The organism is Thermovenabulum sp. (assembly GCF_049723235.1).
Taxonomy (GTDB): Bacteria; Bacillota; Thermosediminibacteria; order Thermosediminibacterales; family Thermosediminibacteraceae; genus Thermovenabulum.
In genome coordinates, this window is the sequence record NZ_JBNARB010000015.1 from 1 (window position 1) to 57,671 (window position 57,671).

61 protein-coding genes are annotated in these 57,671 nt (G+C 35.6%); 53 read left to right on the plus strand and 8 right to left on the minus strand.

The features are described 5' to 3' along the window. Positions 1–142 precede the first annotated feature (142 nt). The 16 genes from dapF to ACPLOV_RS08195 all read left to right on the plus strand — a co-directional run bounded on the left by dapF (position 143) and on the right by ACPLOV_RS08195 (position 15,204). Complete coding sequence (dapF, locus tag ACPLOV_RS08120) at positions 143–985, plus strand: diaminopimelate epimerase (protein WP_424909283.1); 843 nt, start codon at positions 143–145, stop codon at positions 983–985. Between the two features lie 42 nt (positions 986–1,027). Next, complete coding sequence (locus ACPLOV_RS08125) at positions 1,028–2,188, plus strand: LL-diaminopimelate aminotransferase (protein WP_424909282.1); 1,161 nt, start codon at positions 1,028–1,030, stop codon at positions 2,186–2,188. 20 nt (positions 2,189–2,208) lie between these two features. Then, on the plus strand, positions 2,209–3,078 hold the full coding sequence (locus ACPLOV_RS08130) for a YicC/YloC family endoribonuclease (protein ID WP_424909281.1): 870 nt from the start codon (positions 2,209–2,211) through the stop codon (positions 3,076–3,078). 28 nt (positions 3,079–3,106) lie between these two features. Beyond that, positions 3,107–3,382, plus strand: coding sequence for an extracellular matrix/biofilm regulator RemA (remA, locus tag ACPLOV_RS08135; protein WP_424909284.1), 276 nt, complete (start codon positions 3,107–3,109; stop codon positions 3,380–3,382). 13 nt (positions 3,383–3,395) lie between these two features. After that, positions 3,396–3,998 carry a guanylate kinase gene (gene gmk, locus ACPLOV_RS08140; protein WP_424909280.1) on the plus strand — a complete coding sequence of 201 codons (603 nt, stop codon included), beginning with the start codon at positions 3,396–3,398 and terminating at the stop codon, positions 3,996–3,998. A gap of 16 nt (positions 3,999–4,014) precedes the next feature. After that, positions 4,015–4,215 (plus strand): DNA-directed RNA polymerase subunit omega, encoded by a 201-nt coding sequence (gene rpoZ, locus ACPLOV_RS08145; RefSeq protein ID WP_068748128.1) that lies wholly within the window; start codon positions 4,015–4,017, stop codon positions 4,213–4,215. Between the two features lie 15 nt (positions 4,216–4,230). Beyond that, a complete protein-coding gene (gene coaBC / locus ACPLOV_RS08150; RefSeq protein ID WP_424909279.1) occupies positions 4,231–5,436 on the plus strand; it encodes a bifunctional phosphopantothenoylcysteine decarboxylase/phosphopantothenate--cysteine ligase CoaBC in 1,206 nt (401 codons plus the stop codon). Positions 5,437–5,532: 96 nt separating this feature from the next. Beyond that, on the plus strand, positions 5,533–7,755 hold the full coding sequence (gene priA, locus ACPLOV_RS08155; RefSeq protein ID WP_424909278.1) for a replication restart helicase PriA: 2,223 nt from the start codon (positions 5,533–5,535) through the stop codon (positions 7,753–7,755). A gap of 48 nt (positions 7,756–7,803) precedes the next feature. Continuing rightward, a complete protein-coding gene (def, locus tag ACPLOV_RS08160; RefSeq protein ID WP_424909277.1) occupies positions 7,804–8,271 on the plus strand; it encodes a peptide deformylase in 468 nt (155 codons plus the stop codon). A gap of 2 nt (positions 8,272–8,273) precedes the next feature. Then, positions 8,274–9,206: a methionyl-tRNA formyltransferase gene (gene fmt, locus ACPLOV_RS08165; RefSeq protein WP_424910993.1), complete on the plus strand. Its 933-nt coding sequence runs from the start codon at positions 8,274–8,276 to the stop codon at positions 9,204–9,206. Further along, the gene (gene rsmB / locus ACPLOV_RS08170) at positions 9,196–10,551 is read left to right on the plus strand and encodes a 16S rRNA (cytosine(967)-C(5))-methyltransferase RsmB (RefSeq protein WP_424909275.1); all 1,356 of its coding nucleotides are present in this window, start codon (positions 9,196–9,198) and stop codon (positions 10,549–10,551) included. The genes fmt and rsmB overlap by 11 nt, the downstream gene beginning before the upstream one ends. A gap of 13 nt (positions 10,552–10,564) precedes the next feature. Further along, positions 10,565–11,605 carry a 23S rRNA (adenine(2503)-C(2))-methyltransferase RlmN gene (gene rlmN / locus ACPLOV_RS08175; RefSeq protein WP_424909274.1) on the plus strand — a complete coding sequence of 347 codons (1,041 nt, stop codon included), beginning with the start codon at positions 10,565–10,567 and terminating at the stop codon, positions 11,603–11,605. Continuing rightward, entirely contained in the window at positions 11,602–12,339 is a 738-nt protein-coding gene (locus tag ACPLOV_RS08180) for a Stp1/IreP family PP2C-type Ser/Thr phosphatase (protein ID WP_424909273.1), read from the plus strand. Before rlmN ends, ACPLOV_RS08180 begins: the two co-directional genes overlap by 4 nt. Before the next feature lie 17 nt (positions 12,340–12,356). Beyond that, positions 12,357–14,219 (plus strand): Stk1 family PASTA domain-containing Ser/Thr kinase, encoded by a 1,863-nt coding sequence (gene pknB / locus ACPLOV_RS08185; RefSeq protein ID WP_424910994.1) that lies wholly within the window; start codon positions 12,357–12,359, stop codon positions 14,217–14,219. 24 nt (positions 14,220–14,243) lie between these two features. Beyond that, the gene (gene rpe / locus ACPLOV_RS08190) at positions 14,244–14,891 is read left to right on the plus strand and encodes a ribulose-phosphate 3-epimerase (protein ID WP_424910995.1); all 648 of its coding nucleotides are present in this window, start codon (positions 14,244–14,246) and stop codon (positions 14,889–14,891) included. Between the two features lie 145 nt (positions 14,892–15,036). Further along, entirely contained in the window at positions 15,037–15,204 is a 168-nt protein-coding gene (locus ACPLOV_RS08195) for a hypothetical protein (RefSeq protein WP_424908245.1), read from the plus strand. A 147-nt stretch (positions 15,205–15,351) separates the two neighbouring features. Here ACPLOV_RS08195 and rpmB read toward each other — a convergent pair whose 3' ends face one another. Beyond that, positions 15,352–15,540, minus strand: coding sequence for a 50S ribosomal protein L28 (gene rpmB / locus ACPLOV_RS08200; protein WP_424908244.1), 189 nt, complete (start codon positions 15,538–15,540; stop codon positions 15,352–15,354). Positions 15,541–15,713: 173 nt separating this feature from the next. On the opposite strand from rpmB, the gene ACPLOV_RS08205 reads away from it, so the two are divergent. The 7 genes from ACPLOV_RS08205 (at position 15,714) to ACPLOV_RS08235 (ending at position 21,842) form a co-directional block, all read left to right on the plus strand. After that, positions 15,714–16,067 (plus strand): Asp23/Gls24 family envelope stress response protein, encoded by a 354-nt coding sequence (locus ACPLOV_RS08205; protein WP_424910996.1) that lies wholly within the window; start codon positions 15,714–15,716, stop codon positions 16,065–16,067. A 15-nt stretch (positions 16,068–16,082) separates the two neighbouring features. After that, positions 16,083–17,717 carry a DAK2 domain-containing protein gene (locus tag ACPLOV_RS08210; RefSeq protein ID WP_424910997.1) on the plus strand — a complete coding sequence of 545 codons (1,635 nt, stop codon included), beginning with the start codon at positions 16,083–16,085 and terminating at the stop codon, positions 17,715–17,717. A gap of 7 nt (positions 17,718–17,724) precedes the next feature. Further along, a complete protein-coding gene (gene recG / locus ACPLOV_RS08215) occupies positions 17,725–19,761 on the plus strand; it encodes an ATP-dependent DNA helicase RecG (protein WP_424910998.1) in 2,037 nt (678 codons plus the stop codon). Positions 19,762–19,880: 119 nt separating this feature from the next. Beyond that, the gene (locus ACPLOV_RS08220) at positions 19,881–20,105 is read left to right on the plus strand and encodes an alpha/beta-type small acid-soluble spore protein (protein ID WP_068748140.1); all 225 of its coding nucleotides are present in this window, start codon (positions 19,881–19,883) and stop codon (positions 20,103–20,105) included. A gap of 249 nt (positions 20,106–20,354) precedes the next feature. Beyond that, positions 20,355–20,897: a 16S rRNA (guanine(966)-N(2))-methyltransferase RsmD gene (gene rsmD, locus ACPLOV_RS08225; protein ID WP_424908239.1), complete on the plus strand. Its 543-nt coding sequence runs from the start codon at positions 20,355–20,357 to the stop codon at positions 20,895–20,897. A gap of 1 nt (position 20,898) precedes the next feature. Beyond that, the gene (coaD, locus tag ACPLOV_RS08230) at positions 20,899–21,381 is read left to right on the plus strand and encodes a pantetheine-phosphate adenylyltransferase (protein WP_424908238.1); all 483 of its coding nucleotides are present in this window, start codon (positions 20,899–20,901) and stop codon (positions 21,379–21,381) included. Positions 21,382–21,395: 14 nt separating this feature from the next. Further along, positions 21,396–21,842 carry an ATPase gene (locus tag ACPLOV_RS08235; protein WP_424908237.1) on the plus strand — a complete coding sequence of 149 codons (447 nt, stop codon included), beginning with the start codon at positions 21,396–21,398 and terminating at the stop codon, positions 21,840–21,842. Here ACPLOV_RS08235 and ylbJ read toward each other — a convergent pair whose 3' ends face one another. Continuing rightward, complete coding sequence (gene ylbJ, locus ACPLOV_RS08240; RefSeq protein ID WP_424910999.1) at positions 21,843–23,102, minus strand: sporulation integral membrane protein YlbJ; 1,260 nt, start codon at positions 23,100–23,102, stop codon at positions 21,843–21,845. A 104-nt stretch (positions 23,103–23,206) separates the two neighbouring features. Between ylbJ and ACPLOV_RS08245 the strand changes: the two genes are divergently transcribed. Continuing rightward, positions 23,207–23,986 carry a patatin-like phospholipase family protein gene (locus ACPLOV_RS08245; RefSeq protein ID WP_424911000.1) on the plus strand — a complete coding sequence of 260 codons (780 nt, stop codon included), beginning with the start codon at positions 23,207–23,209 and terminating at the stop codon, positions 23,984–23,986. Further along, positions 23,979–24,980, plus strand: a complete 1,002-nt coding sequence (locus tag ACPLOV_RS08250) for a YlbL family protein (protein WP_424908234.1) — start codon at positions 23,979–23,981, stop codon at positions 24,978–24,980. Before ACPLOV_RS08245 ends, ACPLOV_RS08250 begins: the two co-directional genes overlap by 8 nt. 12 nt (positions 24,981–24,992) lie before the next feature. Here the strand turns inward: ACPLOV_RS08250 and ACPLOV_RS08255 are convergent, their stop codons facing one another. Then, complete coding sequence (locus tag ACPLOV_RS08255; RefSeq protein ID WP_424911001.1) at positions 24,993–26,240, minus strand: nucleotidyltransferase; 1,248 nt, start codon at positions 26,238–26,240, stop codon at positions 24,993–24,995. A 185-nt stretch (positions 26,241–26,425) separates the two neighbouring features. On the opposite strand from ACPLOV_RS08255, the gene pta reads away from it, so the two are divergent. The 27 genes from pta (at position 26,426) to ACPLOV_RS08390 (ending at position 50,069) form a co-directional block, all read left to right on the plus strand. After that, positions 26,426–27,424, plus strand: coding sequence for a phosphate acetyltransferase (gene pta, locus ACPLOV_RS08260; RefSeq protein WP_424908232.1), 999 nt, complete (start codon positions 26,426–26,428; stop codon positions 27,422–27,424). A 55-nt stretch (positions 27,425–27,479) separates the two neighbouring features. Continuing rightward, the gene (locus ACPLOV_RS08265) at positions 27,480–28,673 is read left to right on the plus strand and encodes an acetate/propionate family kinase (protein WP_424908231.1); all 1,194 of its coding nucleotides are present in this window, start codon (positions 27,480–27,482) and stop codon (positions 28,671–28,673) included. A 65-nt stretch (positions 28,674–28,738) separates the two neighbouring features. Beyond that, positions 28,739–29,266 (plus strand): YceD family protein, encoded by a 528-nt coding sequence (locus tag ACPLOV_RS08270; protein WP_424911002.1) that lies wholly within the window; start codon positions 28,739–28,741, stop codon positions 29,264–29,266. Positions 29,267–29,286: 20 nt separating this feature from the next. Next, positions 29,287–29,469 carry a 50S ribosomal protein L32 gene (gene rpmF / locus ACPLOV_RS08275; RefSeq protein ID WP_424908229.1) on the plus strand — a complete coding sequence of 61 codons (183 nt, stop codon included), beginning with the start codon at positions 29,287–29,289 and terminating at the stop codon, positions 29,467–29,469. A gap of 131 nt (positions 29,470–29,600) precedes the next feature. After that, positions 29,601–30,176: a transcription factor FapR gene (fapR, locus tag ACPLOV_RS08280; RefSeq protein WP_424908228.1), complete on the plus strand. Its 576-nt coding sequence runs from the start codon at positions 29,601–29,603 to the stop codon at positions 30,174–30,176. Next, positions 30,173–31,171, plus strand: coding sequence for a phosphate acyltransferase PlsX (plsX, locus tag ACPLOV_RS08285; RefSeq protein ID WP_424908227.1), 999 nt, complete (start codon positions 30,173–30,175; stop codon positions 31,169–31,171). The genes fapR and plsX overlap by 4 nt, the downstream gene beginning before the upstream one ends. Further along, complete coding sequence (locus tag ACPLOV_RS08290) at positions 31,168–32,154, plus strand: beta-ketoacyl-ACP synthase III (protein WP_424908226.1); 987 nt, start codon at positions 31,168–31,170, stop codon at positions 32,152–32,154. The genes plsX and ACPLOV_RS08290 overlap by 4 nt, the downstream gene beginning before the upstream one ends. A gap of 15 nt (positions 32,155–32,169) precedes the next feature. Further along, positions 32,170–33,006, plus strand: coding sequence for a DegV family protein (locus ACPLOV_RS08295; protein WP_424908225.1), 837 nt, complete (start codon positions 32,170–32,172; stop codon positions 33,004–33,006). Between the two features lie 20 nt (positions 33,007–33,026). Continuing rightward, positions 33,027–33,986 carry an enoyl-[acyl-carrier-protein] reductase FabK gene (gene fabK, locus ACPLOV_RS08300; RefSeq protein ID WP_424908224.1) on the plus strand — a complete coding sequence of 320 codons (960 nt, stop codon included), beginning with the start codon at positions 33,027–33,029 and terminating at the stop codon, positions 33,984–33,986. Next, a complete protein-coding gene (gene fabD / locus ACPLOV_RS08305; protein WP_424908223.1) occupies positions 33,974–34,930 on the plus strand; it encodes an ACP S-malonyltransferase in 957 nt (318 codons plus the stop codon). The genes fabK and fabD overlap by 13 nt, the downstream gene beginning before the upstream one ends. Then, a complete protein-coding gene (gene fabG / locus ACPLOV_RS08310) occupies positions 34,914–35,660 on the plus strand; it encodes a 3-oxoacyl-[acyl-carrier-protein] reductase (RefSeq protein ID WP_424911003.1) in 747 nt (248 codons plus the stop codon). Before fabD ends, fabG begins: the two co-directional genes overlap by 17 nt. A gap of 85 nt (positions 35,661–35,745) precedes the next feature. Next, a complete protein-coding gene (gene acpP, locus ACPLOV_RS08315) occupies positions 35,746–35,979 on the plus strand; it encodes an acyl carrier protein (RefSeq protein ID WP_068748159.1) in 234 nt (77 codons plus the stop codon). A gap of 103 nt (positions 35,980–36,082) precedes the next feature. Further along, on the plus strand, positions 36,083–37,336 hold the full coding sequence (fabF, locus tag ACPLOV_RS08320) for a beta-ketoacyl-ACP synthase II (protein ID WP_424908221.1): 1,254 nt from the start codon (positions 36,083–36,085) through the stop codon (positions 37,334–37,336). Between the two features lie 26 nt (positions 37,337–37,362). Beyond that, entirely contained in the window at positions 37,363–38,082 is a 720-nt protein-coding gene (rnc, locus tag ACPLOV_RS08325; protein WP_424908220.1) for a ribonuclease III, read from the plus strand. Between the two features lie 82 nt (positions 38,083–38,164). After that, a complete protein-coding gene (locus ACPLOV_RS08330) occupies positions 38,165–38,425 on the plus strand; it encodes a stage V sporulation protein S (protein WP_068748162.1) in 261 nt (86 codons plus the stop codon). Between the two features lie 131 nt (positions 38,426–38,556). Next, a complete protein-coding gene (gene smc / locus ACPLOV_RS08335; RefSeq protein ID WP_424908219.1) occupies positions 38,557–42,108 on the plus strand; it encodes a chromosome segregation protein SMC in 3,552 nt (1,183 codons plus the stop codon). Between the two features lie 11 nt (positions 42,109–42,119). Next, complete coding sequence (gene ftsY, locus ACPLOV_RS08340) at positions 42,120–43,019, plus strand: signal recognition particle-docking protein FtsY (protein WP_424908218.1); 900 nt, start codon at positions 42,120–42,122, stop codon at positions 43,017–43,019. Positions 43,020–43,131: 112 nt separating this feature from the next. Continuing rightward, on the plus strand, positions 43,132–43,491 hold the full coding sequence (ylxM, locus tag ACPLOV_RS08345) for a YlxM family DNA-binding protein (protein ID WP_424908217.1): 360 nt from the start codon (positions 43,132–43,134) through the stop codon (positions 43,489–43,491). A gap of 1 nt (position 43,492) precedes the next feature. Continuing rightward, positions 43,493–44,830 carry a signal recognition particle protein gene (ffh, locus tag ACPLOV_RS08350; protein ID WP_424911004.1) on the plus strand — a complete coding sequence of 446 codons (1,338 nt, stop codon included), beginning with the start codon at positions 43,493–43,495 and terminating at the stop codon, positions 44,828–44,830. Positions 44,831–44,851: 21 nt separating this feature from the next. Beyond that, positions 44,852–45,151: a 30S ribosomal protein S16 gene (gene rpsP, locus ACPLOV_RS08355; protein ID WP_068748166.1), complete on the plus strand. Its 300-nt coding sequence runs from the start codon at positions 44,852–44,854 to the stop codon at positions 45,149–45,151. 4 nt (positions 45,152–45,155) lie between these two features. Further along, complete coding sequence (locus tag ACPLOV_RS08360) at positions 45,156–45,383, plus strand: KH domain-containing protein (RefSeq protein WP_068748167.1); 228 nt, start codon at positions 45,156–45,158, stop codon at positions 45,381–45,383. Positions 45,384–45,436: 53 nt separating this feature from the next. Further along, complete coding sequence (gene rimM, locus ACPLOV_RS08365) at positions 45,437–45,946, plus strand: ribosome maturation factor RimM (RefSeq protein WP_424911005.1); 510 nt, start codon at positions 45,437–45,439, stop codon at positions 45,944–45,946. Beyond that, the gene (trmD, locus tag ACPLOV_RS08370; RefSeq protein ID WP_424908214.1) at positions 45,946–46,686 is read left to right on the plus strand and encodes a tRNA (guanosine(37)-N1)-methyltransferase TrmD; all 741 of its coding nucleotides are present in this window, start codon (positions 45,946–45,948) and stop codon (positions 46,684–46,686) included. The genes rimM and trmD overlap by 1 nt, the downstream gene beginning before the upstream one ends. Before the next feature lie 69 nt (positions 46,687–46,755). Further along, the gene (gene rplS / locus ACPLOV_RS08375; RefSeq protein ID WP_424908213.1) at positions 46,756–47,100 is read left to right on the plus strand and encodes a 50S ribosomal protein L19; all 345 of its coding nucleotides are present in this window, start codon (positions 46,756–46,758) and stop codon (positions 47,098–47,100) included. 37 nt (positions 47,101–47,137) lie between these two features. Further along, positions 47,138–48,013: a ribosome biogenesis GTPase YlqF gene (gene ylqF, locus ACPLOV_RS08380; RefSeq protein WP_424908212.1), complete on the plus strand. Its 876-nt coding sequence runs from the start codon at positions 47,138–47,140 to the stop codon at positions 48,011–48,013. A gap of 11 nt (positions 48,014–48,024) precedes the next feature. Further along, positions 48,025–48,654: a ribonuclease HII gene (locus tag ACPLOV_RS08385; RefSeq protein WP_424908211.1), complete on the plus strand. Its 630-nt coding sequence runs from the start codon at positions 48,025–48,027 to the stop codon at positions 48,652–48,654. A gap of 221 nt (positions 48,655–48,875) precedes the next feature. After that, entirely contained in the window at positions 48,876–50,069 is a 1,194-nt protein-coding gene (locus ACPLOV_RS08390; protein ID WP_424911006.1) for a CaiB/BaiF CoA transferase family protein, read from the plus strand. Positions 50,070–50,230: 161 nt separating this feature from the next. Here the strand turns inward: ACPLOV_RS08390 and ACPLOV_RS08395 are convergent, their stop codons facing one another. The 5 genes from ACPLOV_RS08395 to ACPLOV_RS08415 all read right to left on the minus strand — a co-directional run bounded on the left by ACPLOV_RS08395 (position 50,231) and on the right by ACPLOV_RS08415 (position 56,119). Continuing rightward, positions 50,231–50,710 carry a (2Fe-2S)-binding protein gene (locus tag ACPLOV_RS08395; RefSeq protein ID WP_424911007.1) on the minus strand — a complete coding sequence of 160 codons (480 nt, stop codon included), beginning with the start codon at positions 50,708–50,710 and terminating at the stop codon, positions 50,231–50,233. Next, positions 50,703–51,566, minus strand: coding sequence for an FAD binding domain-containing protein (locus ACPLOV_RS08400; protein ID WP_424911008.1), 864 nt, complete (start codon positions 51,564–51,566; stop codon positions 50,703–50,705). The genes ACPLOV_RS08395 and ACPLOV_RS08400 overlap by 8 nt, the downstream gene beginning before the upstream one ends. Continuing rightward, positions 51,567–53,885 carry a xanthine dehydrogenase family protein molybdopterin-binding subunit gene (locus ACPLOV_RS08405; protein WP_424911009.1) on the minus strand — a complete coding sequence of 773 codons (2,319 nt, stop codon included), beginning with the start codon at positions 53,883–53,885 and terminating at the stop codon, positions 51,567–51,569. It abuts the gene before it with no gap. A gap of 15 nt (positions 53,886–53,900) precedes the next feature. Next, positions 53,901–55,136, minus strand: a complete 1,236-nt coding sequence (locus ACPLOV_RS08410; RefSeq protein ID WP_424908205.1) for an amidohydrolase family protein — start codon at positions 55,134–55,136, stop codon at positions 53,901–53,903. A gap of 209 nt (positions 55,137–55,345) precedes the next feature. Further along, positions 55,346–56,119, minus strand: coding sequence for an IclR family transcriptional regulator (locus tag ACPLOV_RS08415; RefSeq protein ID WP_424908204.1), 774 nt, complete (start codon positions 56,117–56,119; stop codon positions 55,346–55,348). Between the two features lie 220 nt (positions 56,120–56,339). Here ACPLOV_RS08415 and codB point away from each other — a divergent pair, with 220 nt between their 5' ends. After that, positions 56,340–57,623: a cytosine permease gene (gene codB, locus ACPLOV_RS08420; protein WP_424908203.1), complete on the plus strand. Its 1,284-nt coding sequence runs from the start codon at positions 56,340–56,342 to the stop codon at positions 57,621–57,623. The last annotated feature ends 48 nt before the right edge of the window (positions 57,624–57,671 follow it).

Sequence of the window (57,671 nt, forward strand, 5' to 3'; positions counted from 1 at the left end):
GTGGTGAGATGGTGAGTTTTTAAAAAAAAACCTAAAAATACTTGACGCGATCGCATAAATGACAAATATTGTATTGAAAAAAATTAAATGATATAATTTATACTAATGATTTTTAGCGTAAAAAAGAGGGCGAGGGTGAAAAATGAAGTTTACAAAAATGCACGGTCTTGGAAATGATTTTATTGTAATTGATGGTTTTAAAGAAGATATATCCATCATTGAAGAAAAAGCAAAAATTCTTTGTGATAGACATTTTGGTATTGGTGCAGATGGTATTTTAATTTTGTTGCCTTCCGATATTGCTGATTTAAAAATGAGGATAATTAATAGCGACGGCAGCGAAGCTACTATGTGCGGAAATGGGATCAGGTGCTTTGCCGTTTATGCCTATACGAGAAAAATAGTTAATAAAAAGAAAATGGAAATTGAAACCTTAGCAGGAATTATAAAACCCGAAATTATTGTCAATAAGGATATAGTAGAAGCGGTTAAAGTTGACATGGGATATTACAGTTTATTAAGGGAAGATATTCCTATGCTGGGAAATACTAAGGAAGAAGCGGTTGATTTTGATTTAATTGTCGATAATAGTAGTTTTAAAGCCACCGCTGTTTCCATGGGGAATCCACACTGCGTAATTTTTACCGAGGATGTGGAAAGTATTCAATTAGAGAGTTTGGGTCCCAAAATTGAAAATCACCCATACTTTCCAAAGAGAACGAATGTAGAATTTGTTGAAGTGATTTCTGACAGTCAATTGAAAATGAAAGTATGGGAAAGGGGAGCGGGAATTACACTGGCATGTGGTACGGGTGCCTGTGCAAGTGCGGTTGCTGCCCATAAAAAAGGATTTGTTAAAGATAAAGTTACTGTAAAATTGCCGGGAGGTGACTTATTTATAGAAATAATGGAAGATAAAAAAGTATTCATGACTGGGCCTGCAAAAGAAGTCTTTAGCGGAGAACTGGAACTATCATATTTATAATCATATAATTAAAAAACTTACAAAAATTTGGAGGGGTTAGAGTTGGAACGTGCAGAACGAATAAAGAAGATACCACCTTACCTTTTTGCGCAAATTGACAAAAAAATATCTGAACTTAAGAGCAAGGGTATAGATGTAATAAGTTTAGGAATTGGAGATCCCGATCTTCCGACACCACCCAATATAATAGAAGCGATGAAGAAAGCGGTGGAAGTCAAAGAATATCATAGGTATCCGGATTATGAAGGCTCTCTCGAATTTAGGGAAGCAGTTTCTACTTATTACAAAAATCGCTTTAATGTTGGTCTGGATCCCAAAAGTGAGGTAATGGCTTTAATTGGATCAAAGGAAGGAATTGCTCATATATTTTTAGCTTTTGTAAACCCTGGAGATTATGTTTTAATACCGGATCCTGCATATCCCGTATACAAAACTGCTGCAATTTTTGCCGGAGGAATTCCCTATACAATGCCACTACTGGAAGAGAATAATTTCCTCCCGGACTTTTCTAAAATAGATGAAGAAATATTAAAAAAAGCCAAATTAATGTTTTTATGTTATCCCAATAACCCGACAGGGGCTGTGGCAAATGAAGAGTTTTTTATGGAGGCTATAGAACTTGCTAAAAAGTATGATATAATTTTATGTCATGATAGCGCTTATGCTGAAATTACATATGACGGATATAAAGCCCCGAGTATTCTTTCTTTCCCGGGAGCAAAGGATATAGCGGTTGAGTTTGGGTCTTTGTCGAAGCCTTATCGAATGACCGGGTGGAGGATTGGCTATGCTGTGGGCAACAGTGAAATAATTCAGGGTCTGGGTATAATTAAAACAAATGTGGATTCCGGTCAATTTACAGCTATACAAAAAGCGGGCATTGAAGCATTACTCGGGCCTCAGGATAGCATAAAAGAGATGAACGATATTTTTAAGAAAAGAAGAGACCTGGTTGTCAATACTTTAAGAGAGATTGGTATAGATGTAAAATCACCCAAGGCTACCTTTTATATTTGGGTGAAAGTTCCAGAAGGGTATACTTCCGCAAGTTTTGCAGAAAAATTAATAGAGCAGGCTGCTGTGGTTGTAACACCTGGAAGCGCGTATGGAGAATACGGTGAAGGTTATGTGAGAATATCTCTTACAACCCCCGACCATAGATTGATGGAGGCAATGGAAAGAATTAAAAAAATTTCTTTTTAAAAAATAAAGGGCGTGATTAAATGGCAAAAAGTATGACGGGGTATGGGAGAGGAAAATCTCTGAACGAGCCGGGTTGGGAAGTTGAAATAAGAACGGTAAACCATAGATTTTTAGACATCTATGTCAGGCTTCCGAAACCCTGGTTATATTTAGAAGAAAAGATACGAGGATTTATAAAAGAGCGTATTTCGCGGGGAAGGGTAGATGTATATATCGGTTACAGTTCTTTTAATCTCGAGAGGGAGATTAAAACCGATGATAAGGCTATTGAAGCTTTATACAAAAAGCTTTTAGAATTAAAAGAAAAGATAGGCTTTGAGGGTCCAATTTCATTAGAGCTCCTCTCCCTTCTTCCGGATATTTTTAGAGTGGAAAAAAATGTGGAAGATGAAGAGTTGTGGCTTTCTTTAAAACCGGTATTGGAAGAAGCTGTATTGAATTTAAACTACATGAGAGAAGAAGAGGGTAAAAATTTATTGGCGGACATTTCAAAAAGGTTAAATTCGATTAACCAGAAATTAGAAATAATTAGATCCCGAAGGGAAATTAACTTGAAAGAATATAAGAGCAGATTGGAAAAAAGGATATCGGAAATTCTTGAAAAAGAAATCCTTGATAATGAGAGATTGGAGATGGAAGTTGCTTATTTTGCAGAGAGATCCGATATAAATGAAGAATTGGTGAGAATTGAAAGCCATATTATTCAATTCACTAATTTATTTGATTCCGATGAGCCCGTTGGGAAAAAGATGGATTTTATTGCTCAGGAAATGTTCAGAGAGATAAATACCATTGCTGCCAAAAGTGCGGATTATGTAATTTCAAAACAGGTTATTGACATTAAAAGCGAGCTTGAAAAAATAAGGGAACAGGTTCAGAATTTAGAATAATATTACCAGGAGGGAATATTTTGTGGACATAAAATTAGTTAATATTGGTTTTGGTAATATAGTTTCTGCCAATAGAATTATTGCAATAGTAAGTCCAGAATCTGCACCTATAAAAAGAATTATTCAAGAAGCAAGGGATAGAGGAATGCTTATTGATGCTACTTATGGCAGGAGGACTCGTGCTGTAATTATTACCGATAGTGATCATGTTATATTATCTGCCGTGCAGCCAGAAACGGTAGCAAATAGATTAAGCGAAAAGGAAATTGAAGAAGAGGAAATTGAAGAGGAAGAAGTAAAATAGGAGAGTAGAAATTATGAATAATAAGGGAATGCTTATAGTTCTATCGGGACCGTCGGGGGCGGGTAAAGGAACAGTATGCAGCAAATTGCTGGAAAGAAACACCAATATCGCCCTTTCTATTTCTTATACCACTCGCTCTCCAAGACCCGGAGAAAAAAATGGGGTTAATTACTTTTTTACAGATAAAGAGAATTTTGAAAGGATGATTAAAGAAGGATGCTTTTTAGAATGGGCAAATGTATATAACAATTACTACGGCACCCCAAAAAAGTTCGTAGAAGAAAAGATAAATAACGGACAGGATGTAATTTTAGAAATTGATATACAGGGAGCAAAACAAATAAAACAAAACTGGAAGGATGCCGTTTTTATTTTTATACTTCCTCCTAACCTGGAAGAATTAAAAAGAAGGATTGAAAAGAGGGGAAGTGAAACAGAAGAATCATTAAGACTTAGATTGATGTGTGCCTTAGACGAATTAAAAGCCCTTTCGTCTTACGATTATGTAATCGTTAATGATGATATAGATAAAGCAGTAGAGAAATTACAAGCCATAATTCTGGCTGAAAAATGCAGGGTTTACAGGAATCAGGATTTAATAAATAAAATGCATTAAGGGGTGAGGGTAATATATGATGTATCCTTCAATTGACTCTTTAACTGCAAAATTCGATAGTAAATATACCATTGTGGTTGCTGCTGCAAAAAGAGCAAGACAACTGGTGGAAGGAGCTCCCAAATTAGTAGATGTAAAGACTACCAAACCCGTTTCCATAGCACTTTTTGAATTGGATGCGGGTAAAATTAAAGTAGAACGAATTAAAACAAAATAAAAGGACGGATTTGAGATGCTAAAAGGTAAATTCATTTTATTAGGGGTAACCGGCAGCATCGCTGCTTATAAGGCTTGTGAATTAACAAGACTTTTTAAAAAAAGGGGAGCTTATGTGCAGGTCGTAATGACGGAATCGGCCTGTAAATTCGTAGCTCCCCTTACTTTTCAGATACTTTCCGAGAATCCCGTAATAAAAGATATGTTTAAAGAGCCTTCCAATTGGGAAGTTGAACATGTATCCCTCGCGGATAAAACAGATATTTTTGTTATTGCTCCCGCTACAGCTAATATTATTGCTAAATTAGCTTCCGGAATTGCGGATGATATGCTGACAACCACATTTTTAGCTACAAAGGCTACAAAAATTATAGTTCCGGCTATGAACGTAAATATGTATGAAAATTCCATCACCCAGAGAAACATAAATATTTTAAAAATGAACGGATGCTATGTTATGGAACCGGATGAGGGCTTTTTGGCCTGTGGCAAGATAGGTAAAGGAAGATTTCCGGACCCGGAAGATATTATTGACTATGTGGAAAAAGTTGCAGTAAAACAGGAAGATTTAAAAGGGATCAAAATTTTAATAACCGCAGGACCGACGAGAGAGTATTTTGATCCGATAAGGTTTATCTCAAATAGGTCGTCGGGGAAAATGGGTTATAAAATAGCGGAAGCTGCCTTAGAAAGAGGAGCCGAGGTTGCGTTGATTTCCGGGCCGGTAAGTATTTCACCTCCCGAAAAATTACATTTATTTCATAAAGTGGAAACGGCAGAAGAAATGAAAAATAAGGTTAATGAGCTTTTCCGGTGGGCTGATGTAATTATAAAAGCAGCAGCTGTTTCCGATTATCGCCCAAAGCATAAAAGTGAACATAAGATAAAAAAATCTGATGAGGAAATTATTATTGAACTTGTTAAAAATCCCGATATTTTGAAGGAGCTCGGAGAAAAAAAAGGAGAAAAAATATTGGTGGGTTTTGCTGCCGAGACGGATCTTCCTGAAGGAAATGCAAGAGAAAAATTAATTAAAAAGAACCTTGACATGATAGTTTTAAATGATGTGACAAAACAGGGTGCCGGTTTTGAGGTGGATACAAATATTGTAAAAATTTTATACAAGAGTGGAAGAATAGAAGAATTTCCGTTATTGAGTAAAAAAGAAGTAGCTCATCTGATTTTAGATAGAATAAAGGCGATATTAAAAGAGCGTGCTTAAATCCGCCTGCTGGGAAAAAGCACGCTTTAAAAGGCGGACAAAAATAGCCCAGCCTCAAATGTGCCTTTTTGGCACTTTGAGTAAACAGGTACAGGGTTGAAAAAAATAGCTAAAATTGCGGTAGATGTTAAACACCCCAGGGTCAAGGGGGAATATTCTTATATAATTCCGGAGGAATTAATAGAAAAAATTAGAATTGGTAGCAGGGTATTAGTGCCTTTTAATAACAAAAAAACCCGGGGATTTGTTGTAGATTTTGAAGAGGAAGAGTTGATAGATGAAAAACTGAGAAATAAATTAAAAAGCATAATTGAAGTAGAAGAGGTAGCAATACCGGAAGCTTTGATAGATCTGGCTAAAAGTCTTTCTGAATACTATGGAGCTTATTTAATTGATTTTTTAAAATTGATGTGTCCCGTAAAAAGTGGACTAAAGAAAACTGTAATATATAAGATTAACAGACAATTTACCGATAGCTTGAATTCCGATATTCAAAAAAAAATATATTTATTTTTACTGAATAGGGAAAGAGCTTCCATAGAGGAGATATCAAGAGCAACGGGAATAGAAAAAGAAAAAGTGAGAAATGGGCTCAATGCTCTTTATAAGAAAAATGCCGTTTTTAAAGAATACGATGCGGCCAATAGGGCAAAAATGAAATATTCCTTGGGAAATGATAATGACTATAATTGCAATTCTCATGAAATAAATCTTTCAGTAGAGCAAAAAGATGCTATTAAAACTATTTTAAAAAATTTTGATGAACAAAAAAAACCTGTTCTGTTATTCGGCGTAACGGGCAGCGGAAAGACGGAAGTTTATATAAGAGTGATTGAGGAGGTAATATCAAGAGGCAAAGGCGCTATTTTCCTGGTTCCGGAAATTTCCCTGACACCTCAGGTAGTGGATATCTTTCAGAGGAGATTTCCGGGGAAAATAGCGATTTTACACAGCGCACTTACTGATGGAGAAAGATTTGACGAATGGGTAAGAATTATAAGAGGGGAAGTAAATATTGTTATTGGAGCTCGTTCAGCCATTTTTGCTCCTGTAAAAAATTTAGGAATTATAGTGCTGGACGAAGAACATGAAACTTCTTATAAGCAATCGGAGTACCCTTTTTACGATGCAAGGATTGTGGCCAGATTGAGAGCAAAAAAAGAGGATGTATTATTAATTTTCGGAAGTGCTACTCCTTCGTTGGAAAGCATATATGAGGTGCAAAGAGGTAATTTCTTGTTGATAAAAATGAGGAAAAGAATTAATAATAGACCTTTGCCTGCCTTTGAAATTATTGATATGAGGGAAGAATTGAAAAAAGGTAATAAAAGCATTTTCAGCCGCCGTTTGATTGAAGAATTAGAAAATACAATAGCAAGAAAAGAACAGGCTATTTTGTTTTTAAATCGAAGAGGTTATTCAACTTTTGTTTTATGCAGGGATTGCGGATATGTGGCAAAATGCCCTCATTGTGATATATCCTTGGTTTATCACTTAGAAGATAAATCTTTAAAATGTCATTACTGTGACTTTAAAGTAAAAGCTTTAGAAACATGTCCTAAATGTAAAGGTAATAAAATAGGTTATTACGGAACGGGAACCGAAAAAATTGAGGAGGAAATAAAAAGATTTATACCGGAAATTAAAACTGTGAGAATTGATGCCGATGTAGTTTCTAAAAAAGGAATGATGTTAAGAGAGAAATTACTGGAATTCAAAACGGGAAGGGCCAACGTTTTAATAGGGACCCAAACTATCGCAAAAGGGCTTGATTTTCCAAAGGTTTCTTTAATAGGGATAGTTTTGGCAGATATAACATTAAATATTCCTGATTTTCGTTCAGGGGAAAGGACATTTCAACTTATAACCCAGGTTGCGGGAAGAGCGGGCAGAGGACTTACCGGTGGGAAAGTTCTGATTCAAACCTATTATCCTGAATCCTATGTTATTAGGGCGGCGGTAAACTATGATTTAAATAATTTTTTTAAACAGGAACTAAAAAATAGAAAAGAATTTAATTATCCTCCTTTCTGCCATCTTTTAAACATAACCCTTTCGGGAAAGGATAAGGAGTATGTTGAAGATTTATCCTGGAAAATATGTGAGGTGTTAAAAAGGTGTATTGAGGAGGATGTAGAAATTTTAGGACCCATACCTGCTCTTAGGTTTAAAATTAAAGATAATTTTCGGTACAATATACTTATGAAAAGTAAGAAATATACACCTTTAATTCAAGCTCAAAAACAGCTTAAGGAAATTTCGGCTAAAGAAGAGAAGGTTAAATTTTCCTGGGATTTAGATCCTTATGAGCTTTTATAGTGATTTTATAGTGAAAATAAATTCAAAATAGTTTTAAGGAGGCAAGCCATGGCTTACAGAGAAATAAGAAAATTAGGAGATGACATATTAAGAAAAAAAGCAAGAGAGGTAACTATTTTTGATAATAGGCTTAAGATGCTTATAGAAGATATGGCGGAGACTATGAAAAAAGCAAGCGGTATTGGTCTTGCTGCACCTCAGGTCGGAATATTAAAAAGGGTAATAATAGTGGATATAGGAGAAGGTTTGAACGTTTTTATTAATCCGGAAATTATTGAAATGGATGGTGAGATAATAGATGTGGAAGGTTGTTTAAGTATACCGGGAGTTTATGGTGAAGTGGCAAGGCCTCAAAGGCTAAAGGTGAAGGCAAAGGATGAAAAGGGTTTGGATTTTGAACTTGAGGCGGAGGGTCTATTTGCAAGGGCTATTTGCCATGAGATCGATCATTTAAATGGTGTTTTATTCATAGACAAAGCAAATAATATTATCGAAGAAAAAAAAGGTGATGAATAGCTATGAAAATAATTTTCATGGGGACCCCCCAATTTGCCGTTCCTTCACTAAATGTTTTACTGGAAAATAAATATGAGGTAATAGCGGTAGTAACTCAACCGGATAAACCAAAAGGGCGAAAACAAATTTTAACTCCACCTGAGGTAAAAGTACAAGCACTGAAATTTAATATTCCCGTTCTACAGCCCGAAAAGGTAAAACAACCGGATATTGTAAAAAAGTTAGAAGAGTTAAAACCCGATTTAATTGTAGTAGTAGCTTTTGGGCAAATCCTTCCTCAGAGCATATTGAAGATACCTGCTATTGGCTGTATTAATGTACATGCCTCCCTTCTCCCTAAATATAGAGGAGCTGCCCCCATACAATGGGCAATAATTAATGGAGAAAGGGAAACCGGTGTAACCATAATGTGGATGGATGAAGGAATGGATACTGGTGATATTTTTTTACAGGAGAAGATAGTTATTGAAGATAACTGGACCAGCGAGGATTTATCGATCAGGCTTTCCAAACTTGGAGCGGATCTTTTATTAAAGAGTATAAAAGAAATTGAAAGGGGTAATCTTTTAAGGACTCCCCAGGAGGATAAAAAAGCGACATATGCTCCTATTTTAAAAAAGGAACATGGACTTATATACTGGAATAAAAGTGCTAAGGAAATATATAATTTGATACGAGGCACATATCCCTGGCCCGGAGCTTATACATTTTTTAAAGGACAGGAAATAAAAGTATGGAAAGCACAACATAGAGAGGATCAAAACGAAAAACCCGGGAAAATAATTAAAATTCTAAAAAATGAGGGGATTTTGGTGGGTACAGGCGATGGCACCCTATTAATTACTGAACTTCAGGAGTCTGGAGGAAAGAGAATGAAAGCATGGGATTATGTAATAGGGCATCCTATGTCAGAAGGTGATGAATTTGGAAATTGAAAGGCGAAAGGTTAATCCGCGGGAGGTTGCACTAAAAGTTATTGAAAAAGTGGAAAAAGGTTCTTATTCTAATTTAGAATTGAATGCCCAATTTAAAAAAGATTTGAGTGAACAGGATAAGAATCTTGCTACCGAGCTCGTTTACGGAGTGATTAAAAATCGCATTCGTATAGATTATATTATTTCAAAGGTATCCAATATTTCGGTGGGAAAACTTGATAATATTATTTTAAACATTCTTCGCATCGGAGTTTATCAAATATTATTTCTCGACAAAATTCCTTCTTATGCTGTTGTCAATGAATCGGTGAAACTTGCAAAAAAATATAGAAAATTTTCGGCGGGTTTTGTAAATGCAGTGTTAAGAAATGTTTTAAGAAAGATAAATGAAATCGAGTATCCCGATGAAAAAAAAGAACCGGAAAGGTTTTTAAGTATATATTATTCTTTTCCTAAATGGATAGTTGCAAGATGGATGGGGCTTTACGGTTATGAATTCACAAAAGAACTAATTCAGGCTTTAAATGAAAAGCCAAAACTATGTATTAGAGTAAATACTTTAAAGGTAGGTGTGGATGAACTAAAAACTATTCTTGAGAAAGAAGGATACGAAGTAAATAAAGGATACTATATTGATGAAGCATTATATCTTGTGAAAGCTCGTAATTTTACCGATTCAGAAAGTTTCATAAAGGGTTATTTTCAACCTCAGGATGAAGGTTCTCTTTTAGTAGTTAGAGCACTGGGAGTTAATAAAAAAGACAGGGTTTTAGATGCTGCTGCAGCACCGGGAGGTAAAACCACTTATATTGCTCAACTAATGGAAAACGAGGGACAGGTAATTGCATGGGACATACATCCTCATAGATTAGAATTGATTGAAAAACTTTGCGAAAAATTGGGTGTTTCTATTGTAAAAACAGAACAAAAGGATGCAGCTATTATCGATGAAAAATATACAGCATATTTCGATAAGGTCTTGGTAGATGCTCCCTGCAGTGGGCTTGGAGTAATAAAGCGGAAGCCCGATATTAAGTGGTCAAAAAAGGCGGAGGATATACTTTTGCTGAGAAATGAACAGCTGAAACTTTTGAAAACCTGTTCCACCTATGTAAAACCAGGAGGGGTAATTGTTTACAGCACCTGTACCTTAGAACCCAGTGAAAATGAAGATGTGGTATATTCATTTTTGAGGGAAAATGGAGATTTTCAGCTTGACGATTTAAGACCCCTATTGCCCGAAAAATTGCATCCTTATATTAAAGATAAGGGGATTTTACAAACTTTTCCACATATTCATGGCATAGATGGTTTTTTCATAGCAAGGATAAAAAGGGTGAAATAATGGAGGATTTATAATGGAGAAAAAAAACCTTAAAGCAATGGACCTTAACGAACTTACTGAATACATAAGGACCCTGGGAGAAAAGGATTTTCGAGCAAGGCAAATCTATAGGTGGATTTACAAGGGAGTGTCAGACTTTGAATCAATGAGCGACCTTCCTAAAAACCTGATTGTTCAATTAAAGAAATGTGCATATATAAGCGAGATAAAAATTTTAAAAAAGGTTGATTCAAAAAAGGATAAGACCTCTAAATTTCTTTTTCTTTTAGTGGATGGAAATATTATTGAAAGCGTGAAAATGGAATATTCTTATGGCGTCAGCGTATGTGTGTCAAGCCAAGTGGGATGTGCTATGGGGTGCGCTTTTTGTGCATCAACCCTGGGAGGAATTGTAAGAAATTTAGAAGCCTGGGAGATGGTGGATCAAATTCTACAGATTGAAAAACAAATTAATAAAAAAGTGAGCCATGTGGTGGTAATGGGAAGCGGAGAACCTCTTTTGAATTATACAGAATTGATTAAGTTTTTAAGATTATTAAATAACCCCCTTGGCCTCAATATTAGTTTAAGAAAAGTTACTGTTTCAACGTGCGGAATTGTCCCTTATATTTACAAACTTGCCGAGGAAAACATGCCAATTACCCTCTCCATTTCACTTCATGCACCTTTTGATGATTTAAGAAACAAGTTAATGCCCATCAATAGAAAATATAATATCACCCAATTGCTCGAAGCCTGCAATTTTTATATAATGAAAACTAAAAGGAGAATTAGTTTTGAGTATATTTTAATTTCTGGAGTTAACGATGGAAAAGAGTGTGCAAAAAAACTTGCAGACCTTTTAAGGGGAATGTTATGTCATGTCAATCTGATTCCTTTGAACCCAGTAAAAGAAAAATTATTTAAAGGTAGCGATCCGAGAGCAATAAGAAGGTTCGAAAAGATTCTGGAGGAAAATCGTATTCCTGTAACTGTAAGAGCTAAAATGGGTAGCGACATTGAAGCGGCCTGCGGTCAGCTCCGGTGGAGTTTTTTAAAAGAGGTGGAAGGATGATATTTTGGGGAATAACTGACAAAGGTAAATTGAGGCCCAATAACGAGGATGCTTTTTTTATGCCGGATAATAATGAAGAACCCTTGGTTTTTATAGTTGCCGATGGAATGGGCGGTCATAATGGCGGAGAGATAGCGAGCAGAATAGCTGTAGATGAGATTTCTTCCTTTTTGTATAACAACAAAGAAAAACTTTATAAAGAGGATGAAATTAAAGAACTGATTAAAGAGGCTTTTTATTTTGCAAATAAAAAAATACTGGAAAAATCCTATAATGATTCAGAATGTGTGGGTATGGGAACTACATCAACCGTAGCAGTTATAGTGCAAAAGAAATTATTTGTAGGGCATATAGGAGATTGCAGGCTTTACATAATTAGAAATCAAAGTATTAATCAAATCACAAAAGATCATTCCCTGGTTTGGGAATTAATGGAGCAAGGGAAAATAAACTTTGAAGAAATGAAATTACATCCCATGAAGCATATAATTACAAAAGCCCTCGGGATAGAGGAATTCTCAGATCCTGATATTTTAAAAGTTTATTTGGAAAAAGGTGATGTAATATTAATTTGCAGCGATGGATTGACTTCGATGCTTTCAGATTCAGAAATTAAGGATGTAGTGGAAAAACACAAAGATCCTGAGGAAATATGCAAAGAATTAGTTAATTTTGCAAACGAAAAAGGCGGATATGATAATATTACTGTTGTTACCATTATCATCGATTATTAAATGGAGATGATAGGTTTATGCTGGGAAGGAAATTGGGTAATAGGTATTTAATACTGGAGGAAATTGGCGGGGGTGGCATGGCGATAGTATATAAAGCCAGATGCACCCTTTTGAATAGATTGGTCGCAGTAAAGGTATTGAGGCCTGAGTATTCTAATGATGATGATTTTGTTATTAGATTTCGGAGAGAGGCACAAGCTGCGGCGAGTTTATCTCACCCTAACATTGTGAGCATATACGATGTGGGGAAGGAAGATGGGATACACTATATTGTAATGGAATACGTAGAGGGTAAAACTTTAAAACAAATAATTAAGGAAGAAGGACCGTTACCCGCTCCGCTGGTACTGGAAATTGCAAGACAAATATGTGATGCTATTGAATGTGCTCATAAGAATAAAATTATTCACAGGGATATCAAACCACATAACGTTATAATAACTCCGGAAGGAAGGGTTAAAGTTACCGATTTTGGTATTGCCCGTGCAATAAATTGCTCTACCATTACAAACAGCGGTGGTATTGTTGGTTCGGTTCACTATTTTTCACCGGAGCAGGCAAAGGGGGATTATACCGACGAAAGGTCGGATATATATTCCTTTGGAGTATTATTATACGAGGCTTTTACCGGAAAACTGCCCTTTACGGGAGACAGTCCTGTGTCGGTAGCGTTAAAACATCTGCAAGAAAAGCCGGTATCCATATCTAAAATGCTTTCCGGATTCCCTTATTTTATTGAAGATATTATAAGCAGATGTCTTGAAAAATTACCGGAAAATAGATATCAGACCATTTCGGAGTTAAAAAGGGATATTATAAAAGCACAAAAGAAATTGGAAGAATCGGGCTTTGTTCTTCCTGAATCGGAAAAAACTATGATTTTTAAAGGTATGGATGAGGGAGAAAAAATAAAAGCTACAGCGAGAAAAATAAATAAAAAAAGGAATTATTTTCGTGGTTTCTTAATTTTTTCTTCATTAATTATATTATTTATTGTGTTTTCTTACTTAGGAATGTATATTGCAAAACAATATTTTGATGTTCCGGAAGTAACCGTTCCAAATGTCATAGGACTATCGGAAGAAGAGGCAGCAAAGAAATTAGCAGAGAAAAATTTAAAGTATGAGGTAACTGAAAGGATATTTTCCAATGAGCCTGTTGGCGAAGTGGTGGATCAGGATCCAAAAGGAGGAGAAATAGTAAAAATTAATCATCCGCCTGTAAGCCTTATTGTAAGTAAGGGGCCTCGAACTTTTGAGGTGCCCCGGTTAATAGGGCTTTCCGAAACAGAAGCAATTAATCTTATAACTTCTTCTAATTTTAAAGTAGGTCAAATTCAACGAGCTAATTCCACTGAATACCCTCAAGGAGTAGTAATGGACCAAAATCCAAGAGAAGGGTTACTGTTGCCTGAAAATACAGAAATAAATATTACTATAAGCCTCGGGCCGGAAGTGAAGAAGGCAATAATACCCTATCTCATCGGGAAGAGCTTGACTGAAGCTCAGAATGAAATATTAACGGCTAATTTAAGCATTGGGCAAATAAGTTACAAACCTTCTTCTGATTATGAAAAAAACATCGTGATAGATCAGAGTCCTAAAGCGGGTTTGGAAGTAGATAATGGCACTGTAGTAAACCTGACGGTAAGCTCTGGTAAAGCAGAAACAAAAAAATTTAATCTATCCATACCGCTTCCCCAAAGAGAGGGGGAATTTGTAGTAAAAGTGGTAGTAACCGACGACAAAGGAAAAAGGACTATATATGAAAACAAACACTCCTCAAAAGACAGTCCAGTAATCGTTCCTGTAGAGGGAACCGGAACGATTGATGTAGAAGTATGGGTAGATGGCGAATTATGGTATAAAAGCAGTTTTTAAAAAGATTTACAGGGAGGTATATAGTTGGCTAAAATTGCTCCTTCGATATTATCGGCAGACTTTTCTAATCTTGAGCAAGAAATTAAAAAAGTAGAAGATTTTGGAGCAGATTTTATTCATATTGATGTCATGGATGGTAATTTTGTACCAAATATAACGCTGGGACCCTGTGTAATAGAAAGTATAAGAAAGGTGACAAATCTTCCTTTTGATGTTCACCTGATGATCGAATATCCCGAAAGGTATTTAAAGGATTTCGCTGAAGCGGGAGCCGATATAATTAGCTTTCATCAGGAGGCTACTCGTCATGTTCATAGAACTATACAGGATATAAAAAAATTTGGGAAAAAAGCGGGGATTGCTATTAACCCCGCTACACCGGTAAGTTTAATTGAAGATATTCTGGAAGAAGTGGATTTAATTCTGGTAATGTCAGTAAATCCAGGATTTGGCGGGCAAAGCTTTATAAAAAGCACATTGAAAAAAATTTCCACGCTAAAACAAATTATTTTAAAAAATGATTATAAAACGTTAATCGAAGTAGATGGTGGCATCAATGAAGATAATGCTGAAGAAATTGTAAAAGCAGGAGCGGATATTTTGGTTGCGGGCTCTGCAATATACAAAAGTTGCGATCCAAAGGGGGTAATAAATAAATTGAAATTAATATAAAATTAGTTAATTAATAGGATGTTTTAAAAAAAAATTATCCCGGAAATTTATTTTCCGGGATTTTTTGTGTCAGCGCTTCACGAAGGTGAATATAATATATGTACTGATACATAAATAAGATGGAAAAAAACCCGGGGGTGATCGGGTGTTATGGAACTTTAGGTTTAAATATTTCAGGTATAGGAGAATTATAGGTGGTTTAACAATTGGTATTGGAGCTTTACTTTTACTCTTTTCTCTTCCTTCCTGGATTTGGATGTGCTTGATTGGAATAGTATTGATCGGTTTCGGAATGATTATACTGAAAAATTAAAATATGCGGGGGATTAAAATGAGAATATACGTCATTAAAATTCCCAAGAAAATAAGCAATATTGTAAAAAAAGTTATGAAGATTTTTACGAAAAATAAAAATTAGCTTTTATCAAAAATAAAAGCGTGCTTAAATTTTAGCACGCTATTATTCTGCTCTCTTTACCTTTCCAGACCTCAGGCAACGGGTACAAACATTTATTCTTTTGGGAGATCCGTTTATAATAGCATGTACCCTTTGAATATTTGGGCGCCACTTTCTTTTTGTTCTAATATGAGAATGGCTAATTTGCATACCTGATTGTGGTGTTTTCCCACAAATTTCACATTTTGCCATATTATTAACACCTCCTTAATAATGAATAAGCTATAAGTATTTTAATGACAACAAAGTTATTTTATCATAATGAAAAATTGACTTCAATAATAACTGAGATGTTATCTTAAAAAAAAAATAAAAATATATTATAATTGAAATATGCAAAGGCTATGTTAGGAGGAGGGCCCATTTTGAAAAATTTAATTAAAACTCCCCTTGGAACTATAAATATTACCCGGGAGGTAATTGCGGTAGTTGCCGGCAATGCAGCTGTAGAATGTTATGGACTGGTGGGTATGGTATCCCAAAAAATGAGCGATGGTATTATAGAATTACTTGGAAGGGATAACCTGGGTAAGGGAGTAGAGGTACATATTGATGAAAATAATCTGATTGTGGATCTTTACATCGCCGTCCAGTATGGAATTAAAATTAGTGAAGTTGCTCATAATGTTATCGAAAAAGTGCATTATAATTTAAATAAATACTTGGGAATAGTTCCTGACAAAGTAAATGTCATAGTAAAAACCGTACGCGTAAAGTAAAAGGGGGTTTATACATTGCAGCTTGAATACATTGATGCAGAGCTTTTTCGCAGGGCTTTATATTTAGCTTCAAAAAATCTGTCGGATAATAGAAAAATTGTTGATTCATTAAATGTTTATCCTGTTCCGGACGGCGATACGGGTACTAATATGTCGTTGACAATAGAGCAAGCAGTGGAAGAAATGAAAAAAATGCCTGAAAATGACTTGAAAAAATTGGCAGACGCTGCTGCCTGGGGAGCTTTGATGGGAGCAAGGGGCAATTCAGGGGTTATTCTTTCTCAGTTATTCCGGGGTTTTGCCGCTGCTATAGGTTCGGACAAAAAAATTTTAAAAGCTAAGGACCTTGCCAATTCCTTTCAAAAAGGGGTTGAAGAAGCATACAAAGCGATTTTGAAACCTGTAGAGGGAACAATACTTACCGTAGCCAGGGAGATGGCTCAAAAAATGCAGGTGGAATCTTCAAAAAACAAAGACATTATAGAGGTGCTGGAAGTTACAATAGAACATGGCAAAAAGGTGCTTGAAAAAACTCCAGAAATGCTGAAGGTATTAAAGGAAGCCGGTGTAGTGGATGCCGGCGGAAAGGGGCTTATATTTCTTGCAGATGGTTTTTTAAAAGCACTTAAAAACACCGGAGATATAAAGGAAGAATTATTACCTTCTATTGAAAAAGAAAAAATTGATAATAAGATCCAATTCGAAGAAGTTGAGCTAACATTTTTATACTGTACCGAGTTTATAGTGGAAAGCAAAAATCAAATTCCCATAGAGAGACTTAGAAATTCCCTTATCGAATTGGGCGATTCCCTCATAGTAACTGGAATGGATAATTTGGCCAAGGTACATATTCATACAAACCATCCGGGGAAGGTATTGGAAGAGGCTTTAAGATACGGTGAATTGAGGACCGTCAAAATTGACAATATGAAATTGCAGCATCAAGAATACATTGCGCAAAAAGAACAAAATACTCCTGAGGATACCGTAAAAGAAACATTGATAATTTCAGTGGCATCGGGTGAGGGAATAAAGGAAATATTTAAAACCCTGGGCGCGGATATAATTATTGAAGGCGGACAAACAATGAATCCCAGTACGGAAAGTATTTTATCAATAATTGAAAACCAAAATTCTAATAACGTAATTTTATTACCCAATAATAAAAATATAATTTTAACCGCGGAGCAGGTAAAAAAAATAAGCGAAAAAAAGGTATATGTAATACCTACAAAATCATTTCCACAGGGAATTTCTGCGCTAATGGCCTATAATCCCGAGGAAGACATAGAGTCTAATATAGAAAATATGATGAAAGCTTTTGACAATGTGGTTACGGGGGAAATAACTTTTGCAGTCAGGGATTCTAAATGGAACGGGCATGAGATAAAAAAGGGGAATATTTTGGGGATGGTTGATGGAGAGCTAAAGGTAGTGGGTAGTAACTGTAAAGATGTATTATTACCTTTAATTTTTCACATGATGGAAAAAAAGAATGGCAATTTGTTAACCATTTATGCGGGTAATGACATTAATGAACAGGAAAAAAATGAAATAAAAGACCTGATAGAAAGCAATTTTCCGGATTTAGAAGTTGAAATCTATGAAGGAGGGCAAAATCTTTATTATTATATTCTTTCCTTAGAATAGACAAGAGGTGGTATTTTTGGACCTAAATTTGGATGTTCGCTATTTGAAAGGGGTCGGACCGGCAAGAGCGAAACTTTTAAAAGCCCTTGATATAAAAACCGTTAAAGACCTTTTATTTTTTTTTCCAAGGGACTATATCGATCTCACCCCCATGAAATTGAAGGAAGCGATAGAAGATCAAAAAACCACTTTTTTTCTTGAGGTGAAGGAACTGGGGCAAGATATAATAACCAGAAGCGGTGTTGTATTAACGAAAATTCCCGTGACGGATGGGGAAAGTGATGCAAATTTGGTTTTTTTTAATCAACCTTATATTAAAAGTAATCTATTCAAAAATGAAAAATTAATCGTTATTGGAAAAATAAGGAAGAATTTTGGCGAATATGAAATATTAAGCCCTCAGTACTATAAGGTGAAGGAAGATATAAAAAAAATAAATAAAATTTTACCGGTATATTCCCTTACCAGGGGATTAACCCAGAAAAATTTACAAAAAATAATAGAAGGAGCTTTTAAGGATTATTATTTATTACTGAAAAGCGAAGAAATATTACCTCAATTTATAACGCAAAAATATGGTTTAATGCCCAAGGCAAATGCTATTTATGAAATGCATTTTCCAAAAAACTGGGATAGCCTTAAAAAGGCAAAAGACAGTCTTGCCTTTGAAGAATTATTAATCTTTCAAATGGGGATGAGAGCTACTAAGGAATATCTTCTCGGAAAAAAGAGGAGCAATATATATAAGGATTTTAATCTCAGCCCTTTTTTAAATAACCTTCCATTTAAATTAACCAATGGACAAAAAAGGGTTTTGAAAGAAATTCTTCAGGATCTAAATAGTGAGAAAGTAATGAACAGGCTTTTACAGGGGGATGTAGGCTCGGGCAAAACAGTTGTAGCAGCCTCCATTATTTACCTCGCATATAAAAACGGATATCAAAGTGCATTTATGGCTCCTACCGAAATTTTAGCACAACAGCATTATGAAAATTTAAATAAATTCTTAAATCCTTTTGGAACTAAAGTAGAAATATTGAAAGGGAATATGGGTGCTAAGAGAAAAGAAATATTAGAAAAGATTAAAAAAAATCAAATCAGTGTAGTTGTCGGTACCCATGCTCTTTTACAAGAAGATGTAGAATTTGCTAACCTCGGACTTGTTATAACAGATGAGCAACACCGGTTTGGTGTCAGGCAAAGGGAAGAATTAGTAAAAAAGGGATTCTATCCCGACGTAATGGTAATGAGTGCTACGCCCATACCAAGAACCTTAGCTCTTACTTTATATGCAGATCTTGACATTTCGATAATTAATGAAATGCCTAAGGGCAGAAAAAAAATTGCTACATATTTGGTAAATAGCGAATTAAGACATAGAGTTTACAAATTTATGATTTCCGAAGTTGAAAAAGGACATCAGGTATATATTATCTGCCCAGCTGTAGAAAAAAATAATTTTGGTCTTTTAAGTGTTGAAGAAAAATACGATGAAATAGTTAAGGAATTTCCTGATTTAAAAGTAGGCATTCTTCACGGAAAACTAAAAAATGCGGAAAAGGACAAAGTCATGGAAGATTTTTTATCAAAAAAAATCCAAGTACTTATTAGTACCACAGTTGTAGAAGTTGGAGTCGATGTTCCAAACGCTACTTTGATTATTATTGAAAATGCAGAAAGATTTGGACTTGCCCAGTTACATCAATTAAGAGGGAGGGTTGGCAGAGGTAATTTGGAATCGTACTGTATATTGATCACCGATTCCCGGGAAGAGGATGCGAGAGAAAGACTAAAAGTACTTTTAAAAACGTCCGATGGATTCGAAATTGCGCAAAAAGATTTGGAATTGAGAGGGCCAGGAGAATTCTTAGGAGAAAAACAGCATGGACTTCCGGAGTTTAAATTTGCAGGATACATAAATAATTTGAAAATGATAGAGGAGACGAAAAAACTGGCTGATTTCATTTACGATAAGGGTTTAATTAAGACTAAGGAGTTTGAAAAAATAAGAGAAATAGTAACTGAAAGAATCAGACATTTATAAAAAAATTCAGAAAAATAATTATTAATAAACTTTGGTATAATATCCAGATAGTTCTAGTATGGAGTCCTTTTTGCGTGGAATGATAATAGTAGAAAACGCAAAAAGGAGGTGAAAAAAAGATGGCACTTGGTCAAAAGAGAAATAAACTCGTAGTTCCCGAAGCAAGGAGAGCTATGGAACAATTCAAAGCTGAAATCGCACGAGAGGTTGGAATTACTGCTCCTCCGGATGGATACTGGGGAAATTATTCTGCCAGGGATTGCGGTGCAGTAGGAGGCCATATGGTAAAAAGAATGATTGAGGATTATGAAAGACGTTTGAGTGGCGGGACGCCTACTCAGTAAAAAATAGATAAAAAAGAACAGGCTCTGCTTAAAAGCGAGCCTGTTCTTTTATGCTCTAAAAAAAGAGCCGGCAATTTTGCCGGCATGGGAGAGGAGAAACCGGAGGAAGAGCTTATGGGGATTTCATTATATATAATATTCATTTTAATAAATTTTATACCATATTTTACATAAAATAAAGAGTAATTTATTTAAAAACAAAAATTGTTGTGTTAGAATTATAATGAGATTTTTGACGGGTGGAATAAAATGAGAATAATAGGTGGTACTTTAAGAGGAAGGAAATTAAAATCCTTGAAGGGAATGAAAACAAGGCCTACTTCGGCAATGGTCAGGGAAGCTTTGTTTAATATTCTGGGAGAAAAAGTGATCAATTCTATATTTCTCGATGCTTATGCAGGGACAGGAGCAGTAGGTATTGAAGCTATAAGTCGCGGAGCTAAAAAAGTATATTTTATTGAAAAGGACAAAGAAGCCTGCAGAGTGATAAAAGAAAATATCAAAACTCTTGGAGTCGTGGATCAGGCGGTAATTATAAGAGGAGAAATTCCGGAAATCTTTTATAGTATTACGGAAAAAGATGATTTTGATATTATATTTCTTGACCCACCCTATGGAGATTTTAATATTGCCTGTATAAACACTCTGAAAGAGGAAGGATTTATAAGAACCAATACCCTGGTAATTTTACAGTGTTCTTTTAATGAAAAAATAAATTTAACTGAAGAATTTTCTGTAATAAAAGAAAAAAAATACGGCATTACAAAACTTATTTTTTTTAGGAGGAATTGAAGTGAAAATAGCGATTTATCCCGGTAGTTTTGATCCCATTACAAACGGTCATATTGATGTGATCGAAAGGAGTTCTAAACTATTTGATCGTATTATTGTTGCGGTTTTAAAAAATCCCAACAAAAAGCCTTTATTTACGGTAGAGGAAAGAATTGAAATGATAAAAGAGGCAACAAAAAATATAGAAAATGTGGAAGTGGAATCCTTCAGCGGCTTGCTGGTAGATTTTGCCAGGATGAAAAATGCCAAAATTATCGTAAAAGGATTGAGAGCGGTTTCCGACTTTGAATACGAATTTCAAATGGCTTTAATGAATAAAAAATTAGACAGTGAAATTGAAACGGTATTTATTATGACAAATGTCAGGTATTCTTACTTAAGTTCGAGCGTGGTAAAAGAAGTTGCTGGTTTTGGCGGCTGTATAAAGGATTTGGTACCGCCTCATGTAGAAATGAAATTAAAAGAAAAAATCTGTAAAATTTAAAGGAGTGGAAACTGATGGATACTTATTATTATATTGAACAAATCCAAAAAATGATAACTGAAGCTTCAAAACTTCCTTTTTCCAACAAAATTGTTATCGATCACGATAAAATTTTACAATTACTGGATGAATTGATTAAATCCCTTCCAGAAGAAATAAAAAAATCCAAAAAGATTTTAGAAGAAAGACAAAACATCTTACTTGAGGCTCAGCGAGAAGGAGAGATGATTATAAAAGAAGCAAAGGAATATATTGAAAAGATGGTGGATCAAAATGAGATTATCAAGCTTGCAAAAGAAAAATCCGAAGAGATATTAACCAATGCAAAAAAGACCGCAAGGGAAATAAGAGTTGGTGCTAACAAATATGCGGATGAAGTTTTAGAAGAATTGGAAAATCAGTTGCAAAAAATTCTCCAATCGGTCAGAAAGGGAAGGGAAGAGTTAAACAGCAAATTATAGCTACTTTTTAATTACTTTAAATCCAAAGACTTCGAACCCCTTCCAAAGGTATATTATTATTGAAGATATAATTAGTATGAATATTAGTAAAGCAAAAACCTGACTTGAAATCGAAAAAATTGACCACCAGCTTTCCGGAGTATTCTTGGGAGCAACCGCGAAGACGGGTAAGGACAGATCATTATAATTATTTATCGGAATACCCATCAATATGTAGGATGTTATACCTGCAAAAATTGCATGCAAGAATCTTGCAATTACATAAGTTGTTATTTTTATATCTGTATCACTAACCATACTCATTACCTGAAAATGTACCGAAAGTCCGCTCCAGGCTATTATAGCACTTGCTATAATAACCCTATCCAATAAAGGTGCTTGAGCCTGGCTTGCTAATTGAGTGCCCAGCGTAATTTCAAAGGTTCCGCTGATTACAGCCTGGGATAAATTTGGATTTATACCTATTAATGATAACACCTTCCCAATAAAAGGAACAAAAAGCGAAATAATTCCTGCTACAGTTAGTATACGAATTATTACTGAAAAAAGGATTATAAATCCTAAAATCAAAAGCAAAGAGTTTATAGAATCTTTTATACAATCCCCGAGCATTTTTCCAATGGGTCTTTCGTCTTCTTTTCTCGCTCTTAAGAGCTCTTTAACAGCTTTTAATAGTATGTTTTCCTTTTTTTTAACAGATCCGATTGATTCGGTTCTGGGAGAATTGAAAGCATAAAACTTTAAAATTACCCCTAAGATTAATGCAGAAATATAATGAGATAATGCTATGATTGAACCCAATCGAACATCTTTAAACATTCCAACGGCTACAGCACCTACCATAAAAAGAGGGTCTGCGGTGTTGGTAAAAGACATTAACCTTTCTGCTTCATAAGTGTTACAAATTTTTTTCTTTACTAACTTTCCTGTAAGCATTGCTCCAAGGGGATAACCGCTGGCTAAACCCATTGCCATTACGAAAGAACCGGCACCGGGAACATTAAAAATAGGCCTCATCATTGGTTCAAGAAGTACTCCCATGAAATGAACAACACCCAGTCCCATTAATAGTTGGGAACCTATAAAAAATGGAAGGAGAGCCGGAAGAACAATATTAAACCATACATCTAAGCCTTCAAATGCAGCTTTGAAGGCTTCTTCAGGGTATCGAACTATAGAAATGGTAATCACTACTGCAATTATCGGTAATATTAGCTGGCTTATTTTAGATAAGCGGCTTTTTTGTATTTTAAAACGCATAAGTGATGCCTCCTAAAAAAATTTAATAATAAGTCAACTTTATTTTATATAGAAATATATATTTTTGTATTTTTTCCGATATTCGTTTATAAGGGGGAAAAATTTTGGAAAAAAAAATAGGTCTTGCCCTGGGTTCAGGAGCTGCAAAGGGATATGCCCATATTGGGGCATTAAAGGTTCTGGAGGAATACAAAATACCAATACATATAATTACGGGTTCAAGTATTGGAAGTTTAATTGGGGCATTATATGCTTCAGGTATAAATATTAAAATTATTGAAGGTTTAGCATATAATATAAAAAGGCGTCATTTTCTTGATATTACTCTACCGCGCTCGGGATTAATCGCTGGCAATAAAATATATGAGATGTTAAGATTGCTTACAAAGGATAAAGACTTTTCAGAGCTTCGAATTCCCCTTGGAGTTGCAGTTACGGAACTGAAATCAAAAAAACTGTTAATTTTACGGGAAGGCAATGTGGCTTTCGCAGTCAGAGCCAGCATATCAATACCGGGTATTTTTAACCCTGTCCTTACTCAGGATGGAAAAATTTTAGTAGATGGCGGGGTTTTAGAAAGGGTACCGGGTAAAGCGGCAAGAGAAATGGGTGCTGATATCGTGATCGGGGTGGAACTGGGATTTAGCGAACGAAAGAATTTAAATACCATATATGATATTTTGTTTGAAACTTTTGATATAATGGGCAGGGAAATACAGAATTTAAAAGGCTATGATTGTGACATTTTAATTACCCCTCGTTTAGAAAAAGTAAATCCTATGGCTTTTGGGGAACCCGAATATTGTATAGAAGAAGGGAAGAGAGCCACCTTAGAGGCAATTCCCCGTATACTATCATTACTGGAGGAAAAATGCTATGAATAATTTTTTAAAGAAAAATTTTAAAACATTAATAATTACCTTGGTGATACTTTTTGCTTTAAATTTTTATTTGAGTGAAAATTATTCTATTATTGCACCGGGAATTACCGTTGATTTAAAACAGATTGTCTCCGTTGAAGGAGGAGACAAAGAAGAAAAAGGGGCATTTTATTTGACTACAGTCTCTACAAGGGATGTAAATATTCCTCTTTTCCTTTATGCTTTTTTAAGTCCTTCTGTAGAAATAGAAAAAAAAGAAGATATAATACCTCCGGGTTGGGATATGAAGAAATACATCGAATATATGAAGCAGTGGATGGAAGAAAGTCAGAAAATTGCCGAGGTAGTTGCTCTTAAAAAAGCAGGTTTTAATCCACAGATTTTAGGAAATGGAGCAAAAGTAGTGGAAGTAATTGAAGATAGCCCGGCAAAAGGAAAAATATTTCCCGGAGATGTAGTGAAAAAAGTTGATGGGGAGAAAATAAATATAGCAGAGGAAATGATAAAAAAAGTTTCAAATAGAAAGGTGGGGGATCCCGTAACCTTAGAGATTGATAGGGAAGGGGAGAAAAAGGTTATAACTATTCCCACTATTGAGAGTAAAACAGAAAAAGGTAAAGCAATGGTGGGGCTTCTAATTACCACAATGGATTGGAAGCCAATATTACCAAAAAAAATTATTATAAATACAGGTGAAATAAGTGGCCCGTCGGCAGGTCTAATGTTTACTCTGGAAATATTAAACCAGCTATTACCGGGGGATTTAACAAAAGGTAAAAAAATAGCTGGAACGGGTACTATCAGCTTAGATGGAACTGTTGGAGAAATAGGCGGAGTAAAACAAAAGGTTTTAGCAGCTTACAGGGATAAAGCGGAAATATTTTTTGTGCCTGTTAAAAATGCTGATGATGCTAAAAAAGCAGCAAAAAACTTAAATATAAAAATTGTTCCGGTGAATAATATAGATGAAGTATTGAATTATTTAAGATCAATGTAAAAATAAGGATTATTAAATTATTATAGGTTTTTTGAAATAATCTAAACCGAAAATTCGTTGCTCCTTGGAAGGTCTTGCCAGGGAATAAATATCCGATGCCAAAATATCTTTTTCTATTTTTTTCTTTTGTTCGTCTTTCAATTTATTAATATCTTTCGCGGAAATAACGATTGGCAAAGAAGATCTTTTTTCAATTTCTTTAATTAGAGAAAAACCTTTTTTAGAAAATCCGAGAATTCTAATATAATTAGGTTTACGGCAGTTTATATCTTTTTCGGTAATATTTAAAAGTATTTGAGTAAGAATTCTCCTTATTCTGGTTTCGGGATATCTTTTAGTCTTGATATTATCTATTAATTCATAGATATTTTTTGATCTTTTAACGGCATTCTGAATTCTTCTGTCGAGGCCTTCTTTGATATCAAAATACAAATTGAAATCTTCCCGGGACATTTTTAAAAGTGTGGCGAATATTATCTCCTCAAAATTTTCAAAAAACACCGGTCCTCTTTTCAATTCAATTTCATTTTTTATGATATCTAAGGTAAAACAAGGTAAAGAATTTTTTAATTCCTGGTTTTCGTTAATATTTTGGATATTTGGATTTTCTTTTAAAAATCGCCTTACAGCAGTAGCGCTGGGAATGGGTTTTATTTCTAATTCATGGTAGGATGAGCCTTTTCGTAAAATAGGAAGAATGTCAATGGGATAACCATTTTTCAAAATAGCTTTACAGTATTCAATTCCAAGTATAAAATTTGGCTTTTTCAACAAAATCGAAAGATCATTTTTTGGAAATTCATCTTTCAGTAATTCAATTAAAGCGGCTTCTCTTGCAGATGGGAAGGACAACCCTTTTTTTAAATTGCTTTTTAGTTCCTGCTTAAAGAGTGGAGGCTCATTTATAAGGATTTCTGCAATTTTAATTAATTCTTTTTCTTTTTTTTCCTCCACTCCAAAACTTAAATAATTGACTATCTTCATTTCACCCAATAAATTGATGGCACCCTCGGCAAAAATTTCAGCAGTGCTTGCAGAAAATATTACCGGTAATTCTACTACCATATCTGCTCCACCTTTTAAAGCCATATAAGTTCTTGCCCATTTATCAAAAATCGCTGGTTCTCCTCTTTGTACGAAATTTCCACTCATTGCAATTATTATTGCATCCGGATTAAATTCTTCTTTTATTTTATTCAAATGATAGTAATGCCCGTTATGAAACGGGTTGTATTCCGCAATAATTCCGATTATTTTCATTATTTACCTCCTAAGGCAAATGGATTTGATTTACTACAATTAAAATAATAAAATTGTTCAGCAGGAAAATCAAATTTTTTATAGAATCTATTACTCTGTGATTTAAATCACTTGTATTTAGTATCCAAGATGATATATTATTATTTTTGGTTGGATTAAATAATTATCTGAAAGGGGATTTACATATGGATTTAATTCAAAAAATAAGAGAGAGGGCAAAAGCCACCAATAAAACTATTGTTCTTGCGGAGGGAATTGAAGAAAGGGTAATCAAAGCAGCAGTAACGATTAGGGATGAAAAAATAGCAAAGGTTATACTATTAGGACAGGAAAAGAGAATTAAAGAAGTGGCAGGAGGAATTGATCTTTCAGGGATTGAAATTATTGATCCGGAAATTTCGGAAAAAACCAGGGATTATGCGGAACTTTTATATCAGCTCAGAAAAGACAAAGGTATGACGGAAGAAAAAGCAATGGAACTTGCTAAAAATCCTATTTGGTACGGAACCTTAATGGTAAAAAATGGTGATGTGGACGGAATGGTTGCTGGAGCCATAACCGCCACTGCTGATATTTTTAGACCGGCTTTTCAGGTGATAAAAACGGCTCCAGGAGTGAGTGTAGTATCCAGTGCTTTTATAATGGTGGTTCCAAATTGTGAGTACGGTTCTAACGGCATTATACTTTTTGCAGATTGCGCAATCAACCCAAACCCCGATGCAAAGCAATTAGCAGAGATTGCATTAGCTTCTTCGAGAACCTGGAAAGCTTTAATGGATGAAGAGCCAATTATAGCAATGCTTTCGTTTTCTACAAAGGGAAGTGGACAGCATGAAACGGTGGACAAGGTGGTTGAAGCAACTAATATTTTAAGACAAAAAGCACCGGAATTAAAAGTGGACGGAGAGCTGCAAGCAGATGCAGCCCTTGTACCAAAGGTAGCAAAAACTAAGGCCCCGGGTAGCGAGGTAGCTGGAAGAGCTAATATCCTGATATTCCCCGATTTGAATTCAGGGAATATTGGATATAAATTGGTACAGCGCCTGGCAAAAGCGGAAGCTATAGGACCAATTAGCCAGGGGCTTGCAATGCCGATTAATGATTTATCAAGAGGATGCAGCAGTGATGATATCGTAAATGTAGCGGCTATAACCGCATTACAGGCACAGAATTTAGTAAAATAAAGATTATAAAATAAAATTAAAGAGTAAAATAAAAGAAAAGAAAGGGTGTTATTTGGTGAAAGTACTGGTGATCAATTGTGGCAGCTCTTCTTTAAAATATCAGCTATTTAATATGGAAGACGAGTCGGTAATGGCAAAAGGTCTTGTAGAAAGAATTGGCTTAGAAGGTTCTATGTTAAAGCATCAGCCGGCAGGAAAGGACAAAGTAGAGATTTCGGCAGAAATTCCTAATCATAAAGTTGCAATAAAAGTTATGCTTGAGGCTTTAGTGCACAAAGAATACGGTGTTATTGAAGATATTAAAGAGATTTCGGCAGTTGGGCATAGAGTGGTACATGGCGGAGAAAAATTTTCAGGATCTGTAATTATCGATGATAAGGTAATGGACGTATTAAAAGAGTGTATAAGCCTTGCTCCTTTACATAATCCGCCAAACATATATGGTATTGAGGCTGTTAAAGAGATTTTACCGGACGTGCCAATGGTAGGAGTTTTCGATACCGCGTTTCATCAAACAATTCCGGAATACGCTTATATTTACGGAGTACCCTATGAACTTTATCAAAAATATGGAGTAAGAAGATATGGTTTTCACGGTACATCCCACAGGTATGTCTCTCTTAGAGCGGCTCAATTCTTGGGCAAGCCTCTAGAAAATATTAAACTGGTTACCTTACATCTTGGAAATGGATCCAGTATTTCAGCGGTTAAATACGGTAAGTCAGTAGAAAACAGTATGGGCTTTACACCTTTAGAAGGAATACCTATGGGCACAAGATGCGGGAATGTGGACCCTTATATACCCATTTTCATTATGGAAAAAGAAGGGGTAGGCTTAGATAAAATAAATGACTATCTAAATAAAAAATGCGGCGTTTTGGGTATTTCGGGGGTAAGCAGCGATTTTAGAGATATTGAACAGGCTGCACAGCAAGGAAATAAGAGGGCAAAGCTGGCATTGGAAGTATTCACATATCAAGCAAAAAAATATATTGGTGCATATGCAGCTGCAATGAATGGTCTGGATGCTGTAGTGTTTACAGGAGGAATAGGCGAAAACTCCAGTTTGGTTCGAAAGATGATATGCGAAAACATGGACTTTTTAGGAATAAAGATCGATGAAAATAAAAATAACGTCAGGGGTAAAGAAACCGACATTTCTGCAGAGGATGCCAAGGTAAGGGTGTTAATCATACCAACAAACGAAGAATTGATGATTGCAAGAGATACGGTAGCCCTTATCAAATAAATGTTGACATAAGCTTTTAATAACCTTATAATAAAAAAGACAATTTTTTGATGAAGGTGGAACACTTGCAGATAAGTATATCAGAAATTAAAAATAAGGTTGGAGCTTCCTTTGAATTTGAGTTTGAATACGATGTTAAAAGGATTGATTACAAAGGAGAAACATTAAAATTCACTTCACCGGTGCTGGTAAAAGGGAAAATCACGAATCTGGGTAAAAAAATTTATTTGGTAGAAGGTAACATTAAAGCTTCCATAGAGGATAATTGCTACAGGTGTTTAAAAGTTACCCATGTACAACTGGATGTAGATTTTTCTTTTCGATTTGGTGAAAATGTAAGATCAAGTTATGAGGAACCCTATTTAGATGAATCGGAAAATGAAATATACCCAATTATCGGTGAAAATATTGATTTAGACTTATTAATTGAAAATGAAATTATTCTGAACTATCCAGCAAAAATATTATGCGACCCTGACTGCAAGGGTATTTGTGAAAAATGCGGAAAAAATTTAAATGAAGGCAATTGCGATTGCTTTAAAAACGCTGTAGATCCAAGGCTGAGCGCCCTGGAAAAATACTACAACAAGTAACAGTTATAGGAGGTGTATTTATGGCCAACCCGAAACGGAGGTTTTCAAAAGCAAGGACAGCCAAACGCAGAGCTAATTGGAAGTTAACCGCACCAAACTTGGTGGAATGCCCTCAGTGCCATGAAAAGAAAATGCCTCACAGGATATGTCCAAATTGCGGTTATTACAATCACCGTCAGGTGTTGAAGGTAGAAGCTGAATAAAAGAAATATTGAATAAAAGGAGAGAATTATTATGTTCTCTCCTTTTATTTTTTTATTGATTTTTAACTACTAATAGTATAAAATATTAGTACCAACTCATAATTGTTGCTAATAATTTTGAGGTGAGAGGATTGAACAAAAAAAATCTTCCTAAAAAAGAAAGGCAGCAGGAGCTTCAAAATTTACTGGAAAATGACCCGTTTTTAACCGATGAAGAATTAGCCGATATTTTTGATGTAAGTATTCAAACCATAAGACTTGATAGGCTGGAATTAAAGATTCCGGAACTCCGGGAAAGAATAAAAAGTGTAGCTCAAAAAAATTATTCAAAGGTTCGAGCATTAAGCGCCCGGGAAATAGTAGGAGAACTGGTAGATTTAGAACTGGGGAAAAGGGGAATATCCATTTTAGAAACTACGGATGATATGACCTTTGAAAAAACAAAAATAATAAAAGGTGAGTATATTTTTGCTCTTGCTAATTCCTTAGCAATAGCTGTTATAGATGCGAATGTAGCATTAACCGGTGTTGCAAATATTAAGTATAAGTATCCTGTAGTTGCTGGACAGAAGCTTGTAGCAAAGGCTGAAGTGACAAGGGTTAGAGGAAATAAGCACTTTGTGTTCGTCAGGGTTTTTCATAAAGAAAAAGAGGTTTTCCGAGGAAAATTTATTTTAGTTTCATTGGATGGAGAGGTGAGCTCATGAGAATTATTGTAGATGCTATGGGAGGGGATTTTGCTCCCCGGGAAGTGGTCAAAGGGGCAATGAAAGCTTTAATGGAATTGAATTGTGAAATAATATTGGTAGGCAGGGAAGAGATGATAAAAAAAGAAATGGGAGATTTTAAAGGAAAGTTTGAAATAGTAAATGCAGATGAAATTATTACCAATGATGAATCTCCCGTCAAAGCCATAAGGTCCAAAAAGGATTCCTCAATAGTAAAAGGGCTTAGCCTTTTAAAAGAAGAAAAAGGAGACGCGTTTGTTTCAGCAGGAAATACCGGAGCTTTAATGGCAGGAGGGCTTTTTATTCTCGGGAGGCTTTCTGGGATTGAAAGACCGGCTATAGCAGTTTTAATACCCACGGAGAAAAAACCGGTTCTTTTGCTGGATGTGGGAGCAAATAGCGATGTAAAACCAAAAAACCTGGTGGAATTTGCTGTAATGGGAAGTGAGTTTTACAAAGAGGCAATGAAAGAAAAAGATCCAAAAGTAGGAATTTTAAATATAGGCACTGAAGAAGAAAAAGGAAATATTGTGGTCAAAAGCGCATACGCCCTGTTAAAGGAGGTTAATAATTTAAACTTCAGAGGAAATGTAGAAGCCAGAGACTTTTTTAAAGGAGATTTTGATGTAGTTGTATGTGATGGATTCACCGGTAACATTTTCTTAAAAACAATAGAAGGTTTTGGAAAATTTCTTTTTGACAAAATGAAATTGGAAACAAAGAAAAGTTTTACTTATTCTGTTGGAGGGTTATTACTAAAACCTGCTTTAAAGCGAATAAAGGATTCATTGGATTACAGCGAATACGGTGGAGCAATTCTTTTAGGACTTGATAAAGTGCTGGTTAAATGCCATGGATCATCTGATAGCAAGGCCATTTTCAACGGAATAAGAGCTGCATTGAATTTTGTTGAGAATGATATTACATCTAAAATGAAAGAAGCTCTTTTTGGGTTGAAGGAGGTAAAAGATTGACGGATAAAATAGGCATTTTAGGAGTTGGGTCTTTTTTACCGGATAAGGTGTTATCAAACTTTGACCTGGAATTAATGGTAGATACTTCCGATGAATGGATAAAGGAAAGAACAGGAATTAGCTTTAGAAGAATTGCAGAAAAAAATATAGCCACATCGGATATGGCTTATGAGGCTTCAAAAGAAGCCTTAAAAATGGCAAATTTGAAACCTGATGAGATAGATTTAATAATAGGAGCGACGGTTACCCCCGATATGTTATTCCCTTCATCCGCTTGTTTGGTGCAACAAAAATTGAAGGCAAAAAACGCTGCGTGTTTTGATTTATCAGCAGGCTGCACTGGTTTTATTTATGCATTAGTCTGTGCCTATGAATTTATAAAAAGCGGCATGTACAATAATGCATTAATTTTCGGTTCAGAAACTTTGTCAAGGATAGTGGACTGGGAAGATAGAAATACCTGCGTTCTTTTTGGCGATGGCGCGGGTGCCTGTGTAATTGGAAGGGTTAATGAAGGAGGTATTATATATAAATTATTAGGAGCTGATGGAACAAAATCGGAACTTTTATATATTCCGGCAGGGGGTTCGAAAGAACCGGCCACTATTGACACCGTAAGAGATAGAAAACATTATATTAAAATGAATGGAAAAGAAGTATTTAGATTTGCTGTTTCAATAATTGAAGAAATGGTTAAAAGGATAACAAAAGAAAGCGGTTGTCCAGTTGAAGAAGTTGATTATTTTTTACCTCATCAAGCGAATATGAGAATAATAGATTCGGCTTTCAGAAAATTGAATATACCGATGGATAAAGTGATTGTTAATCTTGATAAATACGGTAATATGTCAGCTGCTTCTATACCGGTGGCTTTAGATGAGGTAGTAAAGTCCGGAAAGGTGAAAAAGAATGATAAAATTATGCTTCTGGGTTTTGGGGCAGGATTGACCTGGGGTGGAGTTCTGATAGAATGGTGTATTTAAAAAGGAGTGATTTTAATGGAACGAATAAAAATTGTTACCGATAGTACCTGTGATTTAGACCCGGAAACGTTAAGAGAATACAAAATTACATCGGTCCCCCTCAAAGTATATTTTGGAGAGAAAGAGTACCGGGACGGCATTGATATTACTTCTGAAGAATTTTATAAGATGCTAAAAACTTCACCCTATCACCCGCGAACTTCCCAACCTTCACCCTATGAGTTTCTGGAATGCTACAAAAGTTTGAAAAGTGAAGCGGATAGAATTATATCCATTCATATTTCCAGTAAATTAAGCGGTACATATAATTCAGCATTAATAGCAAAAAAAATGGTGGATATACCTGTGGATGTTATAGATACAGAAGGTGCTTCAATTATGGTGGGGATTATTGCAAGGGAAGCTGCGAGGGCATCTCTTGAGGGAAAATCAAGGGAAGAAATAATTGAATTGATTAACTACTTAAAAGAAAAAATAAAAATTTATTTTTCTGTTGATACCTTGGAATATCTGCAAAAGGGCGGAAGAATAGGGAAGGCAGCAGCATTTCTGGGTGGTTTGTTAAATATAAAACCCATTTTGACATTAAAAGAAGGCATTATTGTACCTGTGGATAGAGTCCGAGGAAAGGACAGGGTATATAGCAGGTTATTGGAATTGGTAAGACAGGATAATATAACCGGGCCGTTAAATGTGGCTATTATGAATTCAAATGCTAGGGACGAAGCGGATATATTAAAAAACATGTTGTTGAATGAATTTCAAGTAAAAGAGATAATTACCGCTGATTTGGGACCGGTCATTGGTACTCATACCGGACCGGGTGTAATAGGAGTAGTTTTTTATAGTTGATCGCCGGAGGAGGAGAAGATATGTTTCATACCGAAATATGCGACCTTTTGGGCATAAAATACCCTATAATCCAGGGGGGCATGGCATGGGTTGCAACAGCAGAGCTTGCTGCAGCAGTTTCCAATGCAGGAGGCCTTGGAATAATAGGGGCAGGGAATATGCCGCCGGAAAGATTAAGAGAAGAAATTTTTAAGGTAAAACAATTAACGAATAAACCTTACGGAGTAAATGTATATTTTATGTCACCCTTTGTTGATGAGGTTATTAAAGTAGTAATAGAAGAAAAGGTTCCTGTAATTACTACGGGAGCAGGAAATCCCGGAAAATATATAGATTCTTTGAAAAAAGCTGGTATTAAAGTGATTCCCGTGGTAGCTTCTGTAGCCCTTGCAAAAAGGCTTGAAGGGATAGGCGTAGATGCGGTAATAGCAGAAGGAATGGAATGCGGAGGGCATATAGGAGAAATCACTACGATGGCTTTATTACCCCAGATCGTTGATGCCGTTAAAATACCCGTGATAGCAGCCGGAGGCATTGCGGATGGAAGAGGTTTTTTAGCATCGCTAATTATGGGGGCTAAAGGTGTACAAATGGGAACGCGATTTATTTGTTCGGAGGAATGTAAGGTCCATGATAATTATAAAAAAGCTATTATTGAAGCAAAAGACAGAAGTACGGTAGTTACGGGGAGACCTACGGGACACCCTGTCAGGGTTTTGAAAAATAAATTATCGAGGGAATTTGAAATTTTGGAACAAAAATGTGCTCCAATAGAAGATTATGAAGCTCTGGGGACGGGCAAATTAAAAGCTGCGGTGGAAGGAGATATTGAGTACGGTTCTTTAATGGCTGGACAAATTTCAGGGCTTATTAAGGATGTAAAGCCGGTTAAAAAAATAATCGAAGATATTATTAGCGAAGCTGATGAAATTGTTAAATCTATTAACTCAGGAAGGTTGTGGGAAATATGTCAAAAGTAGCTTTTATATTTCCGGGGCAGGGGTCCCAGTATGTCGGTATGGGAAGAGATTTATATGAAAAATTTGCTATAGCAAAAGAGTTATTCCATAAAGCTGATAAAGTTTTAGGATTGCCCATCTCAAAATTATGTTTTGAGGGCCCTGAAGAAAAATTGCGGGAAACAGAAAACACACAGCCTGCAATTCTTGTTCATAGTATTATATGCTATAATTTATTGAAATCCTACGGTGTAAATCCGGATATTACCTGTGGTCTTAGCCTGGGTGAGTATTCATCACTGGTAGCAGCAGGAGCCCTTTCTTTTGAGGATGCTGTTTCAATAGTAAAAAAACGTGGAAAGTATATGCAGGAAGCTGTTCCCATTGGCACCGGTGGTATGGCTGCTTTGATGGGACTTACCCGGGAACAGGTTCAGGAATTAATAAAAATAGCTTCAAAAGAAGGGGTGGTGGAAATAGCAAATTTTAACTGCCCTGGACAAATAGTAATATCGGGAGAAATTAATGCACTAAAATTCGCCATGGAGCTTGCAAAGGAGCTTGGGGCAAAAAAGGTTATAATGTTAAACGTAAGTGCACCTTTCCATTCAAGTCTTTTAGTTGGGGCAGGAGAAAAGTTGAAATATGATCTTGAAAGGATAAATATAAAAGCTCCTAAAATTCCGGTGGTTTTTAACGTAACAGCCGATAGTGAAGATGAACCTCAAAAAATTAGAGAATTACTGATAAAACAGGTAAGTTCACCCGTTCTCTTTGAAGATAGTATAAGGAGGATAGTAAAAAAGGGAGTAAATATCTTTATAGAAGTAGGCCCAGGAAAATCTTTAAGCGGGTTCGTAAAAAAAATAGATAAGAATGCAGAAGTATTAAATGTAGAAGATGTAGCGAGCTTAGAAAAAACCCTGAATCAATTAGGAGGAATACTATATGAATCTGCAGGGTAAAGTTGCTATAGTTACGGGAGGATCAAGGGGAATTGGAAAAAGTATATGTATAAAGCTGGCTGAGAAAGGTTGTAATGTAGTAATAAATTATGTAAAAAACGAATCCTTTGCCCTTGAAGTGGCGAGGGAAATTGAAAATATGGGTCAAGGTGCATATCTGGTAAAAAAAGATGTATCAAAAATTAAAGAAGCGGAGGAGCTGATTGAAGAGGTATATAAAAAATTTAATAATATTGATATATTGGTAAATAACGCGGGAATTACAAAAGATACGCTGTTTTTGAGAATGACAGAAGAAGATTTCGACAAAGTTTTAGATACAAATCTAAAAGGAACCTTTAACGTAACAAAAGCCGCGGTAAAATATATGGTAAAAAAACGTTTTGGAAGAATAATTAATATATCCTCAATCGTTGGGATTTACGGTAATGCAGGACAGGTAAATTACGCCGCTGCAAAGGCAGGTATAATAGGATTTACTAAAGCTTTGGCAAAAGAGTTGGGAAGCAGAGGAATTACAGTAAATGCAGTAGCCCCAGGATTTATAAAAACCGACATGACCACACCAATTATTGAAAAAGAAACCGAAGAAAAAATAATAGAAAGAATACCTTTAAAACGAATCGGTCTCCCGGAGGATGTGGCAAATTTAGTTGCTTTTCTTGCTTCAGATGAAGCTTCATACATTACCGGACAGGTTATTGCTATTGACGGTGGTTTAACTTTGTAATAATCTTATTATTGAATATTAGAATAAATTTTTAGTAGTATAATATTATAACTAAGAGAACTTATATCTGAAGGGAGGTGAAGTGATGGAAATTTTAGACAGAGTGAAAAAGATTATTGCCGATCAGCTTGGAATGGATGAGGATGATATCACTCCCGATGCCTCTTTTATAGATGATCTGGGAGCCGATTCGCTGGATATTGTAGAACTCATAATGGCTTTTGAAGAAGAATTTGACTTGGAAATCCCTGATGAGGATGCAGAAAAAATTAAAACCGTGCAGGATGTGGTGGATTACATAAAAAATCGTATCGGTTAATTTGTCATTATGTAAAATAGAAGAGAACATCAGTAAGTCCCGTGGAAATCTACGGGACTTTCTTTAAAATATAATAAAGAATTTATTTGGAGGAGATTATTGGATGAAAAAAAGGGTAGTTGTAACCGGACTGGGAGTTGTATCACCCGTTGGGATAGGAGTTAATAAGTTTTGGGAATCGTTAATTAATGGGAAATCAGGGATAAGCCGAATTGAGTTCTTGGATACATCTGATTTACCGGTTCAAATTGGTGGTGAAATAAAAGATTTCAATCCGGAGGAATTCATAGACAAAAAAGAAGCAAAAAAAATGGATAGATTTACGCAATTTGCTATTGCGGCTGCGAAAATGGCAATTGAAGATGCAAAATTAAACATAGATCAAATAGATAGGGAGAGAATAGGTGTAGTACTGGGCTCCGGAATAGGAGGAGTAATTACCTGGGAAGAGCAGCACAAAATACTTATGGAAAAAGGTCCGAAACGGGTTAGCCCCTTTTTTATCCCGATGATGATAGCCAATATGGCCTCAGCACAAATTTCAATGGAGTTTAACTTTAAAGGTCCAAACGTAACCACGGTTACGGCTTGTGCATCGGGTACTACTGCGATAGGAGAGGCCTTTAAAATGCTGCAGGATGGTAGAGCTGAAGTAATAATAGCCGGTGGAACGGAGGCACCTATTACACCTCTTTCCATTGCAGGTTTTTCTTCAATGAAAGCTTTATCAACCAGAAATAGCGAACCCGAGAGAGCTTCAAGACCCTTCGACAGGGAAAGGGATGGTTTTGTAATGGGAGAAGGAGCCGGGGTCCTGGTTCTTGAAACTCTGGAAAATGCTCTAAAAAGAAATGCCAGGATTTATGCGGAGGTTTTAGGTTATGGCTCTACCGCAGATGCTTATCATTTAACTCAGCCTGCTCCGGATGCGGAAGGTGCAGCCCGGGCCATGGAGATTGCTATAAAGGATGCGAATATAAAACCCGAGGATATTAATTATATTAACGCTCATGGCACCTCAACTCCTTTAAACGATAAATTTGAAACAATTGCTATAAAAAGGGTATTCAAGGAACATGCATATAAGCTTTATATTAGCTCTACAAAGTCGATGACGGGTCATCTGCTGGGGGCAGCAGGAGCTGTTGAGGGGATAGCTACTATTTTATCGGTATACAATGATGAAATCCACCCGACAATAAATTATGAGTACGAAGATCCCGAATGTGATTTGAATTATGTTCCGAATAAATTCGTTAAAACAAAAGTGAATTTTGCACTTTCCAATTCAATGGGTTTTGGGGGACATAATGCCAGTGTGATATTCGGTAAATACCTGGATGACAAAAAATGTTAAATTATTATGTTTAAGGAAGGTAACATATGGATGAACAAAGAAAAGCCAAGCTTGATGAGCTTCAAAAAATACTCGGGATAAGCTTTTATAATTTAGAATTACTCAATTTAGCTTTGGTTCATCCTTCTTTCTCCTACGAAAAGCGTTCCGAATTGGAAGAAAACAATCAAAGGCTGGAATTTTTAGGTGATGCGGTGCTGGAACTTGTAATTAGTCAGTGGATTTTTGAAGAATTCCCTGAGCACTCAGAAGGCGAATTGACAAAGATCAGAGCTTTTTTGGTGTGTGAAGAAACCTTGTCTTTAATATCAAAAGATTTATCCCTGGGAGATTATTTAATTTTGAGCAAAGGGGAAGAGTTAAGCGGAGGCAGAGAAAAAATATCAATTCTTGCTGACACTTTTGAAGCAGTACTCGGTGCTATATATCTTGATCAAGGTTTAGAAAAAGTTAGACAATTTGTAATAAGTAAATTTAAAGGAATAATAGATAAATTAAAGGCAGGAAATTTTGTTGCGGATTATAAAACCACCCTTCAGGAAATTTTACAGAAGAGATCTCAGGACAGGATAATGTATAATGTGGTAAAAGAGGAAGGCCCCGATCACGATAAAACTTTTTACGTCGAAGTAAAGTGGAAAAATAGAGTGCTGGGGCGCGGAAAGGGTAAGAGCAAAAAAGAAGCGGAACAACGAGCAGCAAAGGAAGCAATAGATCATCTTGATAAAAATTATAAATTTTGGTAATTATTTTATAGATAAAGAAGGAATTTTATGAGTCTCATAGAATATAAAATAATAAAAATACTTTAGAGGGGGTACATGTGTAATGGAAGTACTAAAAGTATCAGCTCAATCAAAACCTAAAGCTGTTGCTGGGGCGCTGGCAGCTGTTCTGAGGGAAAAAGGAGTTGCTGAACTTCAGGCAGTGGGTGCCGGTGCTGTAAACCAGGCTGTTAAAGCCATTGCAATTACAAGAGGCTTTGTTGCTCCAAATGGATTAGATTTAGTAGCTATTCCTGCCTTTGCAGAGATTGAAATCGATGGAGAAGAAAGAACAGCAATAAAATTTATCGTTGAACCCCGTTAAACTGTAGTGAAGTAAAATACCTGTCTTTTATAGACAGGTATTTTTATTTTTTATCGGTTTTATGTTAGTCGGTTTTATGGTAAAATTTTATTACTGTATGTTTGAGGTTTTATACCGGTAGGGGGAGCAAGATGTTTTTAAAAAAGATAGAGATACAGGGATTTAAATCCTTTGCCGACAGGATACAAATAGAGTTTCAACCAGGAATAAATGCCATAGTTGGACCTAATGGAAGCGGGAAAAGTAACGTTACTGATGCCATAAGATGGGTTTTGGGAGAACAAAGCGTTAAAAGTTTAAGAGGCAGCAAATTGGAAGATATTATTTTTGCCGGAAGTTTAAAAAGAAAACCCCTCGGTATGGCTGAAGTAACGGTAGTATTGGATAATGAAGATCATTTTTTGCCTCTTGATTTTACCGAGGTTTCTATAACAAGAAGGGTATTTCGCTCCGGCGAAAGCGAATTTTACTTAAACAAAGTGCCCTGCAGATTGAAGGATATACAGGAACTCTTGATGGATACGGGCATAGGTAAGGATGGTTATTCAATTATTAGTCAGGGAGAAATTGATGAGTTTTTACTTTCAAAACCTGAAGAAAGACGGTTGATATTTGAAGAAACCGCCGGAATCACAAAACATAAAGCGCGGAAAAAAGAGTCCGAAAAAAAGCTGGAAGAAACTTCTATGAATATTTCAAGACTGGATGATTTGATAAATGAGCTGGAGTATCAATTAGAGTCCTTGTATGAAGAAAAGGAAAAAGCTCTGGTGTATAAAAAACTCTCTGAAGCAGAAAAAGAACTTGAGGTAAATTTAATTTTGATCAAGTTACACAACGTGGAAAAGGAAATTAAAAACTATGAACAAGTACTGGCAAAAAATGAAGAGGAATTAAAAAGATTAAAAGATGCACTTTTCAAAGCTGAAGAAAAATTAAAAAATAAAAACGAACAATATGAAAAAGAATCCTTTAAATTAGAGAAATTAAGAGAAGAAACCCAGGAAAAAAATATTCAAATTTCTAATTTAAAAAAGGATATAGAGTTTTATACGGAAAAATTACAGGATTATCAAACTCAAAAGGAAGAATTATTGGCAAAAATTGAGGAACTGTCGGATAGAAAATTAAGCTGTAAAAATATTATAAAGGAAAAAATTTTGCTTTTAGAAGGAAAAAAATTAGAGAGGAATTCGGTAAAAGGGGAAATATCCAGGCTTAAAGAAAATGTTGAAGAAATAAATATTAAAATCTTTAATGAAGAAAAAAGGATTGAAGATTTAAAATCTCAGATTATAGATTTATTAAACTCCACAGCTGAAAGAAAAAACATATTGTCAAGCCTTAACACCATGAGCGATTCCTTAAAGAAAAGGAAAGAGCAGATTATTGGTGAAGTTGAACGATTACAAAAAACAAACCAGGTTACCTCTCAGGATATAGAGGCTATTGAAAAAAGAGTGAAAATGCTTGATAGTAATTCTGCGATTTTAAAATCTGGTTTAAATAGATTGTACAAAAAAATAACATTATTAGAAAGCAAATTCCGTGATTTACAAAAGATGCTATCGGATAAGGCGGCAAAATACAACGAACTTCAGTCCCGATTAAAAGCACTGAAACAACTTGAAAATAATTATGAGGGTTATCCGGTAGGTGTAAGGAATCTACTATTAGATTTGAAAAACGGAAGGATTAATATCGAAGGTATATACGGTTCCCTAGCTGAACTTATCTATGTAGAAAAAGAATACGAATTAGCTGTTGAAGCTGCCTTAGGAGGTTCTCTTATTGATATTTTATGTAAGGATGAAGATTCTGCGAAAAAAGCGGTAGAATACTTAAAAAAACATAATTTGGGAAGAGCCACTTTTCTTCCACTAACTTTGATGAAGCCAAAGATTATAAAAGATGAGGAACTATTACAATTTAAGACTTTTAAGGGATTTGTTGGACTTGCAGAATCCCTTGTGAAATATGATAAAAAATATAAGAACTGCATTTTAAATTTACTCGGCAGGGTGCTTGTTTTCGAAGATATGGATTCTGCGATTATTGCTTTTAGAAAGAATCCTGCATTTAAAATGGTTACTTTGGATGGGGAGATAATAAATCCTTCGGGTTCAATAACCGGCGGGAGCTTTAAAAAATCCTTATCTTTGTTAAGCAGAAAAAGAGAAATTAACTTGTTGAACAGCGAGATTAACAAAATAAATAAAGAAATAGAATTAATCAAAGATGAAGTGTCTAAAGTTAATAAAAAAATTGAAAGAAAAAATTACGCATTAAATTACCTTAAGAAAAGTTTAGAAAAAGCAACTATAGAAGTTGTTAAATTAAATCAGGAAAAAGCCGAGAAAAATAAGGTTTGGGAGGAAAGAAAAGAGAGGATACATATCCTTTGTTTAGAGCTTGATCAGATAGAAAAGGATTTAAAGGAATTAGATTCCGAGATTGTAGTAGCCAGGAAAGATATAGATGAACTAAATAAAAAAATATCCGAGAGCCAGCAAGAAATTAAAAAAATTAAAGATAGTATGCAGGCAGTTTTTTTAGCAAAAGAAGAAAAAGAGAAAAAATTAGAAGAACTTAACAATAGGCTTTCATTAATTAACAATGAAGAATATGGTCTAAGGTTAGAAATACAGCATTTACAGGAAAGTATAGATTTAATAAAAAATGAGGCTTTGGAGTACAATCAAAAGTTATCAAAGCTGTACGAGTTACAGGAAAGTATTCGTAATGAAAAGATGGCTCGAGAAAAATTTTTAGTTGAAATATCTTCAAAAAAAGATATTATGGATAGAGAATATGAAGAATTAAGGACTAATTTTATAGAAATTGAGAATGAAATAAAAAGCTTACAAAAAGAAATTTTATTATATAGGAAAAAAATAGAGAAATTTGATATTACGACAAATGATATAAAGATAAAAAAAGCATCTCTTGAGATGGAAAAAAATTTCTTGGAGAACCACCTCTACGAAAAATACAGGTTAAGTCCCGCCCAAGCTTTAGAATTGAAAAAAGAATTAGGAGAAATTGATCAACTTCAGGAAATGTTAAATAATGTAAAAGAGGAAATTTCTAAATTAGGACAAGTAAATTTAGGAGTAATAGATGAATACGAAAAAATTAAATCAAGGCAGGAATTTTTGGTTTCCCAAAAACAAGATTTGATATATGCAAAAGAAAAATTAACTAATTTGATTGCCGAAATCACAAAGACAATGGAAAAAATGTTTTTGGAGACATTTGAAAAAATACGAGAGGAATTCCAGGAGGTATTTGTTGAACTTTTTGGAGGAGGCAAGGCCGATATTTATTTAATAGATAAATCTATACCGCTGGAAACGGGAATTGAGATAGTAGCACAACCCCCGGGAAAGAAACTTCAAAATATAAATCTACTATCAGGTGGAGAGAGATCTTTTACGGCAATAGCTTTACTATTTGCCATTTTAAATGTTAAACCTACTCCCTTTTGTATTTTGGATGAGATTGAAGCCGCTTTAGATGATGCAAATATTGAAAGATTTGCTAATTACGTAAAAAAAGCGTCCAATAATACTCAATTTATTATTATCACCCATAGGAAGGGCACAATGGAGATAGCGGATGCTCTGTATGGAGTTTCTATGGAAGAAACCGCCGTTTCAAAAGTGGTGTCTTTAAAAGTTTGAGGAGGTGTATTATGGGATTTTTCAATAAAATTAAAGAGAGTCTTTCAAAAACGAGGAACAATCTGGTAAATAAATTAGAGGGGATCTTTAAGTTATCGGTAAAAATTGATGATGAGATCCTGGAAGAACTGGAAGAGGCGCTTATAACAGCGGATATTGGTGTGAAAGCCACGGAGGATTTAATTAATAAACTCAAATATAAAGTGAAAACCAATAAGATAAAAGATGCTGATGAATTAAAATCGGCCTTAAAGGAAGAAATGGTTAACCTTTTCCCCAAAAGTGATATTGTATTTAGTACTCCTGCTATCATTTTGATAGTAGGGGTAAATGGAGTAGGTAAAACTACCACGATAGGAAAGCTTGCTTATAAATATAAATCCGAAGGTAAAAAAGTAATTATAGCTGCAGCAGACACCTTTAGAGCTGCTGCGGTAGAACAACTCGTAGTTTGGGGACAGAGGGCTGGTGTGGAGGTAATAAGGCAGATGGAAGGTTCCGACCCCGCATCCGTTCTTTTTGATGCTATAAGAGCCGGGAAAGCCCGTCATGTGGATGTAATAATATGTGATACCGCCGGAAGACTTCACACAAAGAAAAATCTTATGGAAGAATTGAAGAAACTTTACAGAGTTGCAGAAAAGGAATTTCCCGAAGCAATAAAAATTAGCTATCTGGTTTTAGATGCTACTACCGGCCAAAATGCAATTTCCCAGGCAAAAATTTTTAAAGATGCAGTTAATGTTAACGGTATAATACTTACCAAATTGGATGGAACTGCCAAAGGAGGAGTAGCTCTGGCGATTGCTGCAGAGATGGGGCTACCTGTTTGCTATATAGGAACGGGAGAAAGCATTGAAGATTTTGCTGAGTTTGATCCGAAGGAGTTTGTAGATGCTATAATAAGCTAAGGTCTATTTAATTTATATAAAAAATTAATTTAAAAGATTGACATATAATCATTTTTTTTTTAGAATCTATATATGTAAAGCAAATATACTTTACAGACGAGAAGATGATAAAATGGAAGATATTGTTAAAATTAGTTTGCTATACGATTTTTACGGATCACTTCTTACCGAAAAACAGAGAGAGTATTTCGAACTTTATTATTTTAGTGACCTGAGCCTTAACGAAATTGCACAGAATTACAATGTCTCGCGGCAAGGAGTATTTGATAATATCCATCGTTCTTTAGAGTTTTTAAAACAATGCGAAGAAAAATTAGGGCTTGTAGAGAAGTTTTTAAGTCAAAAGAAGGCATTGGAAAGGATAAAATTGCAATTGGAAGGTTTATTACCGCATCTTGACGAATATTCAGGAGAAATTTTAAAGAAGGCTATTGAAGATTTGGATAAGCTGGTCAAAGAAGGGTGGGAATAGATTGGCATTTGAAGCCCTTTCTCAAAAATTGGATGCCATTTTTAAAAAGCTAAGGGGAAAAGGAAAGCTTTCCGAATCAGATGTAAAGGAAGCGATGAGGGAAATAAGACTCGCCCTTTTGGAAGCTGATGTAAATTATAAGGTAGTGAAGGATTTTATTTCAAAAGTCACCGAAAGGGCAATAGGGCATGAAGTAATGGAGAGCCTGACTCCGGGGCAGCAGGTTATAAAAATAGTATACGATGAGTTAACTAACCTGATGGGTTCCAAAGAAGCAAAGCTAAATTTAAAAGGTAATCCGGCTGTAATTATGCTTGTAGGACTGCAGGGCTCAGGTAAAACTACCACAGCCGGCAAATTAGGCAATTATCTTTCCAAAATGGGCAGAAGACCTTTACTTGTAGCGGCGGATATTTATCGACCGGCTGCAATAAAACAACTTCATGTAGTAGGAGATAAAGTAAAGGTACCGGTTTTTTCTATGGGTGAGAAAAATCCCGTGGAAATTGCCAGGGCTTCGGTAGAACATGCTTTTCGCCATGGAAACGATGTGGTAATATTAGATACGGCAGGAAGGCTTCATATAGATGAAGAATTGATGGAAGAATTAAAAGAAATTAAAAATGCCGTAGATCCATGCGAAATACTTCTTGTAGTAGATAGTATGACGGGACAGGATGCAGTTAATGTTGCTGAAAGTTTTCACAGCAAATTGGAACTAACGGGTTTAATTTTAACAAAACTCGATGGCGATACCAGAGGCGGAGCAGCCTTATCTATAAAGGCTGTTACAGGATGTCCAATAAAATTCATAGGAATGGGAGAAAAATTAGATGATTTAGAGCAGTTTCATCCCGACCGAATGGCTTCCAGGATTCTCGGAATGGGAGATGTATTGAGCTTAATCGAAAAAGCTACTCAGAACATAGATATAAAAAAAGCTAAGGAACTGGAAGAAAGGATAAGAAAGGAACAGTTCGATTTAAATGACTTTTTAGATCAATTGAAACAGGTTAGAAAGATGGGATCTCTTGATCAAATTTTTTCAATGATTCCGGGTTTTTCACCACAAAAAATGCAGGGCCTCGATTTTAACGAAAAAGAACTGGTAAAGGTAGAAGCAATAATTAATTCGATGACAAAGGAAGAAAGGCGGAATCCCTCAATAATTAACGGCAGCAGAAGAAAAAGAATTGCAATGGGAAGTGGTACAACGGTACAGGATGTAAATAAGTTATTAAAACAATTTGAACAGATGAAAAAACTTATGAAACAGCTGTCAGAAATGGAAAAATCCCATAAAAAGGGAAGATTTAGAATACCCTTCTTCAATTTTTAAAATTTAAAAGGAGGTGAAAAAATGGCAGTAAGAATCAGATTAAGGAGAATGGGGGCTAAAAAGAGACCTTTTTATAGAATTATAGTGGCAGACAGCAGAAGTCCCCGTGATGGTAGGTTCATTGAGGAAATTGGTTATTATAACCCGCTCACGGACCCTGCTGAAATTAAAATTAACGAAGAAAAGGCCCTTGGTTGGATTAAAAAAGGAGCACAACCTACCGATACAGTGAAATATCTTTTTAAAGTTACCGGCCTTTTGGATAAAATTAAGAGCAATAAAGAAACTACCCCCCAAACTCCAGAAGTAAAGGAGGAGTAATAATATGGTAGAATTGGTAGAATATATTGCAAAAGCATTGGTAGATCATCCTGAGGATGTTACTGTAAATAGAGTGGAAGGAGAACAATCTGTAATACTTGAATTAAAAGTTCATCCCGAAGATATGGGAAAAATTATCGGAAAACAGGGAAGGATAGCTAAAGCAATACGCACCGTTGTTAAAGCTGCTGCAGCAAAACAGGGTAAAAGAGTGGTAGTAGAAATATTGTAAAAATGGGTTAGGATGCTACCTAACCCTTTTTGAAAGAAATGGAGGTCACCGGTTTGAAACAGTATATAACCGTTGGCCGAATAATTTCACCTTGGGGGGTTAGAGGGCAGGTTAAGGTAGAACCTCTAACCGATGATATTCAGAGGTTTAAAAATTTAAAAGAAGTTTTCTATGAACAAGAAAATTACTTAGAAAAATTGGTTATTAAAGAGGTAATTTTCTTAAAAAAAGCCTTTGTGGTATTGAAATTTGAAGGAGTAGACGATGTAAAGGAAGCAGAAAAGTTCAGGAATAAATATATAATGGTCCACAGAAAAGATGCGGTTAAATTACCAGAAGGGCGTTACTTTATTTGTGACATTATTGGTCTTAAAGTTTATACCGTTGACGAAGAGTATTTAGGAGAAATAATAAATGTGATTCAAACAGGAGCCAATGACGTTTATGTGATAAAGAACAATGAAAATAAAGAAATATTGATTCCGGCCATTAAAGAAGTCGTTAAAAATATCGACATTGAAAAGGGCATTATGTTCATATTCCCTATGGAGGGGTTAATTTAGTGCTAAGGTTTTTTATACTTACAATTTTTCCGGAGTTTTTCGATAGCCCTCTTAAAGTTAGCATTCTAAAAAGAGCGATTGAAAAAAAGCTAATAGATGTAGAACTTATAAACATCAGAGACTTTTCAAAAGACAAGCACCGAAAAGTCGATGATTATCCCTACGGTGGCGGTGCTGGGATGGTGATGAAGCCGGAGCCCATATTTGAAGCTATTGATTATGTTAATTCTATTACCGCATCGCAGAAAAAAAGGATTATTTTAATGTCGCCTCAGGGGAAAATTTTCAACAATGAAATCGCCAGAGAACTTTCAAAAGAAGAAGAACTTATAATAATTTGCGGCCACTATGAAGGAGTTGACGAAAGGGTAAAGACCCTGATTACCGATGAGATATCCATAGGCGACTTTGTCCTTACAGGGGGCGAAATACCTGCCCTTGCAGTAATAGACGCTGTATCGAGATTATTGCCAGGAGTTTTGGGATGCGATGAATCGGCCCTATTCGAATCTTTCAGTGATGGTTTGCTGGAATATCCGCAATATACAAGACCAGAAGAGTACCGGGGTCTCAAGGTTCCGGAGGTGCTTTTGTCTGGCAATCACCGCGAAGTAGCCCTTTTCAGAAGAAAAGAATCTTTGAGGATTACCTATGAGAAAAGGCCGGACTTACTAAAAAAGGCTAAATTAACGGAAGACGACAAAAAGCTTCTAAAAGAACTAAATATCGATTTAGATTGACGCCTTTTGTTGTAAACTAATTTTCTTTATGCTATAATTACATTTGTTAAAAGAAGGGAGGTCCGTAAAATGTCCGATTTGGTCAGAGCAATTGAACAGGAACAGATGAAAACGGATATTCCGGAGTTTAGACCCGGCGATACCGTGAAGGTATATACGAAAGTTATCGAAGGCAACCGTGAAAGGATACAGGTTTTTGAAGGAGTTGTTATAGCAAGAAAAGGCGGTGGCCTTAGGGAGACATTTACCGTTAGGAAAATATCCTACGGCGTAGGTGTGGAGAGGGTATTTCCCCTTCATTCACCAAGGATTGAAAAAATTGAAGTTGTTCGCAAGGGAAAGGTTCGCAGGGCAAAGCTATATTACTTGAGGAAGCTTAAAGGAAAAGCAGCAAAAATAAAAGAAAGGGACTGATAACAGTCCCTTAATTTATTAAGGAGGCGATTGAGTTTTGGAAATCCAATGGTACCCGGGACATATGGCGAAAGCTAAGAGGCAGATGAAAGAAATATTGAAAGTAATAGATGTTGTACTGGAACTGGTAGATGCGAGAGCACCTGAATCCTCCCACATATCGGATATAAAAGATATTGTCGGAGAAAAGCCCATTATAAGGGTATTAAATAAAGAAGATTTGGCGCAAAAAGAAGTTACGGAAAAATGGCAAAACTACTACAAAGAAAAGGGAATTATATCTTTTTCGGTAGATTCAGTTCACAAAAGCGGTATCAAAGAGATAATAGGTTATATAAAAAATATAAAAAAGCAAAAAAATAGCGTTGTTCGCTGTATGGTAATGGGGGTACCTAATGTTGGCAAATCTTCTTTTATTAACCAATTGGCTGGTAGGAAAAGTGCGAAGACGGGAGATATACCGGGTATCACCAAAGGGAAAATGTGGTTAAAAGTTAATAAAGATCTGGAGCTCCTTGATACTCCCGGAATTTTATGGCCCAAATTTGAAAAAAGAGATGTAGGCATTAAACTTGCTATATTAGGATGTATAAAGGAAGAGATTTATAATCCCGAAAAAATAGCTTTAATTTTAATTAAGTTTATATCATTAAAATTCAGAAAAGAATTAATGGAAAGATTCAAATTAGATTCTCCCGGCAATCCCGAAGATATCCTGAGGGAAATCGGAGAAAAAAGAGGATGTCTCCTGGCAGGGGGCAGGATTGATACATTAAAGGCTTCAAAGATAGTTTTAAAAGAGTTTCGGGATGGGAAAATAGGAAAAATTTCCTTAGAAGAACCCTGCGATAATGAATTCTGGGAAATTTATAATGAAGATGTAGACGATAATCAAAAAAGTATCTATTTGTAAGGAGTAAAAATATGGTGATAAAAGAAGAAGAAAGGCTAAAAAAATTATTTGAATTTGAAAAAAGGCTGAGGGAAAGAGGTTACAAATTGATTGCAGGCGTGGATGAGGCGGGTCGTGGACCTCTTGCAGGACCTGTTGTGGCTGCAGCCGTAATACTTCCGGAAAATGTTTTTATCCCAAACCTGAAAGACTCAAAATTGTTAAGCGAAAAAAAAAGGGAAGAAGTATATGAAGAAATAGTTAAAAATGCAATTTCTTATTCTTTTTCAATAGTAGATGAGAGATACATAGATGAGCACAATATTTTAAAAGCAACTTTGTTTGCTATGAAAAATGCGGTTCTCGGACTTAAAATTTCTCCGGATTATATAATTGTAGATGCTTTAAAAATACCCGAAATAGATTTGCCACAGGAAGGAATAAAAGGTGGAGATAGGATTTGCGGCTCTATTGCAGCTGCATCTATTGTAGCAAAGGTGGAAAGGGATAGAATTATGAAGCAGTATCACAATTTATATCCCCAGTATGATTTTTTGCATAATAAAGGTTATGGTACAAAAAAACACATAGAATCTATTAAAAAATTCGGATATTCTCCAATACATAGAAAAACTTTCAGCATTAAAAATTTAGAAATGTGATAGAAAAATCTATGTATTATTTTAATAAACTTGCCATATAATCAGTTTTTAAATTTTATATCAAAGAGCTTAGGATTGCTGAGTTTTAGATAGTTAATAGTTATAGGCAGATTTAGACCTTTTTGTTATAGGTTAACAAAGGAAAACGAAACTCAGTACATAATTTTATATATAAAAGTTAAAAAGTTACACAAAGTTAGTTTCGAAAGGAAGGTGAAAATATGAAAGGGCCGTTAGAAGGAATTAGAGTGACGGATTTGAGCCATGTCCTTGCAGGACCGGCTTGTACAATGATTTTGGCAGATCTGGGTGCAGAAGTCATTAAGGTAGAACCACCTGATGGCGATGATGCAAGGCAATTTGGGCCTTTCAAGAATGATCAAAGCGGGTATTTTATTAGTATTAATAGGAATAAAAAAAGCGTATGTGTTAACCTGAAGACTGAAGAGGGCAAAAGAATTCTGCGGGATTTGATAAAAATTTCGGATGTAGTTGTGGAAAACTTCAGACCGGGCACGATGAAAAAATTGGGCTTTTCCTATGAAGAAATGAAAAAAATAAATCCCGGAATTATATACTGCTCTATTTGCGGTTTCGGACACGACACTTTACCGGAGTATTCTTCAAAACCTGCTTATGATATGGTTGTTCAGGGATACAGCGGTTTGATGAGTATTACGGGACCGGAAGGAGGTCCTCCCGTAAGGGTTGGAACTTCCATTGGGGACCTGGTAGCTGGACATCATGCGGCTATTGGAATTTTAAGTGCACTCATCCACAGGGAGAAAACGGGAGAAGGTCAACATATAGATATTTCTATGCTTGATGGATTGGTTTATTTTTTGGAAAATGCGATAGTAAGGTATACTATGACGGGAGAGATACCGGGTCCTCTGGGAACGGCACATCCTACTATCACACCGTTCCAGGCTTTTAAAACAAAGGACCACTATATAATCACCCCAATTGGTAACGATAAATTATGGGCATTATTCTGTGAAGCGATTGGCAGGGTTGATTTAATAGATCATCCCAAATTCAAGACAAATCCTCTCAGGAATGAGAATAAAAAAGAATTAATACCAATACTGGAAGAAATTATGCTTACCAAAACCACTCAGGAGTGGATGGAAATATTTGATAAGTACAACTTGCCTTATTCTCCGATAAACACCGTTGATAAAGTAGTAAATGACCCGGTAGTGAATTACAGGAAAATGGTGGTTGAAATAGATCAGCCTTTAGTAGGTAAAGTAAAGATTACCGGTACTCCCTTCCATATGTCAAAAACTCCTGGAGAAGTTAGAACCCCTGCTCCTCTTCTTGGAGAACACACCGATGAGGTTTTGAAAAACCTGTTAAATTATACCGAGGAGGAAATAAAAACTTTAAGGGAAAAGAGTGTAATTAATTAAAAAAATTGTATATATAAAATGCCTACCCTTCAATTTTTTAAGGGAAACAGGTTCTATGTATATAGTGCAGGCTTAAACTTAAATAAAAAAGCTCCGTCTTATGGTAAAAAGCTTTTGATATTTTATCTTTTACCATAAGAGGAGCTTTCTTCTTTTTATAATTATTTGACTTGCAAATTATTTTTTAAAATATTTATAGCAGCTTCTTTAATTGAATAATATCCCGTACAACGACAAAGGTGGCCTCCTAATGCTTCTAATATTTCATCTTCAGAAGGGTTGGGTTTTCTTTCAAATAATGCTTTTGTGGCCATCAATATACCCGGTGTGCAAAAGCCGCATTGCACCGCATTGTGATTGATAAATTCCTGTTGTATAGGATGAAGTTTCTCCTTTTCGGCTAATCCTTCTACGGTTATTATATTAGCTTCGTCCGCTTCTACAGCTAATATTATGCAGGACCTAACGGGTTTTCCATCCATTATTACAGTGCACGCTCCGCATTCACCGTTTCCGCAACCATGTTTTGTACCTGTAAGTCCAACCTTTTCCCTTATAAAATCGAGGAGAGTCATTTGGGGTTCAACAAAATCTTCATAAAAAATTCCGTTTATATTCATTTTAATGTAGTATTTATTCATTTAAAATATTCCCTCCCTTCATTTCCCGAATAGCCTCTTTTATTAAATATCCAACCATTTTTTTCTTGTAATAGGGAGTAGCTCTTAAGCTGCCTGCTCTCGGATTTATTTCTGAAAGTATAATTTCGATAGCTTTATCTATATTTTGCAATGTATAAGGTTTACCTTGAAGATATTGTTCGGCATTCTTCATCCTTACAACCGTTTTTTGAACCGCACCAAGGGCTATACGGATTTCGGAAAATACAGGAAGATCAACATCTTTTAAATATACTGCAACAGCCACTGACGACAAATCCATGCCTTTTACCCTGCTTACTCTATAATAACGACTGGCGGAGTTTTCTTCTAAATCAGGTAAAATCACGCCTTTTAATAATTCTCCTTTTCTCAAATCAACTTTTCCAGCATCAATTAAAAAATTTTCCAACGGAATAATTCTTGAGCCATTTTTAGAAATTATTTCAACCTTTGCATTGTATACTAAAAGACCGGGCACCGTATCGGCGGAAGGTGAGCCGTTGCAAATATTACCTCCGATGGTTGCTCGATAGCGGATCTCAAGACATCCGAGGACGCCAGCACCTTCTACCAATGCACGGTACCGAGAAAGCAAAGGTGAGTTTTTTATTTCATCAACGGTAGTTAGAGCACCGATGAAAATTCCTCCATCAATTTTTTCTATTCCTTTTAATTCTTTTAACCCCTTTATATCTATGAGAAAAGAAGGATTTATCTTTCCTGACTTTAGATTGACAACAACATCCGTGCCACCAGCTAATACCATTGCATTTTCTTTTTCTAAGTATTCAAGGGCGTCTGTTAAAGTATTTGGTTTTATATAATCAAAGTTCATTTACTTCACCTCCTCAAGGGCTTTTAATATTTGTTCCGGTGTAACGGGAATTTGATTGAAACTTATTTTTAAAGCATCGTATAAGGCATTAAGTATAGCAGGTGATACAGCCACTGCACCGTGTTCACCAAGACCTCTTGCTCCATAGGGTCCTGTCTCTTCAGGAGTTTCTATAAAAATTACCTTTGCTTCATCCGGAATATCTTCAATTCCGGGAATTTTGTAATCAACAAGGTCATTATTTCTTATTTTTCCCTTATCGGAAAATATCAGGACTTCCGAAATCGTTGCTCCCAAGGCTTGTATCATTGCTCCTATTACCTGGTCCCGTGCAATTTTTGGATTTATTATTTTTCCTGCATCGATGGCGTTTACAAGTTTTTTGATGTGGTATCTTCCCGTATTTTTATCTATTTCCACTTCTACCCCTACACAACCGCAGGTCCAGTCAGCAGCAGCATTACCTTGACCGGTTTCGGGATCTAAAAATTCAAGCCCTGAAGGAACAAAGCTTCCTTCGCCTATTAGGGGTGAGGTGATAGCAGAGCCTTTTTCGTCGACATACCCGGAAGCTATTTTTTCCAGTTCCACTTTGATGCTGGGGTTAATTTTTGAAAAGACATAATCTATATTAAAATCCACTTCATTTTCGGGTATCTTTAATACTCTTGATCCGGCTTTCTTTATTTTAGACGATAAATCCTTAGCAGCAATTAATATCGCATTTCCTACTCCCCATGTGGTATGACTTGCTACGGTTTGCCATTCATATGGAGAAAAAGAAGTGTCCACTTGTTTAACTATCTTTATTTTTTCAACGGGAAGGTTTAAAGCTTCTGCAGCAATTTGAGAAAGAGCAGTATAGGTTCCCTGTCCCATCTCTATTGCGCCAACGTATAAAGTAATACTTTTATCTTCATTTAATTTCATTACTGCCCCGGATTGGGCATTATTCGGCATAATTGGAGTCTTCATATAAGCTGCTATTCCTCTGCCGATCAGTAAATCTTTATTTTCTTCCCTGGGTTCTTTAAAAATTTCTTCAGCTACTTTTTTTACACACAAATCAAATCTGCCGGAGTTCTCATTCATTACCTGGCCAATTGCGTTCTTTTTTCCCGGCCCCAAAATATTTTTCAATCTAAATTCTACCGGATCAATTTTCAATTCCCGTGCGATTTTTTCCATTTGGAGTTCACAGGTAAAATGGGCTTCGGGATGACCGTAACCTCTGAAAGCTCCAGTGGGTGGAGTATTTGTATATACTCCGTACACATCAATTTGTAAATTATCTATTTCATAAGGACCGGTGGCAGACATACCTATACCGTTCACGATATTAACCGCATAATCGGCATAACCACCGGCACCAAGAAGAATTTGTGCTTTTAATCCGAGTATTTTGCCTTCTTGTGATACTGCCGTTTCGTATTTTGCAAAGACACCCCTTCCAACATTTGTACCTTCAAACATCTCTTCCCTTGTAAGGGAAAGTTTTACATATCTTCCCGGTACCATTTTTGCTAAAAATGATACAAGAGGTTCTATGGTTACATCGGATTTTCCTCCAAAACCGCCACCGACATACGGGACGATAACCCTTACATTGGATAAAGGTAAGGAATGAATTTTGGATACTATATTCTGTACCACAAAAGGAGCCTGGGAACTTGTATAGATCGTAAAGGTATTATCATAACCGTATAAAGCAATAGCACAGTGGGGTTCTAACTGGACGTGGTGTACGTAAGGCACCCAGTATTCGCCAGTAATAATTTTATATGCGTTTTTAAAAGTATTTTCTATATTTCCCCGCCTTATTTTAAAATGATGGAAGCAATTTTTACCTTCGGGTTTAATAAACCCAGCTCTTTCATATTCAAAAACATTTTCGTGAATAATAGGAGAATTTTCTTTTATAGCCTCCTGCGGGTAAATTACAAAGGGGAATTCTTCATATTCAACTTTTATCTCTTTAACTGCTTCTTCTGCAGCATATTTTGAAGTAGCTATCACGCATGCAACGGGTTCGCCGGCATACCTTACTTTGTCTTTTGCGATGGGGTATTGATCCTGGATACATGCTCCTACTCTTTTTACATCTAAATCTTTGCCAGTAACTATCTTGACGACTCCTTTTATTTTTAATGCATTTGATATATCTATTTCTAAAATTTTTCCATGAGCTATGGGTGATCGGAGCACTTTGGCAAATAGCATTCCTGGAAATTTCATATCATCGGTAAAAACGGCATTTCCGGTGACTTTCTCGAAACTATCCACACGCTTATAATTTTTACCAATATAAGAAAATTCCATAGTATTCCTCCTTATCTATACCAGAATTTCCGACCTCATTTCGGTTTTCGCAATAATCTTACCCTTCCTTATGACAAAAAGACGAGGTGGGGTGAGCCTTATAGCGTCTTTAATATTTTCTGCATCAATTACAACAATATCGGCTCTTTTACCGGCTTCGAGTCCGTAATCGCTTAGTCTTAAAATTTTAGCAGCATTATAGGTTGGCATGTTAAACACTTCTTCTATTTCGTGGGGTAAGCTCATGTGGGCAGCATGAGCTGTAATTAAAGCCACCTGTAAAAGGTCCGCACTTCCAAAGGGGTAAAAAGTGTCTTTAATACAATCTTGCCCGAAACTTACGTTTATGCCCCTTTCAATCAGTTCCTTTACCCTTGTGATACCTCTGCGTTTTGGTTGTTTATCCAATCTTCCCTGAAGCATTAGATTGGTTGCGGGGTTTGTAATCATATTTATTTCTGCTTTTTTTACCTTTTCCATGACGTATTCAGCGTAATGGTCGTCATAGGCTGCCAGTGCACATGTGTGACCCGCAGTCACTCTTTTGAAATAACCCCGTTTTATGGTTTCATCTGCTACCATTTCTAAGGTTCTGTAGAAAGGGTCATCGGTTTCATCCACATGCATATCGATATCAACATCAAATTCCTCAGCAATATCGAATACTATCTTTACGTGCTTTCTACTGTCTTCGGGAGAGAACTCATTTGCAGGCATCCCTCCGATTAAATCAGCCCCCATTCTCATAGCTTCCCTTAATAATTCCTCACATCCCGGATTTTTTATTATACCTTCTTGAGGAAACGCCACAATTTGTATATCAACAAGATGTTCACATTCACGCTTCAATTCCAGAACACCTTCTAAAGGTTTTAATCCACCGATGGTGTCCACATCTACGTGTGTTCTAATTCTTGTGGTGCCATTTTTAACCGCCATTTCCACAACTTCTTTTGCTCTATTTACAATATCATCTTTTGTGTAATTTGCTTTTTTCTCCCAAATGATTTCAATAGCTTCCATCAAAGTACCGGATTTATTGGGTCTCACCACATCCACAATATTTACCTTGTCTAAATGTATGTGAGGGTCGATAAAAGCAGGGACGGTTAGTTTTCCTTTTGCATCAATTTCTTTTTTAGCAGAGTAGTTTAGATTAGGCGCAATTTCAACTATTTTTTCATCTTTAATCGCAATGTCCATTGGAGTTTGTTTATCTCTTAATTTTGCGTTTCTAATAATTAAATCCATTGCAGACATCTCCTTTCATAATATGAAAAAATTATTTTATATTAAGAAACTATTTAATAGATTCGTTAATTTTTGCAAAAATCCTTCTAAAATTTTATTAAATAAAAATTAAATATTACACAAAGATTAATATTGCGAATTGTATAAATATAACAAAAGCCCATCTAAATAAGATGGGCTTTGTTTTCATGTTTTAATTTGAAAAAGAATTAGTAAAAAACATTGTAAAGCGTTTCTGAAATTTCAGCAGCAGTTTGCTTTACTATATATCCCAGTTCAAGGATTCTTTTTTCGTCTGCTCGTACAGAAGGTACTATGGTTGAAATGGCAGCTATTACATTACCTTTATTATCAAGAATAGGTGCACCTATCGCTGTAATCATTTCTTCAAATTCTTCTTTTTCAATGGAGTATCCTCTCTTTATAGTAGTCTTTAATTCTTCATAAAATAATTTCTCATCGGTGATAGTGTAAGGAGTATACTTTTTTAATCCGTTTATTTGTAAAAAATTTTTTAATTCATTAGGATTCATATAAGCTAAAAATATTTTACCAACAGCTGTACAGGTTAGAGGGATTCTTCTTCCTATCATCAAGTATGCTCTCAAAGTCTGCTTTGATTCATAACCTTTTATACATACCGCTTCTTCTTCATCCCTTATAAATATATTTGTGGTTTCTCCTGTGATTTGTGCACATTTTTCTAAAAAAGGATAAGCCTTTGAAAAAAACCTTTCATATAATTTTTGCCTTACCAGGACTCCGAAAATTTCTGGACCGAGCTCGTATTTTTTGTTTACTTTATTCTGGCTTATAATACCTTCTTCCAGCATTGTTTTTAAAATATGGTGTATGGTACTGGCATTATAACCTGTCAATTTTTCAATTTCAGAGATGCTGAGTTCTCCTTCTGAATTCATTAAAACCTTAAATATGTGGATTGCTTTTTGCACTGATTTTATTACTCCGTTATTATTTTGCATTATCTTCACCTCGTAATTTATTATAACAAACAATAATTCTACTAAAAGCTAAAAAATCCTTTTTTAAAAAATTATTATTATTTTGCAACAAAAAAATTTAAAGTAAATTGTATAGATTTTATAAGTTTTAAAAAGAGGAAAAATGAAAAGAAAAGAGAATATAATATAATAATTTCATTATATTCAAAAATAATTTCATAATATGAAAGGAGGAATCATAATGGAAAATCATGACAGGGATTTTCCGCTGGATCACGTACCTGATAATTCTCGCGTTGGTCTTTTATCTTTATCGGCAGTACTTCTGGGATTTACTTTTTTCAGTCCCACGATGATAGCCGGAGGAAAAGTTGCAGCAAATTACGGGCTAAATGATTTTATTAAAATCATGATACTGGGGAATTTAATTTTAGGACTTTATGTGGCAATAATGTCTGTTATAGGGACTAAAACGGGCCTGACTTCAGTCTTACTTTCCAGGTATGCCCTTGGAACAGCTGGCGCAAAATGGGCGGATATATTGCTTGGCGGAACCCAGCTCGGATGGTACGCTGTTTCGGCAGCTTATGTGGCGGAGCTCTTTGTGAAGGCACTTAATATGAACGAATCCAGCTATATTTTTTGGGCAATATTTTGGTCAATTGTCATGGGAATAACAGCAGTATACGGATTTAAAGGAATGGAAATAGTTTCATATATAGCAATTCCTCTGATATTAATTCTGGCAGTTTGGACCCCAATCTTAGGCATTCAAAAAGCTGGTTCCTGGGCAGCACTTTCGCAGATCAAACCGGCTTCTAACATGAACATCACCACTGCGTTGACGGTAATAGTAGGAACCTTCGCTTCAGGAGGTACGCAGGTAACCAACTGGTCCAGATTTGCCAAAGGAGCGGGTGTTAGCTTTTTTGCTGCAATGCTGGCGTTTTTTATAGGAAACGGTCTCATGATTTTTGCGGGTGGAATAGGTGCTATCGCTTTTCAGCAGCCTGACCTGGTAGAGGTATTTTTACAGATGGGCATTATTTTCTGGGCTCTTGTAATATTGACAATAAATATTTGGACAACCAATGACGCTGCAGCTTACGCTTTTGGGGTAGCAGGTTCGGAAATGTTCAATAATCCTAATAAAAAACCTTTTGTCATTGGTGGAGTTTTGATTGCCACTATTTTAGCTGCTACTCGGATTTACAATTATTTTATTCCCTGGCTCGTCCTTCTTGGAATTTTTATACCACCCTTGGGGGGTACAATTATTGGAGACTACTTCTTTGTTTGGAAGACAGAATTGCCCAAGCTGGATACGGTAAATTTTAGGGGGTTAAGGATCGCAAATTTAATAGCCTATTTAATAGGAACTTTTTCAGCTTGGGTAGGGAATACTTATAATATTGGTATACCGCCGCTTCAGGGTATAATTGTGGCTGCGATAATGGTTCCTGTTGTAAATAAGATTTTCGAATTATTAGGGATTGATGATAAACATAAAGTAGTAGTTAAATAGTAATTTATAGTAATTTTAAGGAGTGGCCTTTATTATGCCACTCCTTTA

Coding starts and splice junctions, on each gene's coding strand:
- ACPLOV_RS08255 (WP_424911001.1), bottom strand. CDS start 26,240: ATGAAAATAATCGGAATTATTGCGGAATACAACCCGTTTCATAACGGG.
- fabG (WP_424911003.1), top strand. CDS start 34,914: ATGAATCTGCAGGGTAAAGTTGCTATAGTTACGGGAGGATCAAGGGGA.
- ACPLOV_RS08330 (WP_068748162.1), top strand. CDS start 38,165: ATGGAAGTACTAAAAGTATCAGCTCAATCAAAACCTAAAGCTGTTGCT.
- ACPLOV_RS08395 (WP_424911007.1), bottom strand. CDS start 50,710: ATGAATAAATACTACATTAAAATGAATATAAACGGAATTTTTTATGAA.
- plsX (WP_424908227.1), top strand. CDS start 30,173: ATGAGAATTATTGTAGATGCTATGGGAGGGGATTTTGCTCCCCGGGAA.
- coaBC (WP_424909279.1), top strand. CDS start 4,231: ATGCTAAAAGGTAAATTCATTTTATTAGGGGTAACCGGCAGCATCGCT.
- def (WP_424909277.1), top strand. CDS start 7,804: ATGGCTTACAGAGAAATAAGAAAATTAGGAGATGACATATTAAGAAAA.
- ACPLOV_RS08360 (WP_068748167.1), top strand. CDS start 45,156: ATGGTAGAATTGGTAGAATATATTGCAAAAGCATTGGTAGATCATCCT.
- ACPLOV_RS08220 (WP_068748140.1), top strand. CDS start 19,881: ATGGCACTTGGTCAAAAGAGAAATAAACTCGTAGTTCCCGAAGCAAGG.
- acpP (WP_068748159.1), top strand. CDS start 35,746: ATGGAAATTTTAGACAGAGTGAAAAAGATTATTGCCGATCAGCTTGGA.
- ylxM (WP_424908217.1), top strand. CDS start 43,132: ATGGAAGATATTGTTAAAATTAGTTTGCTATACGATTTTTACGGATCA.
- dapF (WP_424909283.1), top strand. CDS start 143: ATGAAGTTTACAAAAATGCACGGTCTTGGAAATGATTTTATTGTAATT.
- ylbJ (WP_424910999.1), bottom strand. CDS start 23,102: ATGCGTTTTAAAATACAAAAAAGCCGCTTATCTAAAATAAGCCAGCTA.
- rpoZ (WP_068748128.1), top strand. CDS start 4,015: ATGATGTATCCTTCAATTGACTCTTTAACTGCAAAATTCGATAGTAAA.
- ACPLOV_RS08405 (WP_424911009.1), bottom strand. CDS start 53,885: ATGGAATTTTCTTATATTGGTAAAAATTATAAGCGTGTGGATAGTTTC.
- ACPLOV_RS08410 (WP_424908205.1), bottom strand. CDS start 55,136: ATGGATTTAATTATTAGAAACGCAAAATTAAGAGATAAACAAACTCCA.
- fabD (WP_424908223.1), top strand. CDS start 33,974: ATGTCAAAAGTAGCTTTTATATTTCCGGGGCAGGGGTCCCAGTATGTC.
- rsmD (WP_424908239.1), top strand. CDS start 20,355: ATGAGAATAATAGGTGGTACTTTAAGAGGAAGGAAATTAAAATCCTTG.
- ACPLOV_RS08415 (WP_424908204.1), bottom strand. CDS start 56,119: ATGCAAAATAATAACGGAGTAATAAAATCAGTGCAAAAAGCAATCCAC.
- pta (WP_424908232.1), top strand. CDS start 26,426: ATGGATTTAATTCAAAAAATAAGAGAGAGGGCAAAAGCCACCAATAAA.
- ftsY (WP_424908218.1), top strand. CDS start 42,120: ATGGGATTTTTCAATAAAATTAAAGAGAGTCTTTCAAAAACGAGGAAC.
- rplS (WP_424908213.1), top strand. CDS start 46,756: ATGTCCGATTTGGTCAGAGCAATTGAACAGGAACAGATGAAAACGGAT.
- ACPLOV_RS08130 (WP_424909281.1), top strand. CDS start 2,209: ATGGCAAAAAGTATGACGGGGTATGGGAGAGGAAAATCTCTGAACGAG.
- pknB (WP_424910994.1), top strand. CDS start 12,357: ATGCTGGGAAGGAAATTGGGTAATAGGTATTTAATACTGGAGGAAATT.
- rpsP (WP_068748166.1), top strand. CDS start 44,852: ATGGCAGTAAGAATCAGATTAAGGAGAATGGGGGCTAAAAAGAGACCT.
- smc (WP_424908219.1), top strand. CDS start 38,557: ATGTTTTTAAAAAAGATAGAGATACAGGGATTTAAATCCTTTGCCGAC.
- rnc (WP_424908220.1), top strand. CDS start 37,363: ATGGATGAACAAAGAAAAGCCAAGCTTGATGAGCTTCAAAAAATACTC.
- ACPLOV_RS08235 (WP_424908237.1), top strand. CDS start 21,396: ATGGATACTTATTATTATATTGAACAAATCCAAAAAATGATAACTGAA.
- ACPLOV_RS08400 (WP_424911008.1), bottom strand. CDS start 51,566: ATGAACTTTGATTATATAAAACCAAATACTTTAACAGACGCCCTTGAA.
- ACPLOV_RS08385 (WP_424908211.1), top strand. CDS start 48,025: ATGGTGATAAAAGAAGAAGAAAGGCTAAAAAAATTATTTGAATTTGAA.
- rpmF (WP_424908229.1), top strand. CDS start 29,287: ATGGCCAACCCGAAACGGAGGTTTTCAAAAGCAAGGACAGCCAAACGC.
- fabF (WP_424908221.1), top strand. CDS start 36,083: ATGAAAAAAAGGGTAGTTGTAACCGGACTGGGAGTTGTATCACCCGTT.
- rlmN (WP_424909274.1), top strand. CDS start 10,565: ATGGAGAAAAAAAACCTTAAAGCAATGGACCTTAACGAACTTACTGAA.
- ACPLOV_RS08295 (WP_424908225.1), top strand. CDS start 32,170: ATGGAACGAATAAAAATTGTTACCGATAGTACCTGTGATTTAGACCCG.
- ACPLOV_RS08180 (WP_424909273.1), top strand. CDS start 11,602: ATGATATTTTGGGGAATAACTGACAAAGGTAAATTGAGGCCCAATAAC.
- gmk (WP_424909280.1), top strand. CDS start 3,396: ATGAATAATAAGGGAATGCTTATAGTTCTATCGGGACCGTCGGGGGCG.
- rpmB (WP_424908244.1), bottom strand. CDS start 15,540: ATGGCAAAATGTGAAATTTGTGGGAAAACACCACAATCAGGTATGCAA.
- fabK (WP_424908224.1), top strand. CDS start 33,027: ATGTTTCATACCGAAATATGCGACCTTTTGGGCATAAAATACCCTATA.
- ACPLOV_RS08390 (WP_424911006.1), top strand. CDS start 48,876: ATGAAAGGGCCGTTAGAAGGAATTAGAGTGACGGATTTGAGCCATGTC.
- codB (WP_424908203.1), top strand. CDS start 56,340: ATGGAAAATCATGACAGGGATTTTCCGCTGGATCACGTACCTGATAAT.
- fmt (WP_424910993.1), top strand. CDS start 8,274: ATGAAAATAATTTTCATGGGGACCCCCCAATTTGCCGTTCCTTCACTA.
- ACPLOV_RS08250 (WP_424908234.1), top strand. CDS start 23,979: ATGAATAATTTTTTAAAGAAAAATTTTAAAACATTAATAATTACCTTG.